This is a genomic window from Clostridium collagenovorans DSM 3089, assembly GCF_900130005.1.
In the GTDB taxonomy this organism is placed as follows: domain Bacteria; phylum Bacillota; class Clostridia; order Clostridiales; family Clostridiaceae; genus Clostridium_D; species Clostridium_D collagenovorans.
Window position 1 is genome coordinate 242,244 of the sequence record NZ_FQXP01000005.1, and the last position, 57,671, is coordinate 299,914.

Sequence of the window (57,671 nt, forward strand, 5' to 3'; positions counted from 1 at the left end):
AATGGTGGATGAGGGTGGATTCGAACCACCGAAACGAAACGTAACAGATTTACAGTCTGCCCCCTTTGGCCACTCGGGAACTCATCCTCAATTGTGTATCGGCACTCACCGACAAACATTAGTATACATATTTCTCGCCATGCCTTCAACTTCAATTTTACTCATTTAAGCTAATTATCCCTCTATTACATCATTTTCATGCGTTTTTCTCACATATACTAAGCTATTTAAACACAACTAATTTTCTATTAAAAATCTACTTCCTAGACATATTATAATTTTATATAGTAAAGTTCTTAAGGTGCTAAATAAGAATCCAATTTATCCATATCAATAAACTTATCAGCTATCTTCTTTACAGTCTTATATTCATCTTCCGGAGTTTTTTCCTTCACCATAGATATAGCATCAACTATGCCTTTTTCTTGATCCTTCGCATATAAATATTCCTTAATTTTATCATAATCAGAAATACTTAGATGACGTGCTACTGAAAGTAGCTGTGTTTTTTCTTTAAAACTTAAACTTGGCAATATATCATATGTATTTACCTTAAATAAGCTCTTATAATTTTCATTTAGCTCTCTTTTTTTCTCAGACTTTTCTAGCATTTTTTCAATCTCTTCTTTATTAACTTCATTTGATATAGATTTATTTTTATCATTTTTGCTCATTTCCTCAAACTTTCTTTCATATCGTTTTGCTTGACTTACATCATTATAACTCTTGTTATTTCTATTCTCTTCTGGTAAAACTTTAACAGTTTTATTTATTGATTCTTTATAGTTAGATACATCATCCTTCTTATTAATCACACTATTTAAAACCTCATCCGGACTATACTCTACATTTATACCCTTAACAGTAAAAAGTTCTTCCCTAAGCTTACAACTAGACACTACCATAGCACTTATAGATATAATCGTAACTGCTGATAATATAAAAATATTTTTAGCAGTTTTATTTCTTCCTATATATATATTGTCATTAAAATAAATTCTTCTATTATCAGATTGTTTTTTATTGTTTTTACACATATTCTCACCTCATTTTTAATAAGATTTATATAGATTTACATTGTGCTATATCTAAATTATACCTTTTATTTTTTTTTCTATACTTTTGATAATAATTAAAATATTTAAATCATATATATAACTTCATAGGGGGTGATAAATTGAATAGTGTAAAAGTTTATTATGAAGATCCTTTAGCATATTATAAATTAGCTTTTCACTTAAAAAACTTCATAAAAGAAGACACTATAATCATCTGTATAGGTACAGATAAATGTATAGGCGATTGTTTAGGACCTTTAGTTGGAACCTATTTAAAAGAAAAGAATTTCCCTCTTCCGGTCTTCGGTACTATAGATGAACCAATACACGCACTTAACTTAAAAACTAAGGTTCCTGAGTTATTAAAATTGTATCCCAATAGTACAGTAATCGGAATAGATGCATGTCTTGGATCTGAAAGCAATATTGGTGACTTACAACTAAGAAATGTTCCAGTTACACCTGGTAAAGGAGTTGGTAAGACTTTACCTAAAGTAGGCGATTTATCAATTGTTGGTATTGTAGATTCTAGTGATATGGCAGAAATGTTTTTCCATACAAATATTAGACTTAATCTAATAATGAATATGGCTAATGTTATTTCAGACTCATTGATTCATGCCTATTATTTACACTCAACCGACAAATAAGTTCTAAGAAATTAGTAATATTTATCTTGATAGAATGATTTATATAAAGTTTTTTATAATTAAAAATACTTTGATTTCAATTTAAAACACTTTACTTTCACTATTGATATAATTATTATTTCAATTTCACATATTTAAATTTAAAAGCAACAAAAGCTACGGTAAGTTCTTAACCATAGCTTTTATTTTTTATTAATATTTTTTTACTACATAGTCTAATGTTTTACCAGTACCGAATGCAACACAAGAAATAGAATCCTCAGCTACATATACTGGAACCTTAGTATAATCCTCTATTAATTTATCTAAACCACTTAACAGAGCTCCTCCACCAGTCATAACTATACCCTTATCAGCAATATCTGCTGCTAACTCTGGTGGTGTTTTTTCTAATACTGAATGAGTACACTCTGCAATAGCATTAACTGCCTCACTAAGTGCTTCTCTCATCTCACTTGAAGAAACTTCTAAGTTTTTAGGAAGACCTGTAACTAAGTCTCTTCCTCTTATCTCCATAGTCTTTTCTTCTCCTGTATCATATACACAACCTATGTTTATTTTTAAATCCTCAGCTGTTCTTTCACCTATCATTAGCTTATGTTTCTTTCTAATGTACTTTATGATAGCCTCATCAAATTCATCACCAGCTATTTTAATGGATTGTCTAACAACCATTCCACCTAATGAAATTACAGCAATATCAGTAGTACCTCCACCAATATCTATTACCATATTCCCACTAGCCTTTGCTATATCTAAACCAGCTCCAATTGCTGCTGCTACTGGTTCTTCAATTAACTCTACAGTTTTTGCTCCAGCATTTCTAGCAGCATCTTCTACCGCTCTTCTTTCAACTTCAGTAGCTTCACATGGAACACAAATTACCACTCTTGGAGTTGTTCTTCTATGTCCACAAGCCTTCTTTATAAAATGTTTTAACATTTTTTCAGTAATATCATAATCTGAAATAACTCCATCCCTCATAGGTCTTATAGCTACTATATTTCCTGGAGTTCTACCAATCATCTGTCTTGCTTCTTCTCCTACAGCAAGCACTCTTCCATTTGTTTTATCAATTGCTACAACCGATGGTTCCTTTAATATTACGCCTTTTCCTTTTATATAAACAAGAACCGTAGCTGTACCTAAATCGATACCCATATCTGTTCCCATACCAAAAAAAAACATACCCTTTCACTCCTGCTCTTTAGTATTTTACATACTAGTTATATAATTTTTAAAATCCTCTTTAGTTATATTATATATATTTTTCTAAGTAATACAAACATAAATCTCAATATATTGACAATTTCAGATAAAATTAACTTGCTGCCTCTGTCTTATATTTGAGTTTTGTGGCTTTTCCACCCCTAATATGACGTTCAGATTTGTTTATATCCAAAATATTTTTAGCTTGTTCAGCTATTTCTTGATTTATTTTAGGTAGTCTTTCTGTCATGTCCTTATGTATTGTACTTTTACTAACTCCAAAAACTTTTGCTGTCTTTCTTATTGTTGATTTTGATTCTATAATATATTTAGCTACTTCCAATACTCTTTCTTCAATATAATCCTTCACGATTAATTTCCTCCTTAAATTCATAACTACAAAATACATTTATTTATTTCCTTATTTTTATTTCAATATTTAAAATTTTCAAATTTTAGTTTTTGAAAATTAATTTATAAGATTGTAATTTTTTAGTAATAACATAATCATATAATTCCACTGATAAAGCTTTAGTATGTACACATTTTATTTTTTAATGTATTTTTCATAATGGTTTATAAATAGTCACCCCTTTACTTAGAAGTGACTATTTATTTTTTTATTAAAACTAATATTTAATAAATTTTTCTGGATTAATATAGCTATTATTTTTATCTAGCTCTTCAAAGCTTCCTGAGCCTTCTAATATAGAAAAATGTAAGTAATCTACATTTTGTTTTTGAACATTTTCTCCTTCACCTGATTCTTGAGAAAGAGTTCTTAAAGTTGTATTACCAACCTTACCTATTTCTTGACCTGATTTAATTTGGTCACCTACTTTTACAAGGTAATCTCCATCTAAGTTAGAGTAAACTGATTTATAACCATTATTATGATTTATAACTACCATGTTACCGTAGCCCTTTGGATCCTCGCCTACTAATTCAACTACACCATCAGCTGCTGCTAATACTGATGTACCTAAATCACTTTTTATATCAATCCCAAAATTTGTTTTATAAACCTTAACATTTTCATTTCCTGATGCATTTTGTAATACTGGAACTTCTGAGTATCCTTGTGCAACACTACCATCTATTGGTTTATTGAAGGACACATTTTGTGAAGATACTGATGAAGTTTCTTCATTAGCTACTAAAGATTTACCACTTTTATGTATTTCAACTTCTGCAGTAGCACCATCTGTTTCTCCTTTTACAAATAATGCATTGTCCTTTTCTCCCTCTGAACTTACCTTTTCATCTGTTTTAACATTAGCATTTGCTTCTGTATGTGACTTTTTACCTGAAGCCACACCATTGTTGATAGTAATAGCTGTCACTACAGCTATTGCACATAAGCATATGAATAATGCTACATAAAATCCTTGAGTTTTTAATAATTGTTTAAACTTGTTTGGTTTTTCCATTTCAAACACCTCCTAATCATATTTTTGTCCAGAACTTAGAAATTAATACAATCCTTATGAATTTTTTTCTTAATTTTTATCAACATTCTTCTCTCTTTTTTTACATATTTATACCTCATAAATATTCATTTGAATAAAAAAAAGAAAATAAAAAGGTTATTTTACTTACCTTTTTATTTTCTTTCTTTTAATATTTATTGAATTATAAATGTTTATTAGCTTAATTCTATTAAAATATACAACTATAAGCTTAAGATTTTATAATATATTAAGTACTATACTAAATTAAAATCATTAACATCTTATAGTGAATTTTTATACCTAATATATTCTGTAAATATCTCTATTTGTATTTGAGCTCTGTTATTTGACAGCCACTATAATAATGTTTTAATATTTCTTCACTACTTTTTCCTTCTTTCCCCATTATATTAGCTCCCCACTGACTCATCCCTACTCCATGCCCATATCCTTTACATTTGAAGTTAACAAGTCCCTTTGTAAAATCCACATTAAAATTAGCTGAACTTAATCCGAATAACTTTCTTATTTCTGTACCTGCAAAAGTAGTATTTCCTATTTTTATTTCCTTTACACTTCCACCTTCTGTTCTGCTTAAAATCTCCATTTCTTTGCTAATATCAGATACATAAAACTCACTATTTACTGACTTAAGCTTATTCTCCATATCAATATCTGTAAAGGATGCTTCTGTCTCATATTTAGGTGCTACCTCTTCCCCCTTGCTTTCTACACTTTTTAGATATGGAAGACTTTCTTTAAATACTTCTTGGCAATTTTCAGTCTTTCCTGAACTTGTTGAGAAATAAAAGGCTTTTATTAAAGCATCATCATAGGTTAAAACTTTTCCCTCTGTATTGTGTACAGCATCATTTACCTTTTTCCAATACGCATCTACTTTATCTTGATCCCAAGCTTTAAATCTTTTTTCTTTATTTATATAAGCTTGGCAATGTACTTCATCACATAAATCTGCTCCTTTTCCTTGCGCACATTTATGTCCACCTGTAGACTCCAAATGAGCTAAGGTATATGTTCTAGCTGCTATTGCTTGTGCCTCTAAAGCCGATTCACTGAAACTTGCTGGCATTTCTGCAGATACAACTCCTACTATGTAATCTTCAAGATTCATTTCTACAATTTTATCTTCCTTAGTTAGGTATAGTTTTATTTTCGTATCAAAAACTTGATTACTAATACCTATTTTTTTACTATCCTCTTTAGGTTTTTCCTTATGCTCTTTACTCTCAGCTTTAACATCATTTTTTTCATTGGATTGCGTCTTAGGCTTTCCTAATAATAAAAAAGTAATTAATATTAAAAAAGCTACAAATGCACCCATAACTATAAGTAGATTTTTAAAATGTACCAATATTATTCTATTTTTCAAATTCTCCTTCCTCCCCACTTAATTTAAAACATAAATATTCTTACATAAATTTCCTTCTATAAATAGTTATGATTTTTACGATACTTTTATAACTTAAAATAAAAAAAATCACCATTAAACTAAACGGTGATTTTTTTTATTATATTTTACACATCAATTCTCTTTATATCTGCACCTATTTTTTTGAACTTTTCTTCGATTTTCATATATCCTCTATCAATATGATGAACATCATTGACAGTTGTTTCTCCTTCTGCAATCAAACCAGCTAAAATCAATGCCGCTCCTGCTCTTAAATCAGTTGCTACAACATTAGCACCTGTTAGTGTATCAACACCTTGAACAACAGCGCTTCTTCCATCTATTTTTATATTAGCACCCATCTTAACTAATTCACTTACATGCATAAATCTATTTTCAAAGACAGTTTCTGTTATTATGCTTGTACCTGGAACTACACTTAATAATGCTGTAAACTGCGCTTGCATATCTGTTGGAAAACCTGGATGAGGCATAGTTTTTATATCTACAGGAATTAATGTACCTCTTCCATCAACTATAAGTGTATTCTCACCTATACTATCAATTTTAAGACCCATTTCCTTCAACTTAGCTAAAACAGCTTTTAAGTGTTCCTCAACTGCTCCTTTTACTGTAATCTTACTTTTAGTTATAGCTGCAGCTACTATAAATGTTCCTGCTTCTATTCTGTCATATATAGGAGTATACTCTATATCCATACAAGGTTTCTTACCTCTTATTGTGATAGTCTCTGTCCCAGCACCACTTACATCAGCACCCATAGCATTTAAGAAATTAGCTAAATCTACTATCTCTGGTTCCTTGGCTGCATTTCTTATTACAGTTTCTCCCTTAGCTGAAGTTGCCGCCATCATTATATTTTGAGTTGCACCTACAGAAGGTGAATCCAAGTATATATCACTTCCCTTTAATTCTTTTGCCTTAACTTCTACATATCCATGATATTTTTCCACCACGGAATCAAGAGCAGCAAAACCTTTCAAATGTAAATCTATAGGTCTAGAACCTATTTTACATCCTCCTGGAAATGATATTTTAGCTCTGTTAAACCTAGCAAGCATTGCTCCCATTATAACAAAGGATGCTCTTAATTTTTGTACTAATTTATCACTAGGATCAACATCCTTTAAATTCCTACTGTCTATTCTTAATTCTCCTATTTCAGTATTAAAATCTATCTCAGCCCCTAAAGACTCTAATATTTCACACATTATAAAAACATCTTCTAATAAAGGTATATTTTTCAAAACAACTATACCACCATTCATAACTGAAGCTGCTATTATAGGTAATACTGCGTTTTTAGCTGAACTTATTTGAACTTCTCCACTAAGTTCATTCCCTCCTCTTACGACTATCTTATACATATTTTAATCCTCCATTCGCTATTGCTTTATCTACTGCGTTTACTACTAATATGGAATTATAATTTCCGGTGTACCAATTATTAAATATTTTCCTGATGTATAACTACATAGTGCATAATTTATTTGATTTTCTCTTTCAGTGTTTAAGTTAATTAAAGAAGAATATCCATTATTTAATTCTATAGAATCTATATTCTTACAATCATTTGTACTAAGTTTTTTTTCTATATTTATATTTAAGTTTTGTAAATTTACATCATTAGGTAAGGAAGCTTTAATGTACTCAAAAGATTCCATATTTTGTATTTTATTGTTTATTATATTCATTATCATTGCTTTTAGTGATTCTATACTTAGGTCTTTACTTTTTTCTATTATTTGTACAGTAATAGCACCTTCTTGGGAGCTATAATCTATAAATCCATATAATGTTTTTCCATTAAATTCAATATATTTTCTTTCGTTATCTATTGATATATTCATACTTTCGTCTATAGTTTCTAATTTATTCTTTATTTTATATACTATGTCCATATTTTCCTCTAAAGTAGTGAATCTTACTTTTATTCCTGACTCTATTACTGAAGTATTAGAAATGGATAAAATTTCTTCATATACATCATATTTATTAGCAAATGTAACTTTGTTATTAGATACCAACAAAGCAAAAATAATAAAAATAAATATGCTCACTTTTTTTAATTCTTTCATGACTTTCCTCCAAACATATCTTTTAATAAATTTTATTTTTATTTTTGCTTTAGTTAATATTTATATTTTAATGATTGCCATATAGATTGTTTTTATTCAATTCTTTAAAGGTTTGCATGGAATTTTTTAAGTATTTTTCTCAAAAATAGAAATGCCGAACAAATAGTATTTTAACTACTTGCTCGGCATTTCCATTAAATATTTAATTTAACATCATTATCTTTAACTTTAACAACATATTTACTTAACATAACATTTTAAACTTAACTTTATTCCGCAATTTGTAATCTAGCTAAAGCTCTAATTAAAGAGTATTGTGCTCTTTTCATATCTAGATTATCTTTTTTCTCTTTCAGTCTTTCTTCCGCTCTTTCTTTACTCTTTTCCGCTCTTATCTTATCTATATCCTTTGGCCATTCACAAGCTTCACAGACTATATCTATCTTGTCATTAGCTAAGCTTAATAAGCCAGTAGATATAAATATTTGCTTACTTTCATTATCTATCTTTAAAGTAGCAACATGCGGAATCATTGCCATTACTAAAGGTGTGTGTCCTGGTAGTATTCCCATATATCCACCTTCACCTTTAATTACTAGCTCAGAAACCTTTCCATTGAAAAATCTCTTTTCTGGGGTTAGTATATTTAATTCCATTTCATTCATCTAACATCACCCACAATGCTATTCCATATTTTTAGCTTTTTCTACAACATCCTCAACTGTACCAGCAAACAAGAATGCACTTTCAGGAAGATCATCATACTTACCTTGTAGAATCTCTTTAAAGCTTCTTATTGTTTCCTTTATAGGTACAAATTTACCTTGCATTCCTGTAAATTGTTCTGCAACTGTAAATGGTTGTGATAAGAATCTTTGAACCTTTCTCGCTCTATTAACTACAACTTTATCCTCTTCTGATAATTCATCAACCCCTAAGATAGCTATTATATCTTGAAGTTCTTTATATCTTTCTAAAAGGTGTTTTACTTTAATAGCAACTTTATAGTGCTCTTCTCCAACTATTCTTGGGTCTAATATTCTTGAAGTTGAATCCAATGGATCAACTGCTGGATATATACCAAGCTCAACAATTTCTCTTGATAGAACTGTTGTTGAATCTAAGTGAGTAAATGTTGTAGCTGGAGCTGGGTCTGTAAGGTCATCCGCTGGAACATATACCGCTTGAACAGAAGTTATTGATCCACTAGTTGTAGATGTAATTCTTTCTTGTAATGCTCCCATCTCAGTTGCAAGTGTTGGTTGGTATCCAACAGCACTAGGAATTCTTCCTAATAATGCTGAAACCTCAGCACCTGCTTGTGTAAATCTAAAAATATTGTCTATAAATAATAGTACGTCCTGCCCTTGATCTCTAAAACACTCTGCCATTGTAAGACCAGTAAGTGCAACTCTCATTCTTCCTCCAGGTGGTTCATTCATTTGACCAAATACTAATGCAGTATTGTTTATAACCCCGGATTCTTTCATTTCATTATATAAGTCGTTACCTTCTCTAGTTCTCTCTCCAACTCCTGTGAAAACAGAAAGTCCACCATATTGTTTTGCAATATTGTTTATTAACTCTTGAATTAAAACAGTTTTACCAACACCAGCTCCTCCAAAAAGACCTATTTTTCCTCCCTTTGGATATGGTGCTAAAAGATCAATAACCTTTATACCAGTTTCAAACATTTCTGGTGCAACTGCTTGCTCTGCGAATGTTGGTGCTGGTCTATGAATTGGGTAAGTTTTCTCAGTTTTTACCGGTCCTTCTTTGTCCATAGGTTTACCTAAAACATTGAATAATCTACCAAGAACTTCTTTTCCTACAGGTACACTTATTGGTTTGCCTGTATCTCTAGCAATTAACCCTCTTCTCAACCCCTCAGTTTGTTCAACAGCTATAGCTCTGACAATCTCATCTCCTACGTGCTGTTCTACTTCTGCGGTTATAATTTTACCGTCTAATTCAATCTCAATAGCATTGTAAATATTAGGTAATCCAGCATCAAACTTAATGTCTAAAACAGGTCCTATTATTTGAATAACTTTACCTACTTTTTGTGACATAATTGCCTTCACCTCCACTGTATTTCTGTATTAACAGTGATTAATGTTGTGCTTCAGCACCACTTACAATCTCTGTTATCTCCTGAGTAATAGCACTTTGTCTAATTCTATTATATTGAGTATGAAGCTTCTCAAGCATATCATTAGCATTTCTAGTAGCACTGTCCATAGCTTCCATTCTATAAGCATGTTCACCAGCCTTTGAGCTTATTAAACAAGTTAAAAGAAGTGAAGATACGTAAGTTGTACTTACATTATCAAATATGCTATTTTCATCAGGTTCAAATTCTACATAATTATTTTCATCCTCATTACTATCTTCTATAGTAAAAGGTAGAATTTTTTTTATCGCAGCTTCTCTTCTAACTAATGACTTAGAATTACAGTAAACTATATATACTTCTCCTACTTCATTATTATCATAAAGCTCTAGACACTTTCTCATAACAACATTAACATCTGTTAAAGATGGTAAGTCAGGTATTTCAACATATTCAGCTACAGTATCGACTCTATACTTTTTAAGCATAGTTCTTCCCTTTTGTCCCATTGTTATTATTCTAGAGTGCTCTCTATCTTTTAAAACGAAAGACATAGCTTTGTTAATATTTGCTGCATTATATCCAGCACATAACCCTAAATCTGATGTTACTATGATATATAATTTATTTTCACTTTTATTACCAAGAATATATTTGCTCTCTCCAGAATAACCTCTAATTATTCTTCCCATAGCTGTATCAAGACATTTATGATAATCATGTACTATATCCAATCTTGACTTGACCTTTCTATATTTAGAAGTAGCAACTAAATTCATGGCATTAGTTATTTTTTTTGTATTATTAATAGATTTAATTCTCTTTTTTATAACAGCAAATCCTGTTGCAGACATACTTTCACCTCCTATACATAACCGACTTCAAGGTGAAGCTATTGTGGTGCATTAAATACAATCTTAAATTCTTCTACCGCACCCTTAATCTCATCTTCTAGTTCAGGAGTAAGTTTCTTTTCAGTAGCAATAGTTTTTAAAGCATCTCTATGATAAGTTTTCATATATTCAAGGAACTTTCTTTCAAAAGCCCTGATTGCTCTTACTTCAATATCTGCTAAAAAGTCATTTACAGCAACATATAAAATCACTACTTGTTCTTCTACATTCATAGGTTTATATTGGTCTTGCTTTAATATTTCTATTAATCTCTTACCTTTTTCAAGTCTCTTTAATGAGTCTTTATCTAGGTCTGAACCAAATTGAGCAAATGCTGCAAGCTCTCTATATTGTGCAAGTTCAAGTCTTAAAGTACCTGTAACTTGTTTCATAGCCTTAGTTTGAGCACTTCCTCCAACCCTTGAAACTGAAATCCCTGCATTAATAGCTGGTTTTTGTCCTGAGTGGAATAGTTCAGTTTCTAAGAATATTTGACCATCAGTTATAGAAATAACATTAGTTGGTATATAAGCTGTAACATCTCCTGCAAGAGTTTCTATAATTGGAAGAGCTGTTAAAGATCCTCCTCCTAACTCATTAGAAAGCTTAGCTGCTCTTTCAAGCAATCTAGAGTGTAAATAGAATACATCTCCTGGGTAAGCTTCTCTGCCTGGTGGTCTACGAAGTAATAATGACATTGTTCTATAAGCAACTGCATGTTTAGATAAATCATCATAGATGATTAATACATCTTTACCTTTATACATGAAGTACTCACCCATACTACAACCTGCATATGGAGCAATAAATTGTAGTGGTGCTGTATCTGATGCCGTTGATGAAACAACTATTGTATAATCCATAGCGCCCATTTCTTGAAGTGTATTCACAATTTGAGCAACTGTAGATTGTTTCTGTCCTATAGCAACATAAATACAAACAATATCTTTATCCTTCTGATTTAGTATTGTGTCTATAACTATAGCAGTCTTACCTATTTGTCTATCTCCGATTATTAACTCTCTTTGACCCTTACCAATAGGTACCATAGAGTCTATAGCTTTTATACCAGTCTGAAGTGGTTCTTTAACAGACTGTCTATCTATAACCCCTGGAGCTGCTGTTTCTATCGGTCTTCTTTCTGTAGTTCTTACTTTGCCTTTACCATCAATTGGAATACCTAAAGGGTTTACTACTCTCCCTATAAGGTCTTCACCAACTGGTACATCAACAAGTTTAAAACATCTTTTAACGACGTCGCCTTCCTTGATTCCTTCTTCTGGACCAAGTAAAACGCATCCGACGTTATCTTGCTCAAGGTTTAAGGCCATACCATAAACATTGTTTGGAAACTCTAAAAGTTCACCTTCCATACAATTGTCTAAACCGTAAACCCTTGCAATACCATCACCTATTTGAATAATAGTTCCTGAATCTACTGTTTCTATTTTTGTTTGGTATTTCTCTATTTCCTTTTTTATAATAGAAGTTATTTCTTCAGGTTTTACGTGCATACTTGCCACCTCTTTTCTAGTCAAGCATCAATTTTTTCATTTCTTTAAGCCTGTTCTTAATTGTCCCATCAATAACATCATTATTTATCTTTATACAAACGCCTCCAAGGACGCTTTTATCGATATGTTCTTCTAATATAATATTTTTTTCGTATTTTTTCTTTAGCTTCTCAATTAATGTTGTTTTTTCTTCATCATTAAGTGGAACTACTGTAATAATCTCTGCCTTTAAAGTATCAATACTCTCCAAGTAGATTTTTTCCATCTCTCTTAGTTTTTCTTTTAAATAAAGAATTCTGTCTTTATCTATTAAAATTAATAAGAATGATAGAAGTTCATCATCTACTTTATCTTTAAAAATTCTAGTAAAGATTTGTTTCTTTTGTCCAGTTCCAATTTGAGGATGCTTAATTACCTTTTGAAAGTCCTTGTCATTTTCAATGAAATCAACAATTTCTCTTAAATCTTGTAAATACTCCTCAACTTTTCCCTTACTCTCGGCAACCTTAAACAGTGCTAAAGCATATCTTTTATCTAAATATTCATACATTAGTCATTACCTACCTCTGAAATAAATTCATCGATAATCTCTGTATAAACTTCACGCTCAATATTTTTTGCTAATACCTTTTTAGTAAGCATCATAGATAAATCTACAACACGATCCTTAATATCAGCTTGAGCTCTTTCCATTTCTCTCTTAGCATCTAATCTAGCTCTTTCTCTAATCTTATCTGCCTCAATTTTAGCATCTCCAACTATATCATCATATACGGATTCTGCTTTAAGTTTATATTGATTAACTAACTCATTCCCATCCTTTTTAATTTTAATTAGCTTTTCAGTGCTTTCCTTTTCACGATTTGTCGCTAAAGACAGCTTATCTTCTGCGTTACTATACATATCCTTAACTTCATCTTGTCTTGAAGTTATTAAATCAATAACTGGTTTAAATAGTATACGCCTTAAAATTAAGTAAAGAACCGCAAAGTTAGCCATGGCGAAGATAATTTTACTTACTGTAATTTCACCCACTTTATACAGCTCCCTTCAGCCTATGATATTTTTTTATTTTACTCCTACAAAGATAAGTAAAATTGAAACTAGTAATCCATAAATAGCTGTTGCCTCTGAAAGTGCTCCCCCAACTATTAATGCTGACATTATTTTACCACTTGCCTCTGGTTGTCTTGCTATACTTTCTACAGCTTTTCCTGTAGCGTTACCAGTACCAAGACCTCCTCCTATACAAGCTAATGCTGCTAATCCAGCTCCAAGTGCAGTCATTCCTAAAACAAACTCTTGACCCATAGTTTTGTCCTCCTTCAATTTATACTTTTTACTAAATTACTTTTCTTAAAATTGTAATATCCAAATACTAATTTTAGTGTTCAGATATAATTTTTATATTTATCATAGTAAGCATTACAAAGATAACCATTTGCAATGTACCATCAAATATATCAAAGTAAGCATGTAGTGCTATAGGCACACCAAATTGTGCAAAAATACTTATATGAGCCAATGCCTCATATAATAAATCCATTACCATAGTAGCGGCAAACATATTACCAAATAATCTTAGTGCTAATGAAAGTGGAAAAACAAACCTCTCCATTATATTTATTGGTAATAGTACTGCTATAGGTTTTGCATACCCTCCAAAATAGTGTAATATACCTATCTTTTTAATGGTATACGCTTGAATAACTATAAAACTTATTAAACCTAATCCAAAAGCTACTGAAAAATCAGTTGTTGGTGGTGATATACCAAATAGGCCTATTAAGTTCAAGGAACCTAAATAAATTGCTAATGTTCCTATAAAAGGAGCAAAGCTAAAATAGTTCCCACCCATATTTTCTTTTATTACACCGTGTAGCTTAACTATAAATAACTCTAATACCGATTGTTTTTTATCGGGAAACTTTTTCAAGTTCTTAGTTAAGTAAAATGCAACTCCTATGATTAATAATGATACAACTACTTGAAGTAACATACTCAGTGTAATATGGATGTTCATTCCTTTGAAAGCGAAGCTCCAAATAACTAAATCTTCCATTAACAACACCTTCTTTTAACTTTTTACTTATTAGTCAACCCATATGTCAGCATCCCTAAAAAGTGAGATGAATATCCAAACACATAAGGTATTATATTATATGGATTTACTATAACAGCTTTATAACCTATAAATGCTGCAAAGAAAACCCTTAAAAACATCCCCCCTATTAAAAGTAAAGAGTTCTTGGCGGCTCCCGACAAAGATAAGTTAACAATAACACTATTTATAATAAAATTAAATATTGCTACAGCACAGCCGCTTAAGAAAACTAAAGCATACTGTTTAGTGCTTAATGCTGCTATAATAACAGATATTATTATAGCAATTAGAAAATTATTCATAATTATTTTTTTCATCATAAACTTCACTTCGTCATTCAACTGTTAACCCTCCAGAGTTGACTCAAATTACTTAATATATTATAGTCCCGGGAATTTTATAAATAAAACCCTATATTCTCCTGTATTTTTCTTTATATAAGAGAAAAAATTAATAGGACAAGTTTGCCTCTTAATTAATCTACCTAACTCTTTTTTTCTTCAATTTCCTACTTTTAGAATTAATTTATTTTTTTAACTATCATTTATCTGAAAAAAAATGTTAACAATTAATAAACTTTATTTATTCTCTTGACTTTTTTTCCATTTAAGATACAGGTGTAAAGATACCAAACGGCTTAATTTCAATAATTATAGAATACAAAAGACTTCCTTAACAAATTATCAATCTTTTTACTTATTATAGTTCAATTTTTCTAAAAAATGAATATATTTTTTTCATTATATTCATTTTTCGTAAAGTTTTTTTTAATTCTTTTGTATTTTTTAAGCTTTTTAATAATTTCTCAATAATTTATGTTTAAAAACACCATTTTTATTCCTTACATTATTGTAAATAATGGATATACATATTGTATTTTTTATCACTTTTAATGTTACCTATGTACCTCTTATAATATTAACATTTACCTTAAGCATTGATTTTTCTAAGTTTATAATGATTTCCTTATATATTTAATCATAAAAACTAATACATAATTTATATATTACATTAATTTTGCAACAAAGTTTCTATTTTCTTTCATAGAATCTTATCTAATTTTAACTTTTAGTACTGAATTTTCAGAAATACATCCTTTAAGCACACTATTTCTACTTTTATTATCTATTTATTTTATTTTTTTATACATTATTATCTCAATATATATTATAATATTAAGATGTTTAAATTAAGAAGAAAGGATACTTACCTATGAGATTAAATAAATTTATTAGTGAAACTGGTATTTGTTCTAGAAGAGAAGCTGATAAACTTATATCAGATGGAAAAGTTAAGATAAATGGTAAACTAGCTACACTTGGCTCTGATGTCCAAGACTCTGATATTGTACTAGTAAATAATAAACCTTTAAAAGCTCGCGAGAAACTTGTATATATGGCATTTAATAAGCCTGTTGGTATTACCTGTACAACCGAACATAAAGTTAAAGATAATATAGTGGACTATATAAATTATCCTCAAAGAATTTTCCCAATAGGTAGATTAGATAAACCTTCAGAAGGTTTAATATTTCTAACTAACGATGGAGACATTGTAAATAAAATTCTACGAGCTGGCAATAACCATGAAAAGGAATACATAGTTACAGTAGATAAACCAATAACACCTGACTTCATAAAAAAAATGGGTAATGGTGTTCCCATATTAGAAACTATAACTAAAAAATGTTTTATTTCAAAAGAAAGCAAGTTTGTATTTCGAATAATTTTAACTCAAGGTTTAAATAGACAAATTAGACGAATGTGTGAATATCTAGGTTATAATGTTATAAAACTTAAACGAACTCGTATTATGAATATAACCTTAGATGGAATAGCCTTAGGAAAATGGCGTTATCTAACCCCTAAAGAGCTATCTGTTATAAATGATATGGTCAAGGATTCAGATAAAACAGAAACTGCTTCTATTTCTGAAAACTCAACAAAAAAAACTACATCAAAACACTCTTCAGTAGCTTATAGTAAATCTAAAACTACCTATAAGAAAAAAACTTCTACTAATTTTAAACCTAAGAAGAAGCAAACTACCACGTTTAAATCTTCAAAGCAAAAGTAAACTAAACTTTAACATTATTTTATTCTTATATATAAAAGAGGTTTAAGAATTTTAAATTCTTAAACCTCTTTTATACTATTTATTTCTACTTTTAATTATAATAAAGCAATACTTATTTTGTTCCGAATAATCTATCTCCAGCATCACCTAATCCAGGAACAATATATCCATTTTCATTTAATTTTTCATCTACAGATCCAACATATATGTCAACATCTGGGTGAGCATTCATAACAGCTTTTACACCTTCTGGTGAAGATATTAAGCACATTAGTCTTATATTGTTAGCCCCTCTTTTTTTCAAAGCATCAATTGCATCAATAGCAGATCCGCCTGTAGCTAACATAGGGTCAGTTACAATTATGTATCTTTCACTTATATCTTGTGGTAACTTACAGAAATATTCTACCGGTTGAAGAGTTTCTTCATCTCTATACATACCAATATGTCCAACTTTAGCAGCTGGTATTAATTTTAACATTCCATCTACCATTCCTAATCCAGCTCTTAAAATAGGAACTATAGCTAGCTTCTTACCTGCAAGCATTTTGCACTTAGTTGTACATATAGGTGTTTCTATCTCCACCTCTTCTGTTTGTAGATCTCTTGTTACCTCATACGCCATTAACATTGCTACTTCTTCCACTAAGTCTCTAAAGTCTTTAGAACCTGTGTTTTTATCCCTGATAAAGGCTAATTTGTGTAATATTAATGGATGTGCTATTTGCGTTACTTTACTCATTTTTCTCCTCCTAAACTTCAAAACCTATGTGTATTATAAACACTGATTACTTTCAGTATTTTTAGCATAAAATATTAACTAAATTTTCTTTAAGGTATAGATTATTTTGAGTATTTTTTTTCAATTTCTGAAATCTTATTAACTCTATTTTCATGTCTTCCACCCTCAAATTCAGCTGATAAGAATGTATCTACTATGTCAATAGCTAATCCTTGACCTACAACTCTTTCCCCTAAGGCAAGTATATTAGCATTGTTATGTTCTCTTGTTGCATGTGCACTGAAAGTATCTGAACATAATGCTGCTCTAACTCCTGGAACCTTATTCGCTGATATACTTATTCCTATACCAGTACCACATACTAATATTCCAAAATCAAAGTTTTTAGCTGCTACTTCCTCTGCAACTCTTAAAGCATATTCTGGATAATCACATGAATCTGAAGTATATGTGCCAAAATCTTTTACTTCTATTCCTTTAGATTCTAAATGCTTAATTATAGCATTTTTTAAGTTTAATCCTCCGTGATCACAACCAAGTGCAATTTTCATAAATAATCCCTCCAACTTTTATATTATCTTTATTTATAAATACATTAACTTTGCTTCCTATATTTTAAGTAAGCTATAAATAAATATACTTTTTTATAAAAAAAGAAGATAAAAGCCCAACACCCAACCTCTATCTTCTCCTTATCATACTATATTAACTTTATCTTTATATACCACTTGAATAAATACATATTTTTACTTTTCTAACCTTGTATTTTAGGAAAGCTTATTTTAGGTAAAATTTTTTTGTTTAGTCATCCATAAACAGACTAAACATATATTATATTAAATCCTGCTGATTTCTTTAACCTATTCATAATAGCAACACCCAAATCATACTCATCAAAGGCTTCAGATATTATTAAATCAACATCCATATCATCAAATTCCCTTAAGACCTTAAATAAATTTTTACCTACAGTCTGAATATCAGTCCTAGTTCCTACAGATACTATTACTCCTTCTTTGTACATTGCCTTAGTTTCATCAGTAGCAATTATTGCCACTCGCTTTCCATCATCCTTATAATTTTGCACCATTTCATTAATTTTTGCAACTGTTTTTTGTAATTCTCCACATATTATTTTCACTGGAGCCTTAGGTGCATAGTGTCTATACTTCATTCCAGGGGCTTTAGGTTTAAAATCTTCTCTTGGTTTTTCCATTACAGCTGGATCTATATAAACCTCTTCATCCACTTCTTTTAACATAGATAAAGTAATTCCTCCTGGTCTTAAGACACATAACTTATCTCCTGTAATATCTACTATTGTAGACTCTACTCCAACCTCACTATACTCTCCCCCTAAAATAAAGGGAACTTTTCCACTTAAATCTTCAATACAATGCTCAACTCTTGTAGGACTAGGTTTACCTGATAAATTAGCTGATGGTGCAGCTATTGGTGTACCCACTTCCCTTATAAGTTTTAATGCTACTTCACTAGAAGGCATTCTAACACCTATTGTTTTTAATTGTGCACTAGTTTCATCTGGAATAATATCCTGCTTATTAAATACTATGGTAAGTGGACCTGGCCAAAATTTTTCCATTAACTTTTTAGCTTTTTCAGGTACTTCTTTAACATATTTTTTTATATCAAAGTCAGCTACATGAATAATTAAAGGGTTATCTTGAGGTCTTCCCTTAGCCTGAAATATCTTCTTTACTGCCTCAGCATTCAATGCATCAGCACCTAATCCATATACTGTCTCCGTTGGAAACGCTACAACTTCACCCATCTTTATATATTCCGCAGCTTCTTTAATTAAACTTTCATCTATATTTTTTTCATCTATAATTACAACTTTTGTTTCCAAATTCTTCACCTCTAATTTATACTAAAAAGCAAGCACCATAAATAATCCTATACCAATACCTACTAAGGTATACAAAAAGCTATACTTTCCTCCACAGGCTTCTTTAGCTTCAAAATACATCTGCCCAAGTGACACATACATCATAACTCCTCCAGCTAAAGCTAATGAAATAGCCAAAATCATTGGTGATATACTACCTACTCTAAGTCCTATTAAAGTTCCTAAGACCGCTGGTAATCCAGTTACCAGTGCATAAAAGTAAATCTTCCAATTACTTTCATCAGAGAACTTTAAAGGTGATGCCACTGCTACCCCTTCTGGTATATCATGTAACATTATTATAATACTCATTTTTAACGCTAGAGTTGCTCCACTAGCAAAGCCCAACCCTACTACTAATCCTTCAGGGAAGTTATGTAATGCAAGTGATAATCCAACCATAAATGCAACCCTTTTATGCTTATTACCATTAAAAGATTCCGCAATCTTATTACCTATATATATAACACCCATTCCAAATAATAAAAATATAAGTGTATTAATTCCACCTAAATCCTTATACGCTTCTGGAATTAATTCAAAAATAGATATTGAAATCATTATTCCACAAGCAATAGCTGTAACATATCCTAAAAACTTCTTAGAGCTAGTTTTGGTTCCTGTTTGAACTCCAATAAAAGCTCCTATCATAGTTCCTATCATAGACATAACCAACGAAAACATCACCATATTATGTACATTACTCATAATTATCTCCTTAAAATTTATTACTTCTTTTAATATATACGTATATGAAATTTATTTATAACCCCATAAATACAAGTTATGCTTATCATATATATTAATTTTAAGGAGGTTTTATTTTCCTAAAGTTATATTCTAAATTATAAAAATTTTATATGGATACTCTAAAAAACTTAATTTTCTCTATAGCTGTATTAGAAAACTTTGCACTAGTACAGTATCTATATAGCATATCTAAAAAACTATATTTAATATATCTACCCTTTAAGAAACTATAGTAATAAATTCTAGTGCTTTTATCTTCCATAACCAAATTACTTTCATACTCTAAAATTTCTTTATACTTACTTAATGCCTTTCTCTCCAATTGTCTAAAGGTTTTTTTCTTTATTTTCTTTTTGCTTCCAACGATAATTATAATTTTATCATCTTCACCTACAGCGTGAACATATACTATCTTATCACAATTTACACTGTAGTTTTTTCCTAAAAAACCATGCCTTATTCTTATTTTGCCATCATCATATTTTAGCTCCATTAAATCCTCAAAGGATTTTCTAAAAACCTCTAAAACTATGAGTAACTGTATAACAACTAAACATGCAATATAGATTTCACCTTTTTTACCGGATAAGAATAATGCCACTGGCAAAAAAGCAAAAATAAAGCTCATATAAAAAACAAAGATTATGTAATTACTTTTTTGTTTTTTTATAGCTTTATCTATATTCATATACCTAACACCTCTCGTTTACTCTTAAAGTTACTTCTCCACTTATAGTATCTATAAATGCATTAGCTAGAATTTTTACATAAATTACAATAAGAAATCAAAACAATTTTCATCCACTCTTTAAATAAATAATTACTTCTATATCAATAAACTATTATTTATATTATAAAATCTATCCCTCTTTTTTAAAAGAGGGATAGATAAATTTTTTCTTATTTTTTTAATTTAATTTTTATTCTAGAAATCACTATTACCCATAGCTTCCATTTTTTTAGACTGCTCTTCTGTAATAAGTGCATCTATAACTTCTTGAATATCCCCATCTAAGAACTGTTCTAACTTATATAAAGTTAATCCTATTCTATGCTCTGTAACTCTTCCTTGTGGGTAGTTATATGTTCTAATTCTTTCACTTCTATCTCCAGTACCAACCTGACTCTTTCTGTCATCTGCAATACCCTTATTTCTTTCTGCTTCAGCCATCTCATATAATCTTGAACGTAAGATTTTTAAAGCCTTTTCCTTATTCTTTAACTGTGATTTTTCATCCTGACATGATACCACAAGTCCTGTTGGTATATGCGTCATTCTTACAGCAGAGTCAGTAGTGTTAACACACTGGCCACCGTTTCCTGATGCTCTAAATACATCAATTCTTAAATCATTTGCATTAATTTCAATTTCTACATCATCAACTTCTGGTAATACAGCTACTGTAGCTGTTGATGTATGAATTCTTCCGCTTGATTCTGTATCAGGTACCCTTTGTACTCTATGCACTCCACTTTCATACTTAAACTTACTGTATGCGCCATCACCTTTAACCATAAATACTACTTCTTTGAATCCACCAATGTCAGTTTCATTAGCACTCATAACTTCATATTTCCAGTTTTGTTTTTCTGCATATTTAACATACATTCTAAATAAATTAGCTGCAAATAGAGCTGCTTCATCTCCACCTGCTCCACCTCTAATTTCTATGAAAACGTTTTTGGAGTCATTAGGGTCCTTAGGTAATAATAATATTTTTAATTCTGACTCAAGAACTTCTTTATCTGCTTGTAATTGCTTTAAATCTTCTTGAATCATGTCTCTCATATCTTTATCACTTTCCATAGAAAGCATTTCTTTGTTTTCTTCTATACCTTCTACAGCTTTTTTGTATTCTCTATACTTTAAAACTATAATTTCAACCTCTGAATGTTCTTTACAAAGTTTTTGCCATTCCTTTTGGTTTGACATAACACTTGGATCACTAATCTTTATTGACAGCTCTTCGTACTTGTTTTCTAAAAAGTTCAATCTATCTAACATGCCATTATCACTCCGTATCTATATTTTAACATTATTTTATTATATCATAAGTCTTTGTACTTCTCAATAAAGCCTAATAGCTTTATATATACCAATATTACGTAGATTTTACACTAACACTATGATGATTTACATATAATTTTTTCCTCTCTCAATTATATATTTTATTACTTTGGTAAAAATCCTATAACTACTCTATCTAACCCCGAAAAATCCTGTAAAGCATAAATACTTTCAAAGCCATTTTCCTTTAATATAGAAATAACATCATCCTTTTGATCATGCCCTATTTCATAAGCTAAAGCTCCACCTTTTTTTAAAACTTTTAAGCTTTGAGTAGTTATTGTTCTATAAAAATTTAATCCATCCTCTCCACCACAAAGTGCTATATAGGGTTCATAATCCTTAACATCTTCCATCAATGTAGGAATAACATCCTTCCTTATATATGGAGGATTGGAAACTATCATATCAAAACTTTCTTTATCCTCTATAGCTTTCTGAAGCAAATCACTATATTGAACTTTAGCTCTTTGCTCTAACTTTAAATTAAATATATTTCTTTCAGTTACATCTAAAGCCACTTCATCAATATCATATGAATTTAATGTAATATCCTTTAAAAAGCTACATATAGCTACTCCTATAGCTCCACTTCCTGAACATAAATCACAGACCTTCAAATATGAGTTCTCTTTTATTATTTTTATAGCTTCCTCAACTAAAATCTCTGTATCTGCTCTTGGAATTAATACTCCTGGCTTTATTAAAATATCTAAACCCATAAATTCAGTTTTCCCTAAAATATATTTAGTAGGCATCTTTTTTCTTCTTAATTCCACCAACTTAAAAAACTCTTCTTCCTGAGATTTAGATAATTCTTCTTCTCTATTCATAAGTATAAACATTTTATCTTTATTTAAAACCTTACACATCAACAATTGAGAGTCTAATATGTAATTTTCAATTTCCGCATCCTTAAGTGTAAAATTAGACTTTATTAATGCTTCTCCTATATTCATTAATTCACCTTTTTTCTAGTTTAACTATTATTCTTCTATGCCTTCAGCTGCCTTTAAGGAAGCTATTGCAACCTCAAGTTGTTCTAAATCTGGTTCCTTTGTTGTTAATTTCTGAAGCATAAGCCCCGGATAAGACATTATTTTACTTAACTTACCCTCACTTTTTCCCATCCATCTTATAATTTCATAGGTTACTCCAGATACTACAGGTAAAAGTAACAATCTAAAAAATATTCTTTCTAAATAATTCCCCCATCCTGTAAATGTAAATAACACTATACTAACTATCATAACCAAGAACATGAAATTTGTACCACACCTTGGATGTAATCTTCCAAACCTCTGTGCATTCTCAGGAGTTAATTCAACCCCATTTTCATAACAGAAAATAGTTTTATGCTCAGCACCATGATACTGAAATACCCTCTTTATATCTCCCATCTTTCCTATTAAATATATATACGCTAGAAATATACCTACTCTTATTACACCCTCTAATATATTCAATAATAATACATTCTCAATTCCTATCTTTTTAAATATATTAGCAGCAGTAGTTGGCAATATAAAAAATAGTAACATTGAAAATATTAATGATAATACTAATGATATTCCTATTAATACATCACCTGTTTTATCTTTAAACACTCTAGTCATCCATTGATCAATTTTACTTTCCTTAGCATCCTCATCATCTTCAAAAAAAGTTGAAGAATAATTTAGAGCTTTTATTCCAATGACTAAAGATTCTATTAAGTTCACGAATCCCCTTATCAAAGGCAATGCTAATATCTTATACCTTTTCCCTAAGGGAATAATTTCATCTTTTTTAACTATAATTTCACCATCAGGTTTTCTTACCGCAGTGGCAGTTGCTGCTTGCCCTCTCATCATTACGCCTTCAATTACCGCTTGCCCACCAACATTAACCCTTTTGCTCACAATACTCCCCCCTTTTTATAAAAAATCTTTAATAATATTTACTTCTTATAAGCCTCTTTATATTTTAAATAACACTCTGCACATAAAGATTCATATTCTACCATTTCTCCATTATCTATAACTACTTGATCTCCTTCAAATATAAATCTTCCATTTATCATTCTACCATTAAAAACACCCTTTTTACCACACTTACAAATGGTTTTTAGTTCCTCCAAAGAATGAGCAATTAAAAGTAGTCTACTACTTCCCTCAAAGCCTTGAGCTAAGAAGTCTGTTCTAAGACCATAGCATACTACCGGTATATCCATCTTAACAGCAACTTCTAATAATTCATCCACATGATGACTCTTTAGAAACTGTGCTTCATCTACAAGGACACAATTAACTTCTCCATGCTTATTTATATAACTTCTAAATTTCTCTAAAAGATTATGTTCATTATCAACTAATATATCTACTTCTCTTATTATACCCAACCTAGATACTACAGTATTACCGCCCTTCGTATCTATTTTAGGCTTTATAATAACTACTTTCATACCTCTTTCTTCATAGTTATGTGCTACCTGAAGAAGATTGGTAGACTTTCCACAATTCATTGCACCGTATCTAAAATATAATTTACTCATATAATTATTTACTCCTTAGTCTTAAAGTTATGTTCATGAAACTAGAATATCTTAATTTATTATAGTTAATTTACCCTGAAATAACAATAGAACCTTATTAAACTTTGAAACTATATTATTGACTTAAATTATTATTTTATGATAGAATGTAATGGTTGATGACGGTATGCATTAAATTTCTTAAGAGAGGTGAATGTATATGAAAAAGGATTTACATCCAAATTACCACACAGACGCAGTTGTTAAATGTGCTTGTGGTGAAACTTTTGTAACTGGTTCTGTTAAACCAGAACTTAAAGTTGAGGTTTGCTCAAAATGTCACCCATTCTACACTGGAAAGCAAAAGTCAATAGATGCTGGTGGAAGAGTAGACAAATTCATGAAAAAGTTCAATATCAAAATGGACTAATTCAAGTGCTTATAAGAAAGAAACTTCGGTTTCTTTCTTTTTTACTTTTTTGTACTAATTATAAAACTTAAAAGGCTACTTTATAATCATATAACTTCTTAATTATAAAGTAGCCTTAAAATACACTATATAAAATACACCCTTAATAATTTTTGAAACACAAAATGTTTTACTAAATATTATTTATAACTTTTTATACACATATAATTAATTTTTAAATATTATAAACTTAATTTTATTCACTTGAATTTAAACTTATTTGTTATTATTGTTGTTGTAATTATTATTATTGTTATATCTATTATTTGAATACTCTCTATTATTATTGTTGTAATTATTTTCTCTATTGTTATTATAATTATTATTCTCTTTATGATATGGATTCTTAGTTAATAATTCTATATTTTTGCTTACTTGCATCATAAATTCATTATTATTCTTCGTTTTACCAATCATTCTAATAAGTCTTTCAGTCATTATATTTAAATTACCTTCGTTATACATAGTATACATATTTTTTCTTATGCTTGAAGATAACTCAAACTCTTCTGCTGTTAGAAGTAAATCATCTCTTCTAGTACCTGATTTATAAATATCAATAGCTGGGAATATTCTATTCTCTTGAAGCTTTCTATCTAAGTGAACTTCCATATTTCCTGTACCCTTAAACTCTTCAAAAACCATATCATCCATTCTACTACCAGTATCAACTAAAGCAGTAGCTAATATAGTTAAACTTCCACCTTCCTCAATATTTCTAGCAGCACCAAAGAATTTTTTAGGCATTGTTAAAGCGCCTGGATCTAAACCTCCAGATAAAGTTCTTCCAGTTGGTGTGATTATTAAGTTATATGCTCTAGAAAGTCTTGTTAAACTATCTAATAATATAACCACATCTTGTCCTTGCTCCACCATTCTCTTAGCTCTTTCAAGTACCATAGATGCAACCTTTCCATGGTTATGTGGTTCTTCATCAAAAGTTGAGTATATGACTTCCCCCTCTTCTGCTATAAATCTTTGAAGGTCTGTTACTTCCTCTGGTCTTTCATCTATTAATAAAACTATAAGTTTTACTTCTGGATTATTAGTCTTTATGCTCTTAGCTAATTTTTTAAGTATAGTTGTTTTTCCTGCTTTAGGTGGGGCAACTATAAGCCCTCTTTGTCCTTTACCTATTGGAGAAATTATATCCATAAGTCTAGAGGCTATATCAGCTGAAAAACTTTCTAATTTTAATCTTTCTTTTGGATATATTGGAGTTAACTTTTCAAAAGGTACTCTTGTAACAGCTTTTTCTGGATTTTCACCATTTATACTTTCAACATAAAGTAAAGCCTTGAATTTTTCCCCTTCTTTAGGTATTCTTACTCTTCCCTTAACCGCATCACCTGTTTTTAAATTAAATCTTCTTATTTGAGAAGGCGATACATATATATCCTTAGAGCTAGTTAAATAGTTATCTCCTCTTAAGAAACCATAACTATTATTTTCAACAATCTCTAATACTCCACTAGCACTGTCAGATTCATCTATCATTTCTTTTAATCTTTCTTTTTTATCATAGTCTCTTCTTCCATCATTATTTTCATAATTATTGTTTGAATAACTATTATTTGAATAACTATTGTTTGAATAACTATTGTTTGAGTAATTATTATTTTGATAATTGTTGTTTTGATAGCTTCTATTCTCATAACTATTATTTTGATAACTTCTATTGTTATCATAGTTATTATAATTATTTCTATTATTGTTTACACTATCATTGTCATAATTTCGATTATTATATGTTCTAGTATGTGTTGTATCATTATTATTGGTTCTGTCATTTCTTATAAAAGTCTTGTTCTGTGGATAATTAGTTCTTATGCTTGTATCTTCTGTTTTCTCTTCATCACTATTTGATTTTTCATCTTCAATGACTGAAGAGTTTTCTTTACTTTCAATAACTTCTTCTATTTTATCAGATGGCTCATTACCCTTAGTAGATATTTTTTCAGATAAAACAACTCCATTTTTCTCAATGGATAAAGGTGATTTACCTTTTATTAATTCAATTAATTCCATCTTTCTAAATTTATATGCATTATTGATACCAAGTTCTTTAGCTATTGCTTTTAGTTCCACCAAATTTTTATTTTCTAAGTCAATACGCGTCACAAATTTTTCACCAAAGCTATCTTCTATCTATATATTAGCCTGGTGATTCCTCCCTTCACTTACAAATCTTTACTTACATTATTTAATTCAACCCTCATAATATAGAAATAACCATTTATTCTTTTATAAATATTAAACTGCTAAAATTTAATCACGTATGCGGAAATTATTATAAATTTAGTAAATTTGATTAGAAATGCATTGTATACTTATACATTACAATTACTCTTCTTATTTTATTAATTCATTTGCCTAAGACTTTTATTATAACTTAAGACAAACCTTTATTTTATTGTATCATATAAAATAATGGATTTACAATTAAAATAATTATATTTAACATACTTATTTACTTTTATGTATATTAATAACTTTATATTATAAAGTATGATTTAAAATTTATTTTAAAATGTAAAATCTATACTACCTTTTAATTATACCACTAATTACAAATTTTAAATATATATGTTTTATAAATTTTTTATTATTTTATTTTGACATTAGTTCATCAAGGGAAAAATATTGATTTCTAAAATAGTAATTTATTAAAAAATGTTCTTCTGCTTTTTTTATGTTGGAAAATACTCTTTTCATATTAGGTAAGTTAAAATCATCTTCTAGTCTCTTTATATCCAAACAATCATATTTCTTCATAAGCAATAAAAGTAAATATTTACATTCCTTATCTTCTAAAATTTTATGTTGCTCCTCTAATGAGATCCCTTTTATACTACATATTAAATTTATTATTTTTGTATACTTTTCAGAAGTTATCATGATTTCACCACCTTTTATTCTAAAGTATATACAAAAATTTTCTTTTTAAACATTTGTTCTTATTTTTTATTATTTTATTTTTAAAATATTAAGTAATTATTTGCATTACTAAACTCTATATCTACCATACCCTATAATTCATGTATACATACTAATATATTATCTTTAAGATCTTAAGACTTACCAAACTTTATAGACTAAATATAATTATCTATGATTTTATAAACTAAATATCATATCTTCAGACTTTTTAAACTTAATAACTTTCACTTTAAAATATAATATATAATATATAATAATATATAACTATAGGTATAAATAGTATAATACTTGGATTATTCTATTTATACCCCTATGCTAATTTAATTGAATCTCTACATTAATGGATGTATTTATGCTTGGCTGACCTTGTATGATAAGATCATAATTAGCATATATTGTTCCACCCTCTTCGTCTATGTCCATTTCTACTTTATGTACAATAAAACTCAATTCTAATGCTCCATGAGGAGTGTTATACAAAATAACATCATTATTATTCTGTGAAAATTCCATCCTTGAACTTGTTGTACCTTCTCTATTTAAGATAAAATAATCATTATATATCTCTAAAGTAGTTGTTGTTCCATCCATTCCTGAAATCTCTGTTTCTTCGTAAGATGCAACTAATTTGTCCTCATCTTTAAAGAAAACACCTGGAGTTACTACTTCTATAGCATCCTCTGTTCCGCCCTTTTGCTTACTACTTACAGATATTAGAGCTTTCTTTTTCACGTTTCTCACCTCTTTATATATCGCTAAAAATTACCTAAGTGAAAATTATTCATATATTTTCTTAATAAGTCCTTTTAATCTCATTTTTAATATGTTTAATTATTAAATTTATGTACTTATTAATATATCTAAACTATACCATATATTAGGTGGAGTAAAATAGTCCCCACCTAATTTTTACACATTGTTAAATTATATATGTATTTATTTCTTCATCAGTAGCAGCTGCTGCTTCAACTATCTTATTTAATGGCTTTGAGTAATTACCATATTTAATAGTTATGACACCTAAATCTTTTCCTTTTGAGTATCTAGCAGTAAGCTTTGCACCATATTCTATATCACTTAAACTTGGATCTTTGCTTAGTATTACTATCATAGAACCACTAAAATCTTTAGCTAGCATTACAGTATCATTTTCATTTAATAATTCTTTAATAGATTTAGCTTCATCAGCAGTTCTAGTAGATATAATGGTAGCTCCATTATTAACTCTGAAATGTCTTCCTATTTTCAACAATTCCAATTCTCTTTTTGTTATAGTAGGTGTATTTTCTAAGGTTATTTTTAGTCTTTTTGAATAGTTTGGCTCTGTTAATTTACACCCACCTGCTGGTGATGGATAATCAACTATGCCCCACTTCTCTGCTAATTCCATTTGAGCTGTTCTAGTTCTCCCTTTTATGTCTAACAGTTGTTCTCTATCTACTAATCCACTTAGTTCCATTTCAGTTGGATCTAAGTTTTTAGCACATAAAGGTCTTAAAATCTTATCTCCTACTCCTGATTCTTTTTTTACCGTTTGAAGTGCACCTTTATTTTGAGACATAGGTCTTTGATTTAATACTTCTCCTGTTATAATAAAGTCAGCATTAAATTTTTTCAATAACTCTCCAGAATATCTCATCATCATTGCATGACAATCTATACATGGATTCATATTTTTTCCATGTCCATGTTTTGGATTTCTTACTATTTCTAAATGTTCCTCTGAAAAGTCTACAACTTCAAGAGGTATATCTATTTGAGCAGTCATTCTTTTAGCATTATCTTCATTGAAAAAATAAGATTTAAAGCAAACGCCTATTACCTCTATTCCTTGATTCTTTATAAGTTTAGCAGCTAATAAACTATCTAAGCCACCTGATATCATAGCAATTGCCTTTGTCATATGCTGTTTTCTCCTTTAAGTATTTACTTTATTAGAATATGTAATTTAATGAATCTTATTATATATTTTAATAGAGTTTACACTGGTAAACTCTACTAAAATACAAATTAAATTATTTTTATTTACAATATATTTATTATACTATTAACCATTTTTTCTTTCTAAAGCTAATTGAATTAATTCATCAATTAATTGAGTATATGGCTTTCCTGTAGATTCCCACATTTTAGAATACATACTTATACTAGTGAATCCTGGAATTGTATTAACTTCATTTAAATACACTTCTCTTGTATCCTTATCAACTAAGAAATCAACCCTAGCCATACCAGCACAATCTAAATTTTTATATATATTAACTGCTTTTTCTCTAATTCCTTCTAACTCATCTTCTGGTAAATTAGCAGGTATTAAAAGCAATGAATTTTCATTTTGATATTTTGCTTCATAATCATAGAATTCTTTTGCTGGAATTATTTCTCCTGGTAAAGAAGCCTCTGGAGCATCATTTCCTAGAACTGACACCTCAATTTCTCTAGCAATTAAAGCTTCTTCTACTAATACTTTTCTATCATGTTTTAATGCTTCTTCTATACCTTTTATAAGCTCTTCTCTATCATGAGCCTTAGTTATACCTACTGAAGAACCACTATTAGCTGGTTTTATGAATAAGTTATAACCTAATTTTTCTTCTATAGCTGATACAATAGTATCCTTATCATTAGCATAGTTAGCAGCTGTAACTACATAGTAATCTGCTTGCTTAACACCAAACTTCTCTAATACATATTTAGTGTATACCTTATCCATACAAACTGCTGAAGACATAACCCCTGGACCAACACAAGGTATGTTCAATAATTTACATAACCCTTGAATTGTACCATCTTCTCCATAAGCTCCGTGTAATACTGGGAACACTGCGTCAACGCCCTTATTAAATAAGATATTTTCACCTTCTGGTTTCTTGTAAAACTCATCAGTTTCCCAAGAACCATTTTCTATATTGTCTATTTTTCCATTATACTCAAACCATTGACCATCTTTAGTAATACCTATTGGGTATACATCATATTTATATTGATCTATGTGTCTTAAAACTGAAGCTGCAGATACTCTTGATACCTCATGCTCTGTAGATTGTCCACCAAATAAAATTGCAACTTTAATTTTCATACAATTACCTCTTTCCTAATTATTGTTCATAAAGTTCTTTAAAATATATATTATACTCCAAAGTATCTTATATGGACTAAAATTTTATACCTATTTTTTAATAAATTTAAATTTACATATAAACTTTATTAAAATCTAATATTAAAATCTAATATTAAAACATTATACTTTAATACTATATTATAATATTTTGATTTCTAATTAAAGGTACTTATCTTTATTAAATTTATTAAAAACTTATGTTTTAGTAAATCTGTTTTATTATAAAAACTACTTACTATTATATATTTACTTATTACAATTTTAAAGTGGAACCTATAAGAAATATTATTTTTTTATATCTTAGCTATATTATTTTAATACTTTATCTATAACTTCAGTTATTTTAAACTTAAATTTAATATCATTTTTTTTACCCTTATTACTTTTAGTGTTATCAACGGAATTATACTCTTCCTCTGTTAAAACAGTTTTCATTTCCTTTTCTGTTTCTACTTTACTAACATCTCCCTTTGTAACATCAACAAAACATAGAGGTGGAAACATAACACACCACCAGTTACGTCCTTCTGCATTACCTATTAGAATTCTATAAGCTTCATATTTACCACTTGGTAATGTAATATTTCCATAAGTTTTAACTGGAAAATTCTCATACTCTAAGGCTGCTTGTACATCATAACTGTATCCATTTTCTTTTATAACACTTTTAGCTATATTTATAATTTTATCATTATTTTTATTTAATATTTCTCTTGATTCATTTATATCCTTCGCATCTTTTAAAAGAGGCGATGCATATTCTAATACTACGTCCCTAACCTTTAATTTTAAAGCTTGATCTTCTTCACTATCACTATTAGCTAAGACATGAAACCTTATAAGCTTGTCTGCTATTTCATCCTGTGAAACTTCTGGTTCCTTGCCATAAGCTGAAATTACATTGCTACCTATAAGAACTGTTAAACATACACTTAAAAATAATATTATTCCTCTTTTCATAATTAAATACCCCCTGTATCGATAATAATTTATTAATAATCTTATATCCTAATTATTACCAACACAGAGAGTTTTATTCACTTAATTATACCAATTGTATTAATTTTTGTTTTTACTTCTAAGTTTATTTTAGCCTCTGAATAATTACCCCTCCAATTATCCTTAACTTTCTTCCATATACTTGGTTTATATTTTTCTATATATTCTTGTAATCCAAACAAATCCGTTTGCAATTCTTCTTGTGTATATCTTATGGTATTTGTAAACTCCTCTTTCAATGCATTATTGAAGTATCCCTGTAAATCTTTGATTTCTTCATCATTAAAGATTTTTTCACCTTCTTTGAAGTTTTTTAATTGACCACCTATTCTTAATTCCATATCAATTACCAAATTATTATTTTCATCATAATTAATCTTAAGCTGTCTTTCTACTTCATCAATAACATAATCAATAGTAACATCATCTTTACAAATTACCCTCTTTCCACTTCTAGTACTACCTGTAACTATAGATATATTACTAAGTTCATCAGTTCCTATTGTTGAGTCGTATCTAAAATCTTTAATTAAAGTTGCACCATCTAAAACTATATCATTTTCCTCTTTATCTAGTTTTAATACTGGTATAAGTACACTATTAGTTTCAATCAACTTCCTAAATACTGTATTCAAATCTATAGGAAAAATAGCAGAATTTCTTTGACTATTCTCCATAAGTCCATTTACATAAGCTTCTATATTATTTTCCATTTCCGGTTTGAATTTAACAAACTCTTCTGCTGAACCATCAACCACTACCACTTTAGTATTTTTATTAATTGAAGGTTCTCTTTGCAAATACTCTATAACCTCTTTAAAGGTATCTTGATGCATTAGAAGTTCTTTACTAAAAATAAATAGTTTAGTATGTTCCATACTCATATCCCTACTGCTTTTAGTACTTGCCTCCATAATTCCATCTGCCATAGAGTAACACCCTACCTTTAATACCTTTTCAGTTGCAGTGGATCCCTTATCAGGACCTAACTCACTCATATTAGGGTATCCAAATATGAGATTTAACTTCTCAAGATTTTTATTCTCTAATGATTTATTTGAATCCCTATTTTTAAGCTCATCCTTTTTAGATATCTCAGGTCCAACATCTATAGCTATAGTTGATACAAATCCCTTTCTATCAATTTCTACACTATCCCAACATCCAGAAAATCCACAGCAAAGGCAACAAATCAATATAATAGAAACTATTTTTTTAACTTTCATTAGCTTCACCCCTTTTCTTCTTACTTTTACCTTTACTTACTATTAGTAAAATAAGAGGAATTAAGATTACCGTTATAAAACCTAAATAATATAAATATCTATTTTGTAATTCATATACTGCAGCTATGTTATCTGGTAATAAAGCTATTATGTATATTATTGGAGCAAAAATCACTGTAGAAATACTAACTCTTTTGAAGTTTAGTACTCTTGTAAGCATATTAGATCCAAAATAATATATATTTATAAAAGTTAAGAAGTAATATAGTATCCAAAATACCATAACTACCCCTTCCCAATTCTCAAAGAATCCACCTTTTACATTTATAGATCTTATTAAAGATATAGTTGGCCATAACTGTATTGTTGTTTGTGCTTTCCCAAAAATACCCACACTAAGCACTACTACTAATACATAAGTTAAAACAGTAAAAATCATACTATTTCTTAAATCCCTATGAACCTTTTCTCTATTTATAATATGTGGTAATACCATAAAGGCTATCTGTATTGAGGCAAAGGCATATACCGCTCTTATTATACCTTTACCATAACCCATTAAATTACTACTGAAGATAGGTAAAACATTAGTTAAATCTGCTCTTTTACCTAAGAATAAAAATATAATAAAAATAGGAACTATCATTATCCAAAATCCTATTTCATTAAATTTTACTATGGCTCTAATACCTGCATTTACTAATGAAGTTCCTGTTAGAATCATAGTTAATACAATAACTTCTCTAGGTGTCTTTTGTAGTAAATTCATCTTTATTAATTCCGAAAATATTCTTATACCTACTGAAACATATATTATATTAAAGGTAATAAACACCAAGCAAAGTGCCTTTCCTACACCCTTTCCAAAGTTGTTTATCAGTATATTATCTAAGGTAGTAAAGCCGTTTATCTCTACTACTTTATATATAACATATAATATAAAAAATGCTATAACTCCACCTAATATTGTTATCCACCAGCCATCTCCCCAAGCTGTAGCAGTAATTTCTCTTGGATAAGAAAATAATCCTTCTCCTAAAAGAGTTACTACCAAGGTAGCAAATAATGCATATCTACCAACAAAGTTTTTATTATCCATAAAGCTTTCCTCCTATTTTTGTCTATATTTATCAGGAGTTTTCATATATTTAGGTCTATCTTTAAAATATTTTAAAGGTAGTTTTATATACATATCCTTAAAATCTCTTATATTCGGATTTACCATAGGTGCTAAATAAGCCGTTCCAAAGCTTTCAAGCTTAATTAAATGTATTAAAATAAGCATAAGTCCCATCATCAGTCCATAGAGTCCTAATATAGATGATGCTATAACTAAAAATATTCTACATAATCTAAGTGCCGTAACCACATCATAATTTGGAGTAATGAATGTAGTTATGGTAGTTAGAGATATTACTATTATCATAATAGGACTAACTAATCCTGCACTAACGGCTGATTGACCTATAATAAGTCCTCCAACTATACCAATAGTTGCACCTATTGCCTTAGGAAGCCTTACTATAGCTTCTAGCAATATAGCCATACTAAATTCCATTATCATAACTTCCAAAAAGGCTGGGAATGGAACTCCCTCCCTGGATGCTGCAATGGAATAGGCGAGCTTCGTCGGTATAATGGCTGAATGATAAGATGTAATAGCTACATATAAAGCTGGCATTGCTAAAGATATTAATATAGCCATAAATCTTACTAATCTTACTAAGGATGAATTAAGCCATCTTTCATAGTAATCATCAGGTGACTGAAAGAAATTTGGCAATGTAGCTGGGACAATTATAGCATAAGGTGAATTATCTACTATAAGCGCAATCCTTCCTTCATACAATGCAGCTGCTACTACATCAGGTCTTTCCGTCATTTGAATCTGAGGAAATGGAGAATTTATATTATCCTCAATTAAATGTTCTATATAAGATGAATCTAAAATAGCATCTATATCTATATTAGCTAATCTCTTTTGTAATAATTTTAATGCCTTTTTATTCACAATATCATCTATGTACATAATACAAGCATCGCTTTTAGATCTTTCTCCAAAAACATATGGAATTAACTTAAATCTAGTATCCCTAACCCTTCTTCTAACTAATGCTGTATTAAATCTTATTGTTTCTGTGAAACCTTCCTTTGATCCCTTTATAGTTGCTTCATTTTCTGCCTGACCAACTCCTCTATTAGGCCAACTACGAGTAGCAATAACATAGGCTTCTGTAAGATTGTCAATAAACATAAGAGTATCACCACTTAAAAAAGCGTTTATTCCCTTAGTCATATCATCAACTTTTCTTACATCTGATGCCGTTACTACTGTATTAAATACCTCTTCTGAAGATATTTTGTCATCCTCATGCTGCATAAGAGGTTGTATAACGTATTCATCTAATAACAACTTATCTGCCATTCCATCAATGTAGATTATAACGGCATTTCTTCCATCAAAGGAAAACTCTCTAAAAACAATATCGCCATTTTGCGCAAGTACCGCCTTTATGTAGGCTAAATTTTCTTTTGCACTGGTACTTATTAGTTTTTTCTCAAACTCCTTCATTTAATCACTCCCTCTTTTTCAATTTTCTCCATAAGATCTCTTTATAATATTTAATAAACTATATAATTTCTAAACTTAAAACTTTTTATAGTAATATCACTCTTAGTAAAAATAATACAACCGAAATACCTAGCATATATTTTCCTACTAATGTTGCTTTTCTAGATGCTATTTTATCTCCCTCTTTATATAACTTTTGACTTTCTAGAAATATAGAACTTCCACATAAAATAACCATCATAACTAAAAAATATATATCGCATAACTCTAATAATTTTATATTACTCACCCCTTTTCATTTATCCCAATAAAAAAACTACCTAAGAAAGGTATTCTTAGGTAGTTTTTGCGATATTAAAAAAAATATTCATTTTATAATTTCTATTTACTTATATGGTTCTAGTTATAAATATTTCTTTATAGTTTGCTTTTAATTGGTCATATGCTCTTTGTGCCTGTAACATATCATCAAAGAATGCAAATACAGTTGGACCACTTCCACTCATCATTGCACCCTTGGCACCCATACTCATTAATTCACGTTTAATTTGTTTTATTAAAGGGTACTTATTTAAAGTTACATTCTCTAAAAGATTTTTCATATTATCACATATAAAATCTAAGTCATCCTTTTTAATAGCATCTATTAATTCCTTAGTTTCTGGATGCTTAGCTACTTTATCTAAATCAAAAGCCTTATATACTTCTTTAGTAGATACTCCAAAGTTAGGCTTTACTACTACAAGAATTTTATCCTTAAAAGGCTGAAGTTTAGTCATTACTTCTCCTATACCCTCACATAAAACAGTTCCGCCCTCTATACAAAATGGCACATCTGCACCTATCTCAACTGAAATTTTCTCAAGCTCTTTATTACTTACTTCTGGTTTAAATAAATCTCTCATAAGTTTTAAAACTGCTGCACCATCAGTACTTCCACCGGCCATTCCAGCTGCTACTGGTATATTCTTTACTATATTTATTTTAACTCCACTTTCAACTTTATATCTATCTATAAATAGTTTTGCTGCTCTATATGCAATATTTTTATCGTCTGTTGGTATGTATGATTTATTGCATGTTAAAGAAATTCCTTCTACGGCTTTTTCCACACTTACTATGTCATATAGATCTATACTCTGCATTATCATCTTTAAAATATGGTAACCATTCTCTTGTTTGCCTATTATGTCAAGGGAAAGATTAATCTTTGCATAAGCCTTACTTATCATTTTACCCTCCTTAACCTGGATCTAACGTATTTAAACTTAAAAGACCTCTCAAATATTTTAAATTATACTACAAAGATTTATAAGATAAAAGCCACTTTTACTAAAGATTATTTTTATTCATAAATCCTAACTATATAACCTCACATAAAAATATATATTCTAATAAACAATCTTCAAGCTATTTATTATTAACTGTAGTTATATTATAAAGATGTATTTTGACATAAACACATTATATTGAATAGAACTTATATACAAAAGATTTTCTTAAGACATATAGATATAATTACTTGCTCCCTTAAATTTATATTTATATACAAACTAAGGAATACACTTTATTTTAATAAAATGTATTCCTTAATATTTATAACTCTAAAAACTTAAATTCTAAATTACAGCTCTTCCTGGTATTATAAGTTTTTGTCCTGTTACTAGCTTTTCAGGATCCATAACTTCATTTAACTTGCATAAAGAATCCACTGTAGTATTATAATGTTTTGCTATTTTCCAAAGAGTATCACCCTTTTGTATAACATAAATTATTATACTAGCTTTCTTTTTAGGAACTTCCCCTTCTACTTTTACTATATTAGTGACAAATTCCTTTGTATCCTTATAATCACAACGAGCATATACAGAAATTACTGCCTTAACAGCTAAGTTGCTTGCTTGTACATCAACTTCTAAGTTTTCTAATGTACACTTGCATATACTTTGCATGTCTATTTTAGCTCCTGGCATATCAACTGTAAAGCTTATAGGAGCCTCATCTGATACAGAAGCAATATAAATATCCTCATCAACTGTTCTGTATACTACATCAACTTTTAAAGTTCCTTCTATAGTAACTTTATCTTCTAATACTTTACAATCACTTATTGAAACATCACCTTTAGCCAATATTACTTCTTTAGGTCTTTCAGCTTCATTTTCTAATTCAATATCAAACTTATGAATTTTCTCCTCTGAAACCTGCTTATGCATTACATTTAATGGAATTTGTTTTCTTTCCATATTAAGTATCATGCTTGGAGAATACGCATCCTCTATCATGTCTAGCTCTTCTTTTTTCATTACCTTGCTAGAAACCTTTGCAGATAATGCTATATCAACAATTCTCTTTTCACCTAAATCATCTTCTCTTAAGGCATAGTTAACATCATAGACTTTCATATCTAAATAGCTTTCCATAGTTGGATCTAAATCATCAAAGTCCATTTCCTTTTCTAAGGACATAACATCTTCTAAAACACATACATTATTTTCGCCAAGTGGTTGATATAACACTGTTACTTTTCCACTAGCTTCTATTCTTAGCTTTCCTTCAAATAATTTAAGCTCTTTTTTATTTAATATAACATCAACTTTAAGTACCTTATCTATTTGTGGTTTTTCCATAGCCACTAACATTTGACTTTCGCCCATTAATTCAGTTACTACATTTTCTACAACCTTATCAATCTTTATAGGTGTTTTTGCAAATTGAGTATCTACAGCGTTATCTATATCTTTAACAACTTGATAGCTGTACTTGTTGTAAACATCACCCTTAGACTTTATAATACCAGCGATGCCTATCTTTCTTTCATTAACCATATTGCATTCCATATGTTCAACAAAGCACTCAATGTAACACTCTATATCATTAAAATCCTCTCTACATTCCATAGTGTTAGAAAATGTACTTGAATAATTAAGAGATTGTACTTCTGTTACATCATTAACTTTACTTAAGTATAAAATAGTATAATTAACCTTTCCTTCTAAGTATATCTTATCCTCTTGAATTTCATGATTCGTAACTCTTGGGCTCGCATCTAACATTAAAATTTCATGAACATCAGGAAGGGTATCTGGAACAACATATTCCTCCCTCACAACGGTATCTGCATAAGTTTCTGTTAATAGTTGCTCAAACTCTATATTTTCTCTAAGCAATTCCACGGAACTATTCCCCCTTTTCCATCAATATATATAATTTATATAATTTCAGCTTAGAAAATATGCTAAATACCTTTAAATATTTATCTTGAAGTATAAATTATTTTTATAACCTACCTTCAAAGATAAATAAATACTATCTTTAAAACATATTTAAAATGCCCTGATAGTTTCATATGATAAGTTTGCATTCTCTAACTCTCTAAGCTACTAATATTAACATATGTCCATACCCTCAAAAAAATGATAAAAATATAAAAAAAATAACTGCTAATTTAGCAGTTATTAAATATATCTTTATATTATAATTTATATATTTTATATTCTAATGTCTATATTTCCTATTGCTAGCTATTTAAACATGCTATAACTGTGCAAAACTCAACTGCACACTTTTAGTGAGAACATCTGTGTAACTATAAGTTACTCTTCTTTCATAATCATCTTCAACCTTAACAACAAAAATACTTGAATAAGTTTTCTCTAAAACACCATTTTTAATTAATACTTTTCTTCTTCCACCTATGTCCTTAAGTGAAACGCTTTCCCCTGTATGTTTTTCCAGTTCGTTTTTGATAGAATTAATCTTTGCTTGTTGAATCATGTTCTGCACCTGCTCCTTCATAGTTTCTCTTATAGTTATATTAGAATTTAGTTATACCATTATATATTATGGCTCAATTCCAGCAATATTATACATATAATAAACTTATTTAGATCACTTTATACCTTATATATTAATTATATTTCTGTCCTAATATAAGCTATTTAAAATCACTGTAACAACTTCCATATAAACTATTAATTTTATATAAAGCATAATTTAAAATTTATGATTTACTCCTAAAATTATATTTCATATCTATTAATGATAAAACCTTCATTCCTTTATACCTATTATTTTTATAAAAAAAAACATTATTTTACTACAATAAGTTTTACTATAAAAATAGATTGTCATATTAAAAATATAAGTTCAGTACAAAGAATAATTACCCTTAAATTTACACTGTATCTATACTTTTTTATGACAATCTATTACTACTTTTATTTATTAAATTTTATTTTAAATATTGAGATTTTGGGAATCCCTCTCTATATTTACCTCTTGTTTGCATTCCACCTACACCCTTAATTCCAGTTATAGTATTTTTTATTACATCTTCAATAGCTACAAACTTTTCTATATTGGTGTAAGCTATTTTTTCGCATACAAGTACTGGATCTAAGCAATGTATCAATACTCTATTAGGAGAGCTGGCAAAGTTAGCACCTGCATCTAAAAGAGCCTCATAACAGGACTGACATGCCCCTGCAAAGATAACTAATTCATCATAACTTGGCTGATATATTCTAAGCTTTCTTACTGTCTCAACAAAGTGCTTAGAATTTCTATAGTTATCTAAGTTAAGAACCTCATCTCCTGTTTTTTTTAACATACCATCGTGACCTGTAAGTACAACAATATCAGGTTTTATTTCTCTAACTAGCTCTAAAATTCTATCTGGTTGTTCATTTTCTGCTATAGCTACACCTACAGCATCTATAAGTAATTCCTTATAAGTCTTTAAACAAACTTGTAAATAATCTGGATCACCATCTATATGAAGAATTCTTCCCGGTCTTCCAAATACTAATTTTTTATCTAGTACTAGCTCCCCACCTTCTTTGTTGTTCTTCCCTCTATCTTCTAAAAAACTTTCTGATCTACTATAATCTACTATACTACTTTTATTTTTACTTTTACTACTTTTGCTTTTTTTATTTGGTTTAGATTTATTGGCAAATACCTCTTGTACATCTTGATAGGGATCTCTTTCTGCTAAAACTCTCTTTATTGAATCATTAATTCTCTTATTGAAGATTATATCGGCTTTACTATTATTCTTTTCTGTAACTACCTCTAAGTCTGCTTCTATAGAGTCTGCTTCTATTCTTAAATTAACTCCTTTTAAGATGAATATCATTTCTCCATCTTCGTTTTCATATTGATCTATAATTTTAAAGGTTATATCTTTACCATAAGATTTTCTAACAACTAAATCACCAACTACCATTATCTCATCTCCATAAAACTTTTTACTTCCTTTATCATATGAGTTAATAGGTACGTTGGTGATTTATTTAAAATACATATTAAATTATTCTGTTTGATTATAAAGTTCTTTAAATTCTTCTATAAATTTATCGAAAACTTCTTGTTCTTTTATCATAGATTGAATTTTATTATTGAAGGTATTTTGAATCCACCCTGTTTCATTATAATAGTATCTATTACTTAATCTCCAGAACCTTTGAGGGAATAATAAGAATGAAAATATTATTCTATATTCCTCTTCTTTTAACGGACTCACACTATTATAAGTATCTAAAATTAATTTAGCATATTTTATGTCCCAAGATCTTCTTTTTAAAACTTTTATTAAGAAGTTAGAGATATCATATGCTCTAAGTTCTCTTTTGCAGTAATCAAAGTCCACTACATGTATTTCATTCTCTGGAGATACAATTATATTATGATAAGTATAATCATGATGACAGAAACTCTTTTGAAGTTCTGCTTCTTCACAAAGCTCATCATATTTTGAATTCTCAAGTACCTTCATTGCTCTTAATCCATAATCTTTATAATAATCCATAGTATTTATATACATGATATCAAAATCAGTTTTTTTATTTTTCTTTTTTCTAACCATGTTTTTCATCTTATTAAATCCACTAACTCTTTTTTCCATTAAGTGAGGCCATCTACCTAAGTCACTTTTTAATTTACTATTTTCTTCTGGCTGATATCCTATTGAAGCTATATGTAGCTCTGCTAAAGTCTTTGCAGCCATAACTAGGTCCTCATCATTATGGAAATCACATTCTCTTCCTTCTATCCAATCTGAAAGAACATATATGTCCTCATTTACCAAAGCATATGGATTTCCCTCTGTATTTAATAAATTTTTATCTATTTTATTGAATCCATTTTTAATTAAATGTTCCTTGGCTCCATATATAAAGGATAATTTCTGAACACCATAATTAATTCTTTTAAGGCATTTTTTCCCCTTATTTGTATTCAAAAAATATATTCCTTTATTAGGTTGCATTTTTTCAATCTTTAAATCAAATTGTCTTTCAATTTCTAATTCTCTCATCATTGCTTTCATCCCTCCCCATTTTATCTTATTCATAAAAAACCAATTTTAGAATAGATTATTCTTATAAAAGTTGTTAACACATTTTCCTTAGAGTTAATATAATAAATTATATTCATATATAAGGAGTTTTATTTATGAAAATTGGAATCGACGCAAGAGCTGCCAAATGGTATAGAGGAACTGGGATAGGCACATATACTCACGAGTTACTAAGGGCTCTAAACAAAATAGATATAGAAAATAAATACTCTTTATTTCTTCCGGAGAAATGTAATATTAATATAGATTTCAATGATAATATAGAAATTGTAAACATAAATACGGAGCTAAATTCTAATTTTTGGCATGAAGTTAGTAATCCTAATACGCTTACAGATGACTCATTAAATTTATATCATGTACCTCAAAATGGTATAGGGCTTCCTTATAAGAAGACTTGTCCTTTTGTTATAACTCTTCATGATATAATTCCTTGTAAAATGCCTGAAACAGTTAGTGATAACTATTTGAGAATTTTTGAAAAGGAAATGCCAAGAATTTTACCTCTTTGTGATGGTATAATTACAGTTTCTGAACATTCAAAGAAAGATATAATAGATGTTTTCAATTTTCCCGAGGAAAAAATCTTTGTTACCCATCTTGCAGCTGAAGAGGTGTACATACCCCTAAACAAACAGTTATGCAAGGAGCTAATAAAAAGAGAGTATAAAATCAAAGATGACTTTATCCTATATATAGGAGGATTTAGTCCTAGAAAGAACATTATTGGTCTTATAGAATCATTTTATATGTTAAAGCAAAAGACTAAAAGTCCATTGAAACTAGTCATAGCTGGAACTCATGGAATATCCTATAATATCTATAAAAAAAGAGTTAATGATTTACACTTAGAGAATGATGTGCTATTCCCTGGATTTATTTCTTTAAATCATATGCCATATCTTTATAATGCTTGTGAACTTTTTGTGTACCCTTCCTTCTATGAAGGCTTTGGACTACCTCCATTAGAAGCAATGGCCTGTGGTATACCAGTAATAACTTCTAATTTAACTTCTATACCTGAGATTGTTAAGGATTCTTGTCTATTAATAAATCCCTATGATACAGAGGATTTAAGTAATGCCATGGCAGAAGTTTTAGAAAACTCCAATCTAAAAGAAAACCTAATTTTAAAAGGTGTATGTAGGTCAAAAGAGCTTACATGGGAAAAGACAGCTTGCGAAACATTAAGAGCCTACAAAGAAATTTCCAAGAGTTTATAATAACTATTAGAAATATAGAAAACCTAGCATTTTAAAATGCTAGGTTTTCTATTTATAGTAAATAATATTTTTTAAACTTACTTAAAAACTCTTCTCTTTCCTCTCTGTATGATACCTTATCTTTAAGCTTTTCTAAGAAACTCGCATATTCCCAATCCTTAATCTTAGTATAATATGATTTACATATGCTAACGTAGTCCTGTGGAAAATATAATAAAGCATATAAAACTTCTAATTCTCTTTGGTCAAGTTTACTGTATATTTCATAACCTTTTATAATGTTTTTAGTCTTTTCAAAGTCATATGCAAAGTTCTTTACTACCTTACATATAAAGTTACATAAATCATGAACTCTTAAATCAAAAATAGCGTAATCAAAATCTACAAAATAGGCTATTTCATCCTTAATTAAAATATTATGATGTGCTAAATCATGATGACAAAATGCTATCTTATCATTTTCATTACATAGCTCAAAGTAAGAGGATTTTTCTAATAATTCTATAGACTTTTCAATTTGCTTTAAATGATAATCTACAGTATCCATAAATATAAGATCAAACTCATTTTTATCTTCATATAAAGAAACCAATTCCTTAAATAATTTCAATTTCCCTAAGCTATCTTCAAAGCTTTTTATAAGTCCAGTTCTATTATCCTTCAAATCAGGTATAGGAGAAAAACCCTTACTACTATGGTGTAATTTTGCAATAGCGTTTATGTCTATATCCACATCTATTGGATTTGCATATTCACTTTCTCTTCCCTCTACTAAAGGCATTAAACAATAAAGTTCATCCTTCCATCTGTAATAAGTCTTATTTTCCTTTGTTTTATCAAAACTTATCATTTGATTGAATCCATTTTTATTTAAATGAGAAAAAACAGAATCTAAAAAGTCCATTTCTTCCTCATCTAAACTAAGTCTCTTTAATACTTTATTTCCCTTGTCTGTCACTAAAATATATACCTTTCTTACAGGTATAAGATCAATTACCTTTAATCCAAACATATCGAAAAGTCCGACATCTAAGTCATAACCTTTCAGATATTCTCTATCTTTATATTTTACATCTAACATAAAAACACCTCATATAATATTTTTACATCTGGTCTAAACTTAAATAAGTGCTTACCATAAACTTTTTTACCTTAATTTAAACTTATAAGTTCTTGTAAGCCATCTTAAATACTATATTAAGCTTTTAACCTCTTTTTCTATTATTTTATTAAACTTATCTGCATATTTTTCAACAGACCACTTCTTTCTTTGCTCTCTATATCTGTGAACCCATCTCATAAAGTCTACTGGATAAGAGAGAAGTGATAATATAAACTTTTCACTATTTTCATCTAACCCTTCAAAATAACAAAAGGCATTTACTAAAAATTTATAGTCATAGTCACATTGTTTTTTTCTTAAATAATTTAATAAATAATAGCAATCCACTTCTACTAAGTTATATGCACATCTATCTAAATTTACAACCTGTATAAATTCAGTTGTGTTTTGCAACAATGATTCCTTTTGTGCAAACTCTAAGTAGTTCCCCCTAAAATATCTATATAAAGAATTGTCATCTTCATATTTTCGTCCTAAATTTAAAGGTGTTGTTACTATATACGCACTTCGTAAATTATCCATTCCACAGTTATACAGAGATATTTCATTTCTCCTCATAGATCTTAAAATTAACTTATAATAATCATATTCCTCTATAGTGCTTATAACTTTTTCAGCTCTATTTAAATACTCTTTACCATGGATTTTGAAAACTTCTTCTACCTTATTAAGCTCCGAAGAGTCTTTATTTTCTATAATCTTCAAATCTCTTCTAAACCTTTTTACATCCACCTTAAAATTTTCAAATATTTTTCCTATATTATTATTAAGCTTCTGCACAATATATCCATCATAACCCATTGATCTTTTATGAAAAGTACTAAGAGTCTTAAGCTGTGTAAGTACCTCCCCTTGGGTTTTGAACTCAAAATCCTCCTCAAAAGTGCTGAAAGCCTTAAGTTGTTCTATGCCTCTTTTATTTATATAATCAAAGAAACTCTCTAAGTTACATGGCATAAAAAATCACTCCTTATACATGACTACAATTTAAACATTCTAAACTCATCTACAAATTCTTGACGTTCTTCCCTATCCTCCAAAACTCTCCTTAACTTTTTCATAAACACCTCTTCTTCCCAAGGTTGTTTTTCCCAATAGTATTGAAGTCCAACCTGCCAAAATGCCTGTGGGAATTCTATAAAAGCTGCAAGAATAGGAATGTCACTATCTTGAAGTTTTCTTAAACTATCATAATTTTTTAATATATATACCGCATTGTCCATGGACCATTTTCCATCCTTCATGCGTCTTATAAGTAAACTACCTAAATCGTGTAAATGAGTATCTAGTATACAATAATCAAAATCTATTAAACTAACCTCTTCTTGCTTATTTATAAGCACATTATGATTAGCATAATCATGATGGCAAAAGCTCTTATTTGCCTCTTGATTTTTCATTATATCTAAATACTTGGATTCCATTAAATGATTTATCGCTCTATCGCATCTCTCAATTTCTTCTTCTATAGCCTCATGATATAAATTATCAAACTCTGTTATTATTGGTTTAGTTAAAATCTTCCCCCTAAAATCTAAAATTTCTGCTTTTCTAGTAGTAAAGTTCTCAATCCATTTCCCCCAATAATATCTTGGTTTCATATCCGAAGTTACTTCAAAACCCTCACTATGATTATGAAGTTCTGCTAATTTTAAGGCCGCTGTTTTTACATCAATAGGATTATCATAATTGGCTTCTCTTGCATTGAGCCATGGAGTTAAATATGCATGGTTATTTCCTAAATCTATATATTCATCTCCACAAATAGTTTTAATAAATTTAGGAATGTTTTCAAAGCCATTATTTTGTAAATATCTCATGGCACTATAAATAAAAAAGAAATGTGGAAGTTCATATTTTATTACCTTTAAGCAATAAATTTCTCCCTTACTGTTTATTCTGTATACATTTTTTATTTTTTCTATTTCATCAACTGTAATGTTATATTTGCATTGAACTATTTCTTTAATATCTTCAATATTCAAAAGGCTTCTCCCTAAAAAATTGCTTTATATTTATTATATGTTTACTAAATATTTTTTGTGATAGTAAATAATTACCCCTATTGTGAATATGATATAAATAGATATCCAAAATGGACCATTATTTGAAAAGAGTTCATATATGAAAGGAGATTTCGAAATGAAAATAGCAATGGATGCACGAAGCATAACTTGGTATCATGGTACTGGCATAGGAACCTATACCGAAAACTTATTAAAACACTTGCTTAACATAGATAGTGAAAATAATTATAATCTATATTGGTCTGGTGATAATTTCGAAGATTATAGAAAAGATAATACTAAAATTATAATGACTTCTAAAAAGCATCAAAGATTCTTTCAAGTTAATTACTTTCCTAGTAATCTAAAAAAAGAAAATATAGATTTATATCATGTCCCTCAAAATGGAATTGGTTTATATAAAGACATAGAATGTAAAACTGTATGTACTATACATGATTTAATACCTTATATTATGCCTGAAACTGTTGGTAGAGGTTATCTACTTAAGTTTTTAAAGGAAATGCCAGATATTATTTCAAACTCTACTGGTATTTTAACAGTATCACAATACTCTAAGGATGATATTCTAAGATATTTCCCTATAGACCCTGATAAAATCTTTGTAACTCCTTTGGCAGCTAATAAATGCTATAAGCCTCTAGATAAGGAGTTATGCAAAAGATTTATATTAAATAAATACAATATAAAAGATCCTTTTATATTATATCTGGGAGGTTTCAGCGATAGAAAAAATGTGGACTCACTCATAAAAGCCTTTAGTAAAGTTTATAAAGATTTAGATAAAGAACATAAACTTGTTATTTTAGGCTCCTATAGAGATAGTAGTCAAAAATTAGTTAAGCTTGTTGATGATCTTAATATGGAAGATAAAATAATCTTTGCTGGCTTCATACCAAATGAGGACTTGCCAAGTTTCTATAATGCCTGTGAAGCCTTTGTATATCCTTCACTTTATGAAGGTTTTGGACTTCCACCACTAGAAGCTATGAGTTGTAAAGCCCCTGTTATAAGCTCTAACTTAACTTCTATACCTGAAGTTGTTGGAGATTGTGGAATCTTAATAGATCCGTATAAACCAGATTCTCTAAGAGACGCAATGGGTACTTTATTAAATGATGATGACTTAAAAGATACCCTAGCTATAAAAGGATATCTTCATTCTAAAAATTACTCTTGGGAGAATACAGCTAAAAAAACCTTAGAAGCTTATGAAAAAATTTATGAGTTATAATAATATTTTATCTTTACACAGCATATATTTTAATATCTGCTTTAAATAATAAACCTTCAAACTTATTTTAATAAAATCTTAAAAGGACATTAGCTTCTATGCTAATGTCCTTTCAAACTTTATATATAAACTTAATTTTTATTCTTTAATATACCTATTGCTACTCCCATAATAGAAGCACCCTCTTCAGTAACCTTAATTGGTTCATAATTTATATTCTCAGGCATTAAGAAAATTCCATCTTTACTTATATTAAGCCTCTTTAAAGTTGCACTCCCATATAAATCCACAGCTACAATATCATTATTTAAGGCATTTGACTGTTTTCGAAGTAATACTAAATCACCATTATCAATATTAGCATCTATCATACTATCGCCCTTAACCTTAAGAATAAAGCATTCTTTTACACCTTTAAAGAAGTACTCTGGCAAATAGAAATTTCCTTCTAACTCATCATTTATCATAATAGGTTCTCCTGCAGCAATATCATTATATACAGGTATAGACTTTAATTCATTAACTACCTCTTCACCTGAAATATCTCTCAGAATTATTTCATCAAAATTACTAATATCTCTTAAAATCTTGCAGTTTCTATTATGTCTTAAATCATAGTAATCATAAGCTTCCATAAATATATTTGCATTTTCAAAGTCATCGCCAAAAACTTTTTCCTTAACAGTATTTTCTTTTATCCTTAATACTTCTGACTTAAATTCTCCATAGACTTTCTTTAAGTTTAAATTTTTACCTTCTATTTCATATCCAAGAGAATCTAATTTTCTACTTCTCACTAACCATCCCATTGAACATTTATCATTTTCTTTATTATTAAAACAAATAAAATTAGAATATGGCGATGTTTTTATCATACTTATCAACAAATCAATTTCGATTTTTCTGAATTGTTCACCATTATCTACAATTATATGTGTATATGTGGATTCTTTTTGCACTTCATATGTTAATAACTTTATTGCTTCTAGCTTATTTATAAGTTTATTAACTTTTAAATGTGATATATAATCTTCCTTTAAAGCATATATGGTTTTTCTAGCTATAGAATTTTTCCCTAAACTTGAAGGCACTGTTCCTTTTTCATAAGCTCTACAAAACCTTTGAACATTACAATACTCATCTTGTGACCTAAATCCACAACTCATAATCCATTGGATTTCCTCAAAGAAAAATTTAGAATACTTTTCTTTAAGTATTCTATTTCCAGAGTTCTTTTCCTTAAAACTCTTAAAGATCTCATTAAATATTTTAAATTCTTCTTTTTCATCTATTATCTTTATATTTTTTATATTTAATTTATTTTCAAGCTGTGACTTATAAATCTTTAAAGTCTCATTGATCAAATTATCCACAGTTGTGAAAGTTACTTTACTCTCCTCTGTGGAAAAAAGGCTAATAAACTGTGATTTATTTTCTGAATTTATATTATTATAACTTCTTTGTAGTGTATAAAGCTCACTTTCATCCTTACAAACTATAAGAACCTTTTCATTTTTATACAAGCAATAACTATTTTCTAAATACATAGCCTTATATAAAGCTAAAGTACTTTTTCCCGTATCTTTCTTTCCTTTAACCAAATAAAACCCTGGCTTACTATACAAAACTCTTTCTTGAGCCTTGTCCATCTTCATAAAGTCACCTCCCCTTTGATTAAAAAGTATTTATATTATATCATTTAATATAGCTTTAAGGGTGTTTTTTAGTCTAATTTTGTAAAATTATTTTATTTTTTTACCTTCCATTATTTTTTCTCAAAATCTTATTTAAACCCTGAAATATCCTTTTAGTAACATATGGATCATCTATTAAATATATATGAATCCCATCTATACCACTATATATTAGTTCTTCTATCTGGTACAATGCATAGGTTATTCCGATATCTCTTAATGACTTCTCATCATTAGCATATTTATGAAGCATCTTCAGCACCTTTGATGGTATTAAGTCGTTAAAGTATAGATTTAGCATTTTTAATTGCATAAAATTAGTTATTGGTAGTATTCCTACTTCAATAGGAATCTTTAATTGCTTTTGATCTATGGTATTTATATAACTATATATATTGCTATTATTAAATTGGGGTTTACAAATAAAATGACTTGCTCCACTTTTTACCTTTTTAACTATATTATTAACATCATGTTCCATATCCTTCTGAGATATAAATGTATCAGGATAGCATACTGAAGATATAGAAAACTTATTTTTTTTATCTATAAAATTGATTAATTCCAAAATGTCTTTAAAATCCTTACTCATACCTTTTTTATTTAAGTCTTTTTCCAAAAGCTCTTTTCCCTGTAAAATCAGTAAATTTTCTATTTGATTTTCATAAACCTCTTGTATAATTTCACAAAGAACTTCTTTATTCACATTATGTCCTATAATATGAGGTAAAACTTCTATTCTATAATCATCTCTTATATCCAATAAACACTTCATATCTTCTTTATATGTAATAGAATTATTTATTCCTCTAAAGTCCCTATATGTGATACTCATATAATCAGGCTTCAATCCATTCATAGCCTCTAAAGTTCTAAATATATAATCCCTACTTCCTATACAACTTGGGGAATAGAGCTCTATAGATATAACTAAATCCTTTTCATCAAAGAGCTTACTAATGCGCATAATATCCTCCTTTTATAAAGTATATATTTATTAGCTTTTATTTTAATTGCTAAAATTTATTTAATTTTTTATATCATTATATATAAACTTGGGAAACTTTTAATTTACTTTTAATTGTCAGACTAGAAAGACTCTTAGTCTTATTCTATCTTTATAGTTATTTTTTTTCAAATCTTATAAATATAAAATGTAAATATTACACTTAAGTATAATAAAATGTACTTCTTAATAAGTATACTTCACATTCTTATAGTTTTATTACATTGTAAAGTATATATTGTAATAAGGAATCTTCTTTCTTTTTACATATAAGGTTCATTATAGAATAAGTCATGATTTATATAAATTTAGAATATTAACTAAAACTTATATATAATAATTATTATTACATAGATTTTATCTTTTATCAGTAAACTTTTCAAATAAAAAAGCTGTTTATAAAAATTTCAATAACAATATACAAATACTACTTTCAAGTAATACTAATAATTTGTCATTATATACTTTTATATAACAGCTCTTAATATTAATAATCTTATTTTTATATTAAAATTTATGCATTGACAAGATTAAGTTCACAAGCTCCATTTCCTATTCCACTAGAATAAAAGCTTGGAGCATATCCTATTTTCTTTGTATAGACTTCGGTAAGTTTTGCTATGAATTCTTCTTCATTTTCTAATTTTACTAAGGCTATTGCACATCCACCAAATCCAGCACCGGTCATCCTTGCACCTAAGCACCCATGAATTTTTATTGCCTCTTCTGCTAAAGTATCTAACTCTATTCCTGTAACCTCATATAAATCTCTTAAGGAATTATGAGATTCAGTAAGTAACTCTCCAAATTTATTAAGTTTACCTTCATTTAATGCTTCAAAGGCATCCTTAACTCTTTCATTTTCTCCAATAACATGAGTCACTCTTTTTATTAGAATTTCATCTTGTATAGAGCTCTTATATATCTCTAACTCTTGCATAGATAAATCACATAAGTTTTCTATTTTATTATCTCTTTTAGAATTTATTATTTCTAAAACCTTATCACACTCTGCTCTTCTCTCGTTATATTTAGATTCATTTAATGCCCTACGTTTATTTGTATTCATAAGGACAATCTTATAATCTCCTAACTCTACATCAGCATACTTATATTCTAAGGTTGCACAATTAAGTAAGATAGCTTTCTTAGACTTACCCATACCAACTGCGAACTGATCCATTATTCCACAGTTAACACCCACAAACTTATTCTCTGCTTCTTGACTCATCTTCACTATTTCTACCATATCTATTGAAGATTTATTAAAAATTACATTTATAATTTCTCCAATTAGTACTTCTAAGGAAGCAGATGATGATAATCCTGCTCCATTGGGAATATTACCACTAATTAATATATCCATTCCTCCTAAAGTATAGCCATGATCTCTCATGACTTTCATAACGCCTTTAGGATAGTTAGCCCAATCATCTAATTCCTTATATACTAAATCATTTAAATCTACTTCTACTTTTAAATCAAAATTTGTTGATGCTAAATTCACTATAGAATCTTCTCTTTTTCTAACAATAGCTATAGTCCCAAAATCTAATGCACATGGAAAAACTAAACCCCCATTATAATCTATGTGCTCTCCAATTAAATTTACTCTTCCTGGAGATTGAAAAACTCTAATTTCTTCTTTATCCCCATATATGTCCTTAAAACTTTTTAATAATGCCTCCATTATTAATTTCCCCCCTGATATATATGCTATTTAGAATTATATCTAATATAAGCTTCTCTTAGTTCCTCTGCTGTATCTTCAACTGCCCTAGGATTACAAGCAGCCCATGCACCTGTTTCTGAAGATGCATTAAATTTTATTTTATCTGCTGAACGTAGTGGTGGATAAAACTCCACGTGGAAATGATAATATTCTTTAACATTACCGTATTCTGGTGAATTAACAGGTGCTTGTTGAATACACATCATATATGGAAATCTTCTATTAAATAATGCATCTAAAGTACCTGAAACCTTCTTAAGTATATCTGCAAAATCCAACTTTTCTTTTTCACTAAGTTCTGTAATGTTGCTTCTATGTTCTTTACTTGATATATACACCCCATATGGATAATCAGTAAAAAATGGTATATACACTATAAAGCTATCATTTTCCATAACAACTCTTTCTTTAAAACTCTCTTCCTCTTCATTCATCTTGCATATTAAACATTTTTTATTTTCATCATAATATTCTCTACAAGACTCTAATTGCTTTTGAATTTTAAGAGGCATTTTAGAATATCCATAAATTTGACCATGAGGATGTGGCATTGTTACACCAACCTCTTCCCCTCTATTCTCAAATTGAAATATATATTTTATCTTTTCATCCTTACTTATCTCTATAAATCTTTCTTCCCACAAATCAACTAATTTCTTAATATGATCAACAGGTAATTCACTTAATGTAACTGTATGTTCTGGCGAATATAGTATAACTTCACATTTTCCATAAGCTTCATCAGTTTTATAAAAATCACTTCCTACATTATCTGGTGTAGGCGGATTAGTGCTTAGTGCTGGAAAATCATTGTCATACTTATAAACGTCATACTGCTCTGGTACCTTACCTGATCCTGGACAAAATGGACACCAATCCTTTGGCATCTGAGGTCTATTTTGTCTATGTGAAGCTACCATTGTCCAATCCTTTAATAACGGATTCCATCTTAATTCTGCCATGAAAATTCCCCCTTAGTTTTGAAAACCTTTTCTATATATTCATAGGAAAATGAAGCTCAAAGGCTTCCTTTCCTATTTTCAACTCATTTGACTTTATAATTACTTCAAAACAACCTTTTTAAATTTCAAAGTTGTTCCTTCTTTAAGATCAATTTTAGTATCTTTAGCTTCTTTACAACTTTCCCCTTGAATAAGTTCTGTTTTAAATACCTTTTTAGTAATTTGCTTAGAATCCTTATTGATTTTATCTAATATATCCATAGAAACTACTTTAGCAATATTACTCATATTAAAATCTATAGATGTTAACCTTGGAGAATTAGTTTGTGCTAGTAAAGTATTATCAACACTAATTATTGATATATCCTCTGGTATCCTTAAAGATAACCTTTTGCATACCTTTGTTGCTCCAACTGCCATAAGATCATTACATGCAAATACTGCTGTAGGCTTGTCTTCTTGAAAAATCCTCATAAGTTCTTTCTCAGTTTTTTCAACAACTTCTATACTATTTCCTCCGCCTACAGTTAATACCTTTTCATAATCAAAGCCATATTTATCTATAAATTTTTTATAAATCTCTTCTCTAATATCATAAGATAAACTTTTCTCTCCTCTTATAAGAAGAACCTTATTATGTTTAAGATTATTTAAATACTCAAAAGCTTGCTCTAATCCACTTTCTTCATCATAGCATATACAGCTACAATCATTATTATCAGAAGCAGAATTTATAATTATTGTAGGTAACCTTTCCCCTATTTGCTTATAATAATGCTCCTTAATATTTTCTATTGCAGGATCTATTACTATAATTCCATCTGCTTGTCTACATATCATATCTTCAACTAAGTTTCTTTCTTCCTTATAAGAGCCACCAGTATTGCATAACGAAATACTATATCCTGATTTTTTTATTATACTTTGAATCTCTTCTACAATAGTTGAAAAAAATAAGTTTGTAATACCCGGAACTATTATACCTATTACAGAGGTCCTTTTAGTTATTAATCCTCTAGCCATAATATTAGGTCTATAGTTCAACTTCTCTATAGCCTGTTCAATTCTTTCTCTTGTTTCTTTTTTTACAGGGTAGTTATTGTTCAAAACTCTAGATACAGTAGTAATTGAAACACCTGCTTCCTTTGCTACTTCATTTATTGTAACTGGCATATTCTCACCCTTTTATATTTTATATAGATACATATTATCAAACTATTTACTATTTTTCAACTATTGCAGCTATTAAGAGCTTAATTTCTTTGAATTTTCTGCAAAATACTCGTATTTTGTCTACTTCTCTAATATTTCCACCAAACTTTTCTCTTTTACATTCCCTAAAAGTTTTTTAGGAGATGAACAAGTTACTACCATTCCCTTAGAATTTATATGATAAAAATAATTTTCTTCTTTTAACTTATCGAAATTATCTAAGTCATTGAATAAGTCTATTGTTAATATTTTTTTACTACATCTTATATCCTTGCTTCTCTCTCCAAGAGTTAATCTTTCACCAGGTGATAGCACACTCTTATTAAAAGCCTCTAAGTTATCTCCCTTAAGGGCTATTGGAGAATACATTATAGCTCTTGCTCCCTTTCTTATTAATAAATCTACAAAGCTATCTTCTACAACCTTTTTCATATTGTTACTTTTAGTAGTAGTGTATACACCAAAGGGGATTCCTTTTTTCTTTAATAATTGCATACTATACATAATTGATTGAAATACTCCTCTTCCTCGTATACTATCTACATAACTTTCATCACCATCTAATGAAATAACCGGAAATACATTTCCCATATTAGCTATTCTATCAACAACCTTATCATTAAATAAAGTTCCATTTGTTAAAGGCATAAACATCATATCAGAATATTTATTATATAAGTCCATTAAATAATCATTAAAAAAACTTTCACCACCTAAGATAACTATATAATATATTCCCAAGTCTCTTGCTTCTTTAATTATCTTTTCCATATCTTCATAAGGAAGATCATCCTTCTTGCTATAATTGGCTGTTTCACACCCTTGACATCTCAAATTACATCTCATAGAAGGAGTAATCATTAAAGTAAAAGGTAATTTTCTTCCTATTTTATCCCCAAGCTTTTCACGTTTTGAGCTTCCAAACCATATTTGATTACCTATAAAATTATAAATAATCTTTTTCATACAATTTTTATGACTATTTTTAAGTATATCTTCCACATATAGTTTCATACTATCTGTTTCCATAAAAATTGTTTCAAACTCTTCGAACTTTTGTAATTGTTCTTCGTCCTTCATATTTTTTTTAATTAAATCTATAAATTTATCTATATTTTTTTCTGGATTCTTATCAATTAAATCAAAGGCTGTCTTTAAGACAGTTTGTTTAGCTTTCTTTTCTATGTTATCTATGATACCCATCTAACACACTCCTTATAATATTAATGAAAACCTATCATAAAATTCTATGAAAAAACTTCCTAAAGTATTACATTTAATAGTTACTTTGCTTTTATACTTAGTTTTATAAAAATATATATGGTAATTCTACCTTTTGTTTTATATATATTTTTTTCACTTCTGGTTACATTAATATAGAAGATATTTATATCTTTATTCTCTACAACTTTAACTTAAGGAGGTGAAATTTATAGTTAAGATTCCTAAATAATTATATAGTTCTAATTCTCTTCTTAGATTTATATTAAAGTTTTTCTTCTTATTAAATATAAATCTATTTCAGTGAAAACTTTATTAGAATATATATTTAACATATTAAAGATAGGTCTTAACTATAAAGTTAACTATGTCACATAAAAACAACAAAAATAGCAAAGATAACAAAAAAGCTGGTCAAAAAACTAAAAAAGAACTTAACAAAATGAAAATGGAAGCCGGAAACGAACTTGGTGTTTCTAATGAATCTAAAAAACTTGGTAAAGAATCTGGAAAAGTAACAATTGATTAATCTTTCTCTTATAAGTGCACCTCAAATTTACAGATAATTATAAAACTCTAAAACTCATTTTAAATATGACTTCTGTGCAATGCAGAAGTCATATTTTTTATAACTATTATTTTTTAATTACTTCATTACTAATTTAAAAATAAAACTTTTATTACATAGTATATCCTTATTACAAACTTAAAAGGTAATTCTTTAAATATATAAGTTTTAATTAATACTCTACATATCTAATAATGCTTGTATTTATTCTACAATACATGTTCTCTTCTAAATACAATTAAGATTGTTTATTAAAATATCTATCTTTTTTATTAAAATGTAGGAATTATGCTTCCTTCATATTTCTCTTCAATATATTTTTTAACCTCAGTAGAAGTTAATGCCTTTGTTAATACTTTAATTTTATCTGACTCTTTCTCTTCACTTCTTACTACTAATATATTAGCATAAGGTGAGTCCTTATCCTCTAATACTAATGCATCCTTTAGAGGATTCAACTCCGCTTCTAATGCATAGTTGGTATTTATTACAGCCCCCTCTACTTCATCCAAAACTCTAGGTAATTGCTGTGAGTCTAATTCCTCAATTTTTAAGTTTTTTGGATTTTCTACTATATCTTTTGATGTAACTAACTCTCCACTTTTTAATTTAATCAACCCATTTTTCTCTAATAATCTTAAAGCTCTGCTACAATTTGTTGGATCCTTAGGTACAGCTATTCTAACACCTTCCTTTATTTCATTAAGACCCTTAATCTTCTTTGAATATAATCCTAAAGGCTCTATGTGAATTTTAGCTGTATAATCTAAATCATATTTTTTCTCATTCTTAACCTGCTCTAAAAATGGAATGTGTTGAAAGAAGTTAGCATCCAATTCCTTTTCATTTAAAGCTGTATTCGGAATTATATAGTCTTGAAATACTACTATATCTAATTCATATCCTTCCTTTTCAACTAATGGTTTAGCAACCTTTAAAATATCACTGTGAGGAGTTGGACTTGCCCCTACTTTTATAACTTTATTATTATCATTTTTCTTTTCATTCTTAGATGCTTGTCCACATCCTACTAAACTAAATGATAATACTGTAACTAATACTAATGATAAAATTTTCTTCATCTCTATTCCTCCATATATATTCCTTAACTTATTTGCTCTTTATTTATTTGCTTAATTTCTTATATAATATATTTCCTATTGTTTGTATTAATTGAACTAATATTATAAGTACAATTACAGTGACTACCATAACAGTAGTATCAAATCTATAATATCCATAATTAACTGCTACATCACCTAAGCCTCCAGCTCCAATTGATCCTGCCATAGCTGAATATCCTATTATGCTTATAATAAGAAGAGTAATTCCTGAACTTAAAGCTGGTTTAGCTTCCTTTAATAATACTTTGAAAATTATTTGGCTATTAGTCGCTCCCATAGATTTAGCAGCTTCAACAAC

57 protein-coding genes and 1 tRNA gene (1 of these 58 only partly in view) are annotated in these 57,671 nt (G+C 28.8%); 6 read left to right on the plus strand and 52 right to left on the minus strand.

What is annotated here, in order from left to right; translation table 11 throughout:
* Positions 1-2: 2 nt before the first annotated feature.
* Together BUA48_RS15705 and BUA48_RS07320 are read right to left on the minus strand one after the other, a co-directional pair.
* A tRNA-Tyr gene (locus BUA48_RS15705) sits at positions 3-87 on the minus strand.
* A gap of 209 nt (positions 88-296) precedes the next feature.
* A complete protein-coding gene (locus BUA48_RS07320; protein ID WP_072831399.1) occupies positions 297-1,037 on the minus strand; it encodes a hypothetical protein in 741 nt (246 codons plus the stop codon).
* 140 nt (positions 1,038-1,177) lie between these two features.
* Between BUA48_RS07320 and yyaC the strand changes: the two genes are divergently transcribed.
* Positions 1,178-1,708, plus strand: coding sequence for a spore protease YyaC (yyaC, locus tag BUA48_RS07325; protein WP_072831400.1), 531 nt, complete (start codon positions 1,178-1,180; stop codon positions 1,706-1,708).
* Positions 1,709-1,900: 192 nt separating this feature from the next.
* Here yyaC and mreB read toward each other — a convergent pair whose 3' ends face one another.
* The 15 genes from mreB to BUA48_RS07400 form a co-directional block, all read right to left on the minus strand.
* On the minus strand, positions 1,901-2,896 hold the full coding sequence (gene mreB / locus BUA48_RS07330; protein WP_072831401.1) for a rod shape-determining protein: 996 nt from the start codon (positions 2,894-2,896) through the stop codon (positions 1,901-1,903).
* Between the two features lie 133 nt (positions 2,897-3,029).
* Positions 3,030-3,287: a sporulation transcriptional regulator SpoIIID gene (spoIIID, locus tag BUA48_RS07335; RefSeq protein WP_072831402.1), complete on the minus strand. Its 258-nt coding sequence runs from the start codon at positions 3,285-3,287 to the stop codon at positions 3,030-3,032.
* Positions 3,288-3,546: 259 nt separating this feature from the next.
* Positions 3,547-4,347, minus strand: a complete 801-nt coding sequence (locus BUA48_RS07340; RefSeq protein ID WP_072831403.1) for a M23 family metallopeptidase — start codon at positions 4,345-4,347, stop codon at positions 3,547-3,549.
* Between the two features lie 343 nt (positions 4,348-4,690).
* A complete protein-coding gene (gene spoIID, locus BUA48_RS07345; protein WP_084666151.1) occupies positions 4,691-5,758 on the minus strand; it encodes a stage II sporulation protein D in 1,068 nt (355 codons plus the stop codon).
* 146 nt (positions 5,759-5,904) lie between these two features.
* Complete coding sequence (gene murA / locus BUA48_RS07350) at positions 5,905-7,167, minus strand: UDP-N-acetylglucosamine 1-carboxyvinyltransferase (RefSeq protein WP_072831404.1); 1,263 nt, start codon at positions 7,165-7,167, stop codon at positions 5,905-5,907.
* A gap of 45 nt (positions 7,168-7,212) precedes the next feature.
* Positions 7,213-7,878, minus strand: coding sequence for a hypothetical protein (locus BUA48_RS07355; RefSeq protein WP_072831405.1), 666 nt, complete (start codon positions 7,876-7,878; stop codon positions 7,213-7,215).
* A 269-nt stretch (positions 7,879-8,147) separates the two neighbouring features.
* Entirely contained in the window at positions 8,148-8,543 is a 396-nt protein-coding gene (gene atpC / locus BUA48_RS07360) for an ATP synthase F1 subunit epsilon (protein WP_072831406.1), read from the minus strand.
* A gap of 18 nt (positions 8,544-8,561) precedes the next feature.
* Positions 8,562-9,950, minus strand: coding sequence for a F0F1 ATP synthase subunit beta (gene atpD / locus BUA48_RS07365; RefSeq protein ID WP_072831407.1), 1,389 nt, complete (start codon positions 9,948-9,950; stop codon positions 8,562-8,564).
* Between the two features lie 40 nt (positions 9,951-9,990).
* Entirely contained in the window at positions 9,991-10,845 is an 855-nt protein-coding gene (gene atpG / locus BUA48_RS07370; protein WP_072831408.1) for an ATP synthase F1 subunit gamma, read from the minus strand.
* Between the two features lie 38 nt (positions 10,846-10,883).
* Positions 10,884-12,398 carry a F0F1 ATP synthase subunit alpha gene (gene atpA, locus BUA48_RS07375; protein ID WP_072831409.1) on the minus strand — a complete coding sequence of 505 codons (1,515 nt, stop codon included), beginning with the start codon at positions 12,396-12,398 and terminating at the stop codon, positions 10,884-10,886.
* Positions 12,399-12,414: 16 nt separating this feature from the next.
* Positions 12,415-12,948 carry a F0F1 ATP synthase subunit delta gene (locus BUA48_RS07380; RefSeq protein WP_072831410.1) on the minus strand — a complete coding sequence of 178 codons (534 nt, stop codon included), beginning with the start codon at positions 12,946-12,948 and terminating at the stop codon, positions 12,415-12,417.
* On the minus strand, positions 12,948-13,433 hold the full coding sequence (locus tag BUA48_RS07385) for a F0F1 ATP synthase subunit B (protein ID WP_072831411.1): 486 nt from the start codon (positions 13,431-13,433) through the stop codon (positions 12,948-12,950). The genes BUA48_RS07380 and BUA48_RS07385 overlap by 1 nt, the downstream gene beginning before the upstream one ends.
* A gap of 33 nt (positions 13,434-13,466) precedes the next feature.
* Positions 13,467-13,709, minus strand: a complete 243-nt coding sequence (atpE, locus tag BUA48_RS07390) for an ATP synthase F0 subunit C (RefSeq protein WP_072831412.1) — start codon at positions 13,707-13,709, stop codon at positions 13,467-13,469.
* Between the two features lie 73 nt (positions 13,710-13,782).
* Positions 13,783-14,460 carry a F0F1 ATP synthase subunit A gene (locus tag BUA48_RS07395; protein ID WP_072831413.1) on the minus strand — a complete coding sequence of 226 codons (678 nt, stop codon included), beginning with the start codon at positions 14,458-14,460 and terminating at the stop codon, positions 13,783-13,785.
* A 23-nt stretch (positions 14,461-14,483) separates the two neighbouring features.
* Complete coding sequence (locus BUA48_RS07400) at positions 14,484-14,843, minus strand: ATP synthase subunit I (protein WP_072831414.1); 360 nt, start codon at positions 14,841-14,843, stop codon at positions 14,484-14,486.
* A gap of 871 nt (positions 14,844-15,714) precedes the next feature.
* Here BUA48_RS07400 and rluF point away from each other — a divergent pair.
* Entirely contained in the window at positions 15,715-16,578 is an 864-nt protein-coding gene (gene rluF / locus BUA48_RS07405; protein ID WP_072831415.1) for a 23S rRNA pseudouridine(2604) synthase RluF, read from the plus strand.
* Positions 16,579-16,690: 112 nt separating this feature from the next.
* On the opposite strand, the gene upp is transcribed toward rluF, so the two are convergent.
* From upp to BUA48_RS07450, 9 genes are all read right to left on the minus strand, one after another.
* Entirely contained in the window at positions 16,691-17,320 is a 630-nt protein-coding gene (upp, locus tag BUA48_RS07410) for a uracil phosphoribosyltransferase (protein WP_072831416.1), read from the minus strand.
* Between the two features lie 101 nt (positions 17,321-17,421).
* Positions 17,422-17,871, minus strand: coding sequence for a ribose 5-phosphate isomerase B (rpiB, locus tag BUA48_RS07415; RefSeq protein WP_072831417.1), 450 nt, complete (start codon positions 17,869-17,871; stop codon positions 17,422-17,424).
* Positions 17,872-18,140: 269 nt separating this feature from the next.
* Positions 18,141-19,190, minus strand: coding sequence for an L-threonylcarbamoyladenylate synthase (locus BUA48_RS07420; RefSeq protein WP_072831418.1), 1,050 nt, complete (start codon positions 19,188-19,190; stop codon positions 18,141-18,143).
* A gap of 21 nt (positions 19,191-19,211) precedes the next feature.
* Complete coding sequence (locus tag BUA48_RS07425; RefSeq protein WP_072831419.1) at positions 19,212-19,937, minus strand: ZIP family metal transporter; 726 nt, start codon at positions 19,935-19,937, stop codon at positions 19,212-19,214.
* 148 nt (positions 19,938-20,085) lie between these two features.
* The gene (locus BUA48_RS07430; RefSeq protein WP_072831420.1) at positions 20,086-20,667 is read right to left on the minus strand and encodes a hypothetical protein; all 582 of its coding nucleotides are present in this window, start codon (positions 20,665-20,667) and stop codon (positions 20,086-20,088) included.
* A gap of 237 nt (positions 20,668-20,904) precedes the next feature.
* A complete protein-coding gene (gene prfA / locus BUA48_RS07435) occupies positions 20,905-21,984 on the minus strand; it encodes a peptide chain release factor 1 (RefSeq protein WP_072831421.1) in 1,080 nt (359 codons plus the stop codon).
* A 167-nt stretch (positions 21,985-22,151) separates the two neighbouring features.
* Positions 22,152-23,006, minus strand: a complete 855-nt coding sequence (gene prmC / locus BUA48_RS07440; RefSeq protein ID WP_072831422.1) for a peptide chain release factor N(5)-glutamine methyltransferase — start codon at positions 23,004-23,006, stop codon at positions 22,152-22,154.
* Positions 23,007-23,033: 27 nt separating this feature from the next.
* Entirely contained in the window at positions 23,034-23,948 is a 915-nt protein-coding gene (locus BUA48_RS07445) for a DUF1385 domain-containing protein (protein ID WP_072831423.1), read from the minus strand.
* A 38-nt stretch (positions 23,949-23,986) separates the two neighbouring features.
* Positions 23,987-24,580, minus strand: coding sequence for a thymidine kinase (locus BUA48_RS07450; protein WP_072831424.1), 594 nt, complete (start codon positions 24,578-24,580; stop codon positions 23,987-23,989).
* A 199-nt stretch (positions 24,581-24,779) separates the two neighbouring features.
* Between BUA48_RS07450 and rpmE the strand changes: the two genes are divergently transcribed.
* Positions 24,780-24,989 carry a 50S ribosomal protein L31 gene (rpmE, locus tag BUA48_RS07455; protein ID WP_072831425.1) on the plus strand — a complete coding sequence of 70 codons (210 nt, stop codon included), beginning with the start codon at positions 24,780-24,782 and terminating at the stop codon, positions 24,987-24,989.
* 255 nt (positions 24,990-25,244) lie between these two features.
* Here rpmE and rho read toward each other — a convergent pair whose 3' ends face one another.
* The 15 genes from rho to BUA48_RS07530 form a co-directional block, all read right to left on the minus strand.
* Positions 25,245-27,149: a transcription termination factor Rho gene (rho, locus tag BUA48_RS07460; RefSeq protein WP_084666153.1), complete on the minus strand. Its 1,905-nt coding sequence runs from the start codon at positions 27,147-27,149 to the stop codon at positions 25,245-25,247.
* Positions 27,150-27,638: 489 nt separating this feature from the next.
* Positions 27,639-27,926: a hypothetical protein gene (locus tag BUA48_RS07465; RefSeq protein WP_072831426.1), complete on the minus strand. Its 288-nt coding sequence runs from the start codon at positions 27,924-27,926 to the stop codon at positions 27,639-27,641.
* Between the two features lie 357 nt (positions 27,927-28,283).
* Complete coding sequence (locus BUA48_RS07470; protein WP_072831427.1) at positions 28,284-28,700, minus strand: YwiB family protein; 417 nt, start codon at positions 28,698-28,700, stop codon at positions 28,284-28,286.
* Between the two features lie 187 nt (positions 28,701-28,887).
* Positions 28,888-29,871 carry a DUF814 domain-containing protein gene (locus BUA48_RS07475; RefSeq protein ID WP_072831428.1) on the minus strand — a complete coding sequence of 328 codons (984 nt, stop codon included), beginning with the start codon at positions 29,869-29,871 and terminating at the stop codon, positions 28,888-28,890.
* 144 nt (positions 29,872-30,015) lie between these two features.
* The gene (locus tag BUA48_RS07480) at positions 30,016-31,047 is read right to left on the minus strand and encodes a D-alanine--D-alanine ligase family protein (protein WP_072831429.1); all 1,032 of its coding nucleotides are present in this window, start codon (positions 31,045-31,047) and stop codon (positions 30,016-30,018) included.
* Between the two features lie 351 nt (positions 31,048-31,398).
* Positions 31,399-32,049, minus strand: coding sequence for a stage II sporulation protein R (gene spoIIR / locus BUA48_RS07485; protein WP_072831430.1), 651 nt, complete (start codon positions 32,047-32,049; stop codon positions 31,399-31,401).
* Between the two features lie 77 nt (positions 32,050-32,126).
* Entirely contained in the window at positions 32,127-33,314 is a 1,188-nt protein-coding gene (locus BUA48_RS07490; RefSeq protein WP_072831431.1) for a Ger(x)C family spore germination protein, read from the minus strand.
* Complete coding sequence (locus BUA48_RS07495) at positions 33,304-34,413, minus strand: GerAB/ArcD/ProY family transporter (RefSeq protein ID WP_072831432.1); 1,110 nt, start codon at positions 34,411-34,413, stop codon at positions 33,304-33,306. The genes BUA48_RS07490 and BUA48_RS07495 overlap by 11 nt, the downstream gene beginning before the upstream one ends.
* Before the next feature lie 12 nt (positions 34,414-34,425).
* Positions 34,426-35,886, minus strand: coding sequence for a spore germination protein (locus BUA48_RS07500; protein WP_072831433.1), 1,461 nt, complete (start codon positions 35,884-35,886; stop codon positions 34,426-34,428).
* 85 nt (positions 35,887-35,971) lie between these two features.
* Positions 35,972-36,175: a CLC_0170 family protein gene (locus BUA48_RS07505; protein ID WP_072831434.1), complete on the minus strand. Its 204-nt coding sequence runs from the start codon at positions 36,173-36,175 to the stop codon at positions 35,972-35,974.
* Positions 36,176-36,275: 100 nt separating this feature from the next.
* Positions 36,276-37,118, minus strand: a complete 843-nt coding sequence (gene ispE, locus BUA48_RS07510; RefSeq protein ID WP_072831435.1) for a 4-(cytidine 5'-diphospho)-2-C-methyl-D-erythritol kinase — start codon at positions 37,116-37,118, stop codon at positions 36,276-36,278.
* Positions 37,119-37,505: 387 nt separating this feature from the next.
* Positions 37,506-39,062 carry a DUF3794 and LysM peptidoglycan-binding domain-containing protein gene (locus tag BUA48_RS07515; RefSeq protein WP_072831436.1) on the minus strand — a complete coding sequence of 519 codons (1,557 nt, stop codon included), beginning with the start codon at positions 39,060-39,062 and terminating at the stop codon, positions 37,506-37,508.
* Positions 39,063-39,423: 361 nt separating this feature from the next.
* Positions 39,424-39,663 carry a Veg family protein gene (locus BUA48_RS07520; RefSeq protein ID WP_072831437.1) on the minus strand — a complete coding sequence of 80 codons (240 nt, stop codon included), beginning with the start codon at positions 39,661-39,663 and terminating at the stop codon, positions 39,424-39,426.
* A 457-nt stretch (positions 39,664-40,120) separates the two neighbouring features.
* Positions 40,121-41,116 (minus strand): sporulation peptidase YabG, encoded by a 996-nt coding sequence (gene yabG / locus BUA48_RS07525; protein WP_072831438.1) that lies wholly within the window; start codon positions 41,114-41,116, stop codon positions 40,121-40,123.
* Positions 41,117-41,200: 84 nt separating this feature from the next.
* Positions 41,201-42,208, minus strand: coding sequence for a CotS family spore coat protein (locus BUA48_RS07530; RefSeq protein WP_072831439.1), 1,008 nt, complete (start codon positions 42,206-42,208; stop codon positions 41,201-41,203).
* Positions 42,209-42,342: 134 nt separating this feature from the next.
* Between BUA48_RS07530 and BUA48_RS07535 the strand changes: the two genes are divergently transcribed.
* Positions 42,343-43,470 carry a glycosyltransferase family 4 protein gene (locus BUA48_RS07535; RefSeq protein ID WP_072831440.1) on the plus strand — a complete coding sequence of 376 codons (1,128 nt, stop codon included), beginning with the start codon at positions 42,343-42,345 and terminating at the stop codon, positions 43,468-43,470.
* Positions 43,471-43,522: 52 nt separating this feature from the next.
* Here the strand turns inward: BUA48_RS07535 and BUA48_RS07540 are convergent, their stop codons facing one another.
* The 3 genes from BUA48_RS07540 to BUA48_RS07550 form a co-directional block, all read right to left on the minus strand.
* Positions 43,523-44,551, minus strand: coding sequence for a CotS family spore coat protein (locus tag BUA48_RS07540; protein WP_072831441.1), 1,029 nt, complete (start codon positions 44,549-44,551; stop codon positions 43,523-43,525).
* A gap of 111 nt (positions 44,552-44,662) precedes the next feature.
* A complete protein-coding gene (locus tag BUA48_RS07545) occupies positions 44,663-45,550 on the minus strand; it encodes a hypothetical protein (protein WP_072831442.1) in 888 nt (295 codons plus the stop codon).
* Positions 45,551-45,573: 23 nt separating this feature from the next.
* On the minus strand, positions 45,574-46,578 hold the full coding sequence (locus tag BUA48_RS07550) for a CotS family spore coat protein (RefSeq protein ID WP_072831443.1): 1,005 nt from the start codon (positions 46,576-46,578) through the stop codon (positions 45,574-45,576).
* Between the two features lie 157 nt (positions 46,579-46,735).
* On the opposite strand from BUA48_RS07550, the gene BUA48_RS07555 reads away from it, so the two are divergent.
* Positions 46,736-47,854: a glycosyltransferase family 4 protein gene (locus BUA48_RS07555; RefSeq protein ID WP_072831444.1), complete on the plus strand. Its 1,119-nt coding sequence runs from the start codon at positions 46,736-46,738 to the stop codon at positions 47,852-47,854.
* 131 nt (positions 47,855-47,985) lie between these two features.
* Here BUA48_RS07555 and BUA48_RS07560 read toward each other — a convergent pair whose 3' ends face one another.
* The 6 genes from BUA48_RS07560 to BUA48_RS07585 all read right to left on the minus strand — a co-directional run bounded on the left by BUA48_RS07560 (position 47,986) and on the right by BUA48_RS07585 (position 55,663).
* Complete coding sequence (locus tag BUA48_RS07560; protein WP_072831445.1) at positions 47,986-49,509, minus strand: LexA family protein; 1,524 nt, start codon at positions 49,507-49,509, stop codon at positions 47,986-47,988.
* A 100-nt stretch (positions 49,510-49,609) separates the two neighbouring features.
* The gene (locus BUA48_RS07565) at positions 49,610-50,515 is read right to left on the minus strand and encodes a methylenetetrahydrofolate reductase (protein WP_072831446.1); all 906 of its coding nucleotides are present in this window, start codon (positions 50,513-50,515) and stop codon (positions 49,610-49,612) included.
* 553 nt (positions 50,516-51,068) lie between these two features.
* Positions 51,069-52,244 (minus strand): galactokinase, encoded by a 1,176-nt coding sequence (locus BUA48_RS07570; protein WP_072831447.1) that lies wholly within the window; start codon positions 52,242-52,244, stop codon positions 51,069-51,071.
* A gap of 26 nt (positions 52,245-52,270) precedes the next feature.
* The gene (galT, locus tag BUA48_RS07575; RefSeq protein ID WP_072831448.1) at positions 52,271-53,248 is read right to left on the minus strand and encodes a galactose-1-phosphate uridylyltransferase; all 978 of its coding nucleotides are present in this window, start codon (positions 53,246-53,248) and stop codon (positions 52,271-52,273) included.
* A gap of 99 nt (positions 53,249-53,347) precedes the next feature.
* Positions 53,348-54,421, minus strand: a complete 1,074-nt coding sequence (locus tag BUA48_RS07580; protein ID WP_072831449.1) for a LacI family DNA-binding transcriptional regulator — start codon at positions 54,419-54,421, stop codon at positions 53,348-53,350.
* A 120-nt stretch (positions 54,422-54,541) separates the two neighbouring features.
* The gene (locus BUA48_RS07585) at positions 54,542-55,663 is read right to left on the minus strand and encodes a radical SAM/SPASM domain-containing protein (RefSeq protein ID WP_072831450.1); all 1,122 of its coding nucleotides are present in this window, start codon (positions 55,661-55,663) and stop codon (positions 54,542-54,544) included.
* A 385-nt stretch (positions 55,664-56,048) separates the two neighbouring features.
* Between BUA48_RS07585 and BUA48_RS07590 the strand changes: the two genes are divergently transcribed.
* Entirely contained in the window at positions 56,049-56,210 is a 162-nt protein-coding gene (locus tag BUA48_RS07590; RefSeq protein WP_072831451.1) for a small, acid-soluble spore protein, alpha/beta type, read from the plus strand.
* 311 nt (positions 56,211-56,521) lie between these two features.
* Here BUA48_RS07590 and BUA48_RS07595 read toward each other — a convergent pair whose 3' ends face one another.
* Together BUA48_RS07595 and BUA48_RS07600 are read right to left on the minus strand one after the other, a co-directional pair.
* Positions 56,522-57,331, minus strand: a complete 810-nt coding sequence (locus tag BUA48_RS07595; RefSeq protein ID WP_072831452.1) for a MetQ/NlpA family ABC transporter substrate-binding protein — start codon at positions 57,329-57,331, stop codon at positions 56,522-56,524.
* A 43-nt stretch (positions 57,332-57,374) separates the two neighbouring features.
* Positions 57,375-57,671 carry the 3' portion of a methionine ABC transporter permease gene (locus tag BUA48_RS07600; protein WP_072831453.1) on the minus strand. The gene runs 345 nt beyond the window's last position, so only the last 297 of its 642 coding nucleotides appear in the window; the start codon falls outside the window, past its right edge — the gene reads right to left on this strand; the stop codon is at positions 57,375-57,377.

Excerpts from the sequence above, each read along its gene's own strand:
- BUA48_RS07320 (WP_072831399.1), bottom strand. The coding sequence starts at position 1,037 with ATGTGTAAAAACAATAAAAAACAATCTGATAATAGAAGAATTTATTTT.
- mreB (WP_072831401.1), bottom strand. The coding sequence starts at position 2,896 with ATGTTTTTTTTTGGTATGGGAACAGATATGGGTATCGATTTAGGTACA.
- BUA48_RS07340 (WP_072831403.1), bottom strand. The coding sequence starts at position 4,347 with ATGGAAAAACCAAACAAGTTTAAACAATTATTAAAAACTCAAGGATTT.
- murA (WP_072831404.1), bottom strand. The coding sequence starts at position 7,167 with ATGTATAAGATAGTCGTAAGAGGAGGGAATGAACTTAGTGGAGAAGTT.
- BUA48_RS07355 (WP_072831405.1), bottom strand. The coding sequence starts at position 7,878 with ATGAAAGAATTAAAAAAAGTGAGCATATTTATTTTTATTATTTTTGCT.
- atpC (WP_072831406.1), bottom strand. The coding sequence starts at position 8,543 with ATGAATGAAATGGAATTAAATATACTAACCCCAGAAAAGAGATTTTTC.
- atpD (WP_072831407.1), bottom strand. The coding sequence starts at position 9,950 with ATGTCACAAAAAGTAGGTAAAGTTATTCAAATAATAGGACCTGTTTTA.
- atpG (WP_072831408.1), bottom strand. The coding sequence starts at position 10,845 with ATGTCTGCAACAGGATTTGCTGTTATAAAAAAGAGAATTAAATCTATT.
- atpA (WP_072831409.1), bottom strand. The coding sequence starts at position 12,398 with ATGCACGTAAAACCTGAAGAAATAACTTCTATTATAAAAAAGGAAATA.
- BUA48_RS07380 (WP_072831410.1), bottom strand. The coding sequence starts at position 12,948 with ATGTATGAATATTTAGATAAAAGATATGCTTTAGCACTGTTTAAGGTT.
- atpE (WP_072831412.1), bottom strand. The coding sequence starts at position 13,709 with ATGGGTCAAGAGTTTGTTTTAGGAATGACTGCACTTGGAGCTGGATTA.
- BUA48_RS07395 (WP_072831413.1), bottom strand. The coding sequence starts at position 14,460 with ATGGAAGATTTAGTTATTTGGAGCTTCGCTTTCAAAGGAATGAACATC.
- rluF (WP_072831415.1), top strand. The coding sequence starts at position 15,715 with ATGAGATTAAATAAATTTATTAGTGAAACTGGTATTTGTTCTAGAAGA.
- upp (WP_072831416.1), bottom strand. The coding sequence starts at position 17,320 with ATGAGTAAAGTAACGCAAATAGCACATCCATTAATATTACACAAATTA.
- rpiB (WP_072831417.1), bottom strand. The coding sequence starts at position 17,871 with ATGAAAATTGCACTTGGTTGTGATCACGGAGGATTAAACTTAAAAAAT.
- BUA48_RS07425 (WP_072831419.1), bottom strand. The coding sequence starts at position 19,937 with ATGAGTAATGTACATAATATGGTGATGTTTTCGTTGGTTATGTCTATG.
- BUA48_RS07430 (WP_072831420.1), bottom strand. The coding sequence starts at position 20,667 with ATGAATATAGATAAAGCTATAAAAAAACAAAAAAGTAATTACATAATC.
- prfA (WP_072831421.1), bottom strand. The coding sequence starts at position 21,984 with ATGTTAGATAGATTGAACTTTTTAGAAAACAAGTACGAAGAGCTGTCA.
- prmC (WP_072831422.1), bottom strand. The coding sequence starts at position 23,006 with ATGAATATAGGAGAAGCATTAATAAAGTCTAATTTTACACTTAAGGAT.
- BUA48_RS07450 (WP_072831424.1), bottom strand. The coding sequence starts at position 24,580 with ATGAGTAAATTATATTTTAGATACGGTGCAATGAATTGTGGAAAGTCT.
- rpmE (WP_072831425.1), top strand. The coding sequence starts at position 24,780 with ATGAAAAAGGATTTACATCCAAATTACCACACAGACGCAGTTGTTAAA.
- BUA48_RS07465 (WP_072831426.1), bottom strand. The coding sequence starts at position 27,926 with ATGATAACTTCTGAAAAGTATACAAAAATAATAAATTTAATATGTAGT.
- BUA48_RS07475 (WP_072831428.1), bottom strand. The coding sequence starts at position 29,871 with ATGACAAAGGCAATTGCTATGATATCAGGTGGCTTAGATAGTTTATTA.
- BUA48_RS07480 (WP_072831429.1), bottom strand. The coding sequence starts at position 31,047 with ATGAAAATTAAAGTTGCAATTTTATTTGGTGGACAATCTACAGAGCAT.
- spoIIR (WP_072831430.1), bottom strand. The coding sequence starts at position 32,049 with ATGAAAAGAGGAATAATATTATTTTTAAGTGTATGTTTAACAGTTCTT.
- BUA48_RS07490 (WP_072831431.1), bottom strand. The coding sequence starts at position 33,314 with ATGAAAGTTAAAAAAATAGTTTCTATTATATTGATTTGTTGCCTTTGC.
- BUA48_RS07495 (WP_072831432.1), bottom strand. The coding sequence starts at position 34,413 with ATGGATAATAAAAACTTTGTTGGTAGATATGCATTATTTGCTACCTTG.
- BUA48_RS07500 (WP_072831433.1), bottom strand. The coding sequence starts at position 35,886 with ATGAAGGAGTTTGAGAAAAAACTAATAAGTACCAGTGCAAAAGAAAAT.
- ispE (WP_072831435.1), bottom strand. The coding sequence starts at position 37,118 with ATGATAAGTAAGGCTTATGCAAAGATTAATCTTTCCCTTGACATAATA.
- BUA48_RS07520 (WP_072831437.1), bottom strand. The coding sequence starts at position 39,663 with ATGATTCAACAAGCAAAGATTAATTCTATCAAAAACGAACTGGAAAAA.
- yabG (WP_072831438.1), bottom strand. The coding sequence starts at position 41,116 with ATGGTAGTTGGTGATTTAGTTGTTAGAAAATCTTATGGTAAAGATATA.
- BUA48_RS07530 (WP_072831439.1), bottom strand. The coding sequence starts at position 42,208 with ATGATGAGAGAATTAGAAATTGAAAGACAATTTGATTTAAAGATTGAA.
- BUA48_RS07535 (WP_072831440.1), top strand. The coding sequence starts at position 42,343 with ATGAAAATTGGAATCGACGCAAGAGCTGCCAAATGGTATAGAGGAACT.
- BUA48_RS07540 (WP_072831441.1), bottom strand. The coding sequence starts at position 44,551 with ATGTTAGATGTAAAATATAAAGATAGAGAATATCTGAAAGGTTATGAC.
- BUA48_RS07545 (WP_072831442.1), bottom strand. The coding sequence starts at position 45,550 with ATGCCATGTAACTTAGAGAGTTTCTTTGATTATATAAATAAAAGAGGC.
- BUA48_RS07555 (WP_072831444.1), top strand. The coding sequence starts at position 46,736 with ATGAAAATAGCAATGGATGCACGAAGCATAACTTGGTATCATGGTACT.
- BUA48_RS07560 (WP_072831445.1), bottom strand. The coding sequence starts at position 49,509 with ATGAAGATGGACAAGGCTCAAGAAAGAGTTTTGTATAGTAAGCCAGGG.
- BUA48_RS07565 (WP_072831446.1), bottom strand. The coding sequence starts at position 50,515 with ATGCGCATTAGTAAGCTCTTTGATGAAAAGGATTTAGTTATATCTATA.
- BUA48_RS07570 (WP_072831447.1), bottom strand. The coding sequence starts at position 52,244 with ATGGAGGCATTATTAAAAAGTTTTAAGGACATATATGGGGATAAAGAA.
- galT (WP_072831448.1), bottom strand. The coding sequence starts at position 53,248 with ATGGCAGAATTAAGATGGAATCCGTTATTAAAGGATTGGACAATGGTA.
- BUA48_RS07580 (WP_072831449.1), bottom strand. The coding sequence starts at position 54,421 with ATGCCAGTTACAATAAATGAAGTAGCAAAGGAAGCAGGTGTTTCAATT.
- BUA48_RS07585 (WP_072831450.1), bottom strand. The coding sequence starts at position 55,663 with ATGGGTATCATAGATAACATAGAAAAGAAAGCTAAACAAACTGTCTTA.
- BUA48_RS07590 (WP_072831451.1), top strand. The coding sequence starts at position 56,049 with ATGTCACATAAAAACAACAAAAATAGCAAAGATAACAAAAAAGCTGGT.
- BUA48_RS07595 (WP_072831452.1), bottom strand. The coding sequence starts at position 57,331 with ATGAAGAAAATTTTATCATTAGTATTAGTTACAGTATTATCATTTAGT.